The 57,671-nt window shown below is 36.4% G+C and carries 43 protein-coding genes and 8 tRNA genes (1 of these 51 running past the window's edge); 33 read left to right on the forward strand and 18 right to left on the reverse strand.

All coding sequences use genetic code 11. From position 1 onward, the window contains the following. Positions 1 to 273: 273 nt before the first annotated feature. The 12 genes from J2772_RS03770 to J2772_RS03825 all read left to right on the forward strand — a co-directional run bounded on the left by J2772_RS03770 (position 274) and on the right by J2772_RS03825 (position 13,050). Entirely contained in the window at positions 274 to 1,599 is a 1,326-nt protein-coding gene (locus tag J2772_RS03770) for a sigma-54-dependent transcriptional regulator (RefSeq protein ID WP_209913491.1), read from the forward strand. 438 nt (positions 1,600 to 2,037) lie between these two features. After that, on the forward strand, positions 2,038 to 3,732 hold the full coding sequence (gene kdpA, locus J2772_RS03775; protein ID WP_209913492.1) for a potassium-transporting ATPase subunit KdpA: 1,695 nt from the start codon (positions 2,038 to 2,040) through the stop codon (positions 3,730 to 3,732). Positions 3,733 to 3,912: 180 nt separating this feature from the next. Further along, positions 3,913 to 5,952, forward strand: coding sequence for a potassium-transporting ATPase subunit KdpB (gene kdpB, locus J2772_RS03780; RefSeq protein ID WP_209913493.1), 2,040 nt, complete (start codon positions 3,913 to 3,915; stop codon positions 5,950 to 5,952). Between the two features lie 10 nt (positions 5,953 to 5,962). Beyond that, on the forward strand, positions 5,963 to 6,520 hold the full coding sequence (kdpC, locus tag J2772_RS03785; protein WP_209913494.1) for a K(+)-transporting ATPase subunit C: 558 nt from the start codon (positions 5,963 to 5,965) through the stop codon (positions 6,518 to 6,520). Between the two features lie 316 nt (positions 6,521 to 6,836). Continuing rightward, a complete protein-coding gene (locus tag J2772_RS03790) occupies positions 6,837 to 7,898 on the forward strand; it encodes a porin (RefSeq protein ID WP_209915009.1) in 1,062 nt (353 codons plus the stop codon). Between the two features lie 316 nt (positions 7,899 to 8,214). Then, positions 8,215 to 9,324 (forward strand): sensor protein KdpD, encoded by a 1,110-nt coding sequence (locus tag J2772_RS03795; RefSeq protein WP_209913495.1) that lies wholly within the window; start codon positions 8,215 to 8,217, stop codon positions 9,322 to 9,324. Between the two features lie 91 nt (positions 9,325 to 9,415). Further along, complete coding sequence (locus J2772_RS03800) at positions 9,416 to 11,131, forward strand: ATP-binding protein (protein WP_209913496.1); 1,716 nt, start codon at positions 9,416 to 9,418, stop codon at positions 11,129 to 11,131. Between the two features lie 59 nt (positions 11,132 to 11,190). Then, on the forward strand, positions 11,191 to 11,664 hold the full coding sequence (locus tag J2772_RS03805; protein WP_209913497.1) for a hypothetical protein: 474 nt from the start codon (positions 11,191 to 11,193) through the stop codon (positions 11,662 to 11,664). A gap of 11 nt (positions 11,665 to 11,675) precedes the next feature. Beyond that, positions 11,676 to 11,936 (forward strand): hypothetical protein, encoded by a 261-nt coding sequence (locus J2772_RS03810; protein WP_209913498.1) that lies wholly within the window; start codon positions 11,676 to 11,678, stop codon positions 11,934 to 11,936. A gap of 92 nt (positions 11,937 to 12,028) precedes the next feature. Then, positions 12,029 to 12,268, forward strand: coding sequence for a hypothetical protein (locus tag J2772_RS03815; RefSeq protein ID WP_245365118.1), 240 nt, complete (start codon positions 12,029 to 12,031; stop codon positions 12,266 to 12,268). Further along, positions 12,250 to 12,534: a type II toxin-antitoxin system RelE/ParE family toxin gene (locus tag J2772_RS03820; protein ID WP_209913499.1), complete on the forward strand. Its 285-nt coding sequence runs from the start codon at positions 12,250 to 12,252 to the stop codon at positions 12,532 to 12,534. Before J2772_RS03815 ends, J2772_RS03820 begins: the two co-directional genes overlap by 19 nt. Positions 12,535 to 12,588: 54 nt before the next feature. Next, complete coding sequence (locus J2772_RS03825; protein WP_209913500.1) at positions 12,589 to 13,050, forward strand: hypothetical protein; 462 nt, start codon at positions 12,589 to 12,591, stop codon at positions 13,048 to 13,050. Positions 13,051 to 13,122: 72 nt separating this feature from the next. On the opposite strand, the gene J2772_RS03830 is transcribed toward J2772_RS03825, so the two are convergent. Continuing rightward, positions 13,123 to 15,588: a T9SS type A sorting domain-containing protein gene (locus J2772_RS03830; RefSeq protein WP_209913501.1), complete on the reverse strand. Its 2,466-nt coding sequence runs from the start codon at positions 15,586 to 15,588 to the stop codon at positions 13,123 to 13,125. 89 nt (positions 15,589 to 15,677) lie between these two features. After that, on the reverse strand, positions 15,678 to 17,684 hold the full coding sequence (gene ligA, locus J2772_RS03835) for an NAD-dependent DNA ligase LigA (RefSeq protein ID WP_209913503.1): 2,007 nt from the start codon (positions 17,682 to 17,684) through the stop codon (positions 15,678 to 15,680). Between the two features lie 240 nt (positions 17,685 to 17,924). Between ligA and J2772_RS03840 the strand changes: the two genes are divergently transcribed. From J2772_RS03840 to J2772_RS03875, 8 genes are all read left to right on the forward strand, one after another. Continuing rightward, positions 17,925 to 21,020: a TonB-dependent receptor gene (locus tag J2772_RS03840; protein WP_209913505.1), complete on the forward strand. Its 3,096-nt coding sequence runs from the start codon at positions 17,925 to 17,927 to the stop codon at positions 21,018 to 21,020. A gap of 166 nt (positions 21,021 to 21,186) precedes the next feature. Beyond that, positions 21,187 to 21,933 (forward strand): glycerophosphodiester phosphodiesterase, encoded by a 747-nt coding sequence (locus tag J2772_RS03845; protein WP_209913507.1) that lies wholly within the window; start codon positions 21,187 to 21,189, stop codon positions 21,931 to 21,933. 473 nt (positions 21,934 to 22,406) lie between these two features. Next, positions 22,407 to 25,382 (forward strand): SusC/RagA family TonB-linked outer membrane protein, encoded by a 2,976-nt coding sequence (locus J2772_RS03850; protein ID WP_209913509.1) that lies wholly within the window; start codon positions 22,407 to 22,409, stop codon positions 25,380 to 25,382. Between the two features lie 10 nt (positions 25,383 to 25,392). Continuing rightward, complete coding sequence (locus tag J2772_RS03855) at positions 25,393 to 26,844, forward strand: SusD/RagB family nutrient-binding outer membrane lipoprotein (protein WP_209913511.1); 1,452 nt, start codon at positions 25,393 to 25,395, stop codon at positions 26,842 to 26,844. Positions 26,845 to 26,892: 48 nt separating this feature from the next. Next, positions 26,893 to 28,458: a calcineurin-like phosphoesterase C-terminal domain-containing protein gene (locus J2772_RS03860; RefSeq protein ID WP_209915013.1), complete on the forward strand. Its 1,566-nt coding sequence runs from the start codon at positions 26,893 to 26,895 to the stop codon at positions 28,456 to 28,458. 344 nt (positions 28,459 to 28,802) lie between these two features. Continuing rightward, positions 28,803 to 29,516: a 3-ketoacyl-ACP reductase gene (locus tag J2772_RS03865; RefSeq protein ID WP_209913513.1), complete on the forward strand. Its 714-nt coding sequence runs from the start codon at positions 28,803 to 28,805 to the stop codon at positions 29,514 to 29,516. 308 nt (positions 29,517 to 29,824) lie between these two features. Further along, on the forward strand, positions 29,825 to 30,652 hold the full coding sequence (prmA, locus tag J2772_RS03870; RefSeq protein WP_209913515.1) for a 50S ribosomal protein L11 methyltransferase: 828 nt from the start codon (positions 29,825 to 29,827) through the stop codon (positions 30,650 to 30,652). 15 nt (positions 30,653 to 30,667) lie between these two features. Further along, complete coding sequence (locus J2772_RS03875; protein WP_209913517.1) at positions 30,668 to 31,513, forward strand: SH3 domain-containing protein; 846 nt, start codon at positions 30,668 to 30,670, stop codon at positions 31,511 to 31,513. 476 nt (positions 31,514 to 31,989) lie between these two features. On the opposite strand, the gene J2772_RS03880 is transcribed toward J2772_RS03875, so the two are convergent. Further along, complete coding sequence (locus J2772_RS03880; RefSeq protein WP_209913519.1) at positions 31,990 to 32,814, reverse strand: 5'-nucleotidase, lipoprotein e(P4) family; 825 nt, start codon at positions 32,812 to 32,814, stop codon at positions 31,990 to 31,992. A 163-nt stretch (positions 32,815 to 32,977) separates the two neighbouring features. Between J2772_RS03880 and J2772_RS03885 the strand changes: the two genes are divergently transcribed. Together J2772_RS03885 and J2772_RS03890 are read left to right on the forward strand one after the other, a co-directional pair. Next, positions 32,978 to 33,565, forward strand: coding sequence for a Crp/Fnr family transcriptional regulator (locus J2772_RS03885; protein WP_209913521.1), 588 nt, complete (start codon positions 32,978 to 32,980; stop codon positions 33,563 to 33,565). Between the two features lie 55 nt (positions 33,566 to 33,620). Then, positions 33,621 to 34,304, forward strand: a complete 684-nt coding sequence (locus tag J2772_RS03890) for an MBL fold metallo-hydrolase (protein ID WP_209913523.1) — start codon at positions 33,621 to 33,623, stop codon at positions 34,302 to 34,304. A 78-nt stretch (positions 34,305 to 34,382) separates the two neighbouring features. Here the strand turns inward: J2772_RS03890 and J2772_RS03895 are convergent. The 5 genes from J2772_RS03895 to J2772_RS03915 all read right to left on the reverse strand — a co-directional run bounded on the left by J2772_RS03895 (position 34,383) and on the right by J2772_RS03915 (position 41,490). Beyond that, positions 34,383 to 34,450, reverse strand: a tRNA-Thr gene (locus J2772_RS03895). 530 nt (positions 34,451 to 34,980) lie between these two features. Then, positions 34,981 to 35,718, reverse strand: coding sequence for a glucose 1-dehydrogenase (locus J2772_RS03900; protein WP_209913525.1), 738 nt, complete (start codon positions 35,716 to 35,718; stop codon positions 34,981 to 34,983). 189 nt (positions 35,719 to 35,907) lie between these two features. After that, a complete protein-coding gene (locus J2772_RS03905; RefSeq protein ID WP_209913527.1) occupies positions 35,908 to 37,194 on the reverse strand; it encodes a TolC family protein in 1,287 nt (428 codons plus the stop codon). A 98-nt stretch (positions 37,195 to 37,292) separates the two neighbouring features. After that, positions 37,293 to 40,430, reverse strand: coding sequence for an efflux RND transporter permease subunit (locus J2772_RS03910; protein WP_209913529.1), 3,138 nt, complete (start codon positions 40,428 to 40,430; stop codon positions 37,293 to 37,295). A gap of 19 nt (positions 40,431 to 40,449) precedes the next feature. After that, positions 40,450 to 41,490: an efflux RND transporter periplasmic adaptor subunit gene (locus J2772_RS03915; protein WP_209913530.1), complete on the reverse strand. Its 1,041-nt coding sequence runs from the start codon at positions 41,488 to 41,490 to the stop codon at positions 40,450 to 40,452. Positions 41,491 to 42,377: 887 nt separating this feature from the next. Here J2772_RS03915 and J2772_RS03920 point away from each other — a divergent pair. From J2772_RS03920 to J2772_RS03930, 3 genes are all read left to right on the forward strand, one after another. Then, positions 42,378 to 42,629, forward strand: coding sequence for a hypothetical protein (locus J2772_RS03920; RefSeq protein WP_209913532.1), 252 nt, complete (start codon positions 42,378 to 42,380; stop codon positions 42,627 to 42,629). A 26-nt stretch (positions 42,630 to 42,655) separates the two neighbouring features. Further along, complete coding sequence (locus tag J2772_RS03925; protein WP_209913534.1) at positions 42,656 to 43,210, forward strand: TetR/AcrR family transcriptional regulator; 555 nt, start codon at positions 42,656 to 42,658, stop codon at positions 43,208 to 43,210. Positions 43,211 to 43,308: 98 nt separating this feature from the next. Continuing rightward, positions 43,309 to 44,214 (forward strand): AraC family transcriptional regulator, encoded by a 906-nt coding sequence (locus J2772_RS03930; RefSeq protein WP_209913536.1) that lies wholly within the window; start codon positions 43,309 to 43,311, stop codon positions 44,212 to 44,214. A gap of 395 nt (positions 44,215 to 44,609) precedes the next feature. Here the strand turns inward: J2772_RS03930 and J2772_RS03935 are convergent. The 4 genes from J2772_RS03935 to J2772_RS03950 form a co-directional block, all read right to left on the reverse strand. Beyond that, positions 44,610 to 44,683: transfer RNA gene (locus J2772_RS03935), tRNA-Arg, on the reverse strand. A 32-nt stretch (positions 44,684 to 44,715) separates the two neighbouring features. Then, positions 44,716 to 44,790, reverse strand: a tRNA-Pro gene (locus tag J2772_RS03940). Positions 44,791 to 44,895: 105 nt separating this feature from the next. Next, a tRNA-Arg gene (locus J2772_RS03945) sits at positions 44,896 to 44,969 on the reverse strand. Between the two features lie 32 nt (positions 44,970 to 45,001). Further along, positions 45,002 to 45,076, reverse strand: a tRNA-Pro gene (locus J2772_RS03950). A gap of 237 nt (positions 45,077 to 45,313) precedes the next feature. On the opposite strand from J2772_RS03950, the gene J2772_RS03955 reads away from it, so the two are divergent. Next, entirely contained in the window at positions 45,314 to 45,613 is a 300-nt protein-coding gene (locus tag J2772_RS03955; protein WP_209913538.1) for a hypothetical protein, read from the forward strand. 181 nt (positions 45,614 to 45,794) lie between these two features. Further along, positions 45,795 to 46,310: a thermonuclease family protein gene (locus J2772_RS03960; RefSeq protein ID WP_209913540.1), complete on the forward strand. Its 516-nt coding sequence runs from the start codon at positions 45,795 to 45,797 to the stop codon at positions 46,308 to 46,310. 633 nt (positions 46,311 to 46,943) lie between these two features. On the opposite strand, the gene J2772_RS03965 is transcribed toward J2772_RS03960, so the two are convergent. The 3 genes from J2772_RS03965 to J2772_RS03975 form a co-directional block, all read right to left on the reverse strand. Beyond that, positions 46,944 to 47,017, reverse strand: a tRNA-Arg gene (locus J2772_RS03965). Between the two features lie 32 nt (positions 47,018 to 47,049). Beyond that, positions 47,050 to 47,124 (reverse strand) — tRNA-Pro (locus J2772_RS03970). 14 nt (positions 47,125 to 47,138) lie between these two features. Continuing rightward, positions 47,139 to 47,223: transfer RNA gene (locus J2772_RS03975), tRNA-Ser, on the reverse strand. Between the two features lie 135 nt (positions 47,224 to 47,358). Between J2772_RS03975 and J2772_RS03980 the strand changes: the two genes are divergently transcribed. The 4 genes from J2772_RS03980 (at position 47,359) to J2772_RS03995 (ending at position 51,953) form a co-directional block, all read left to right on the forward strand. Then, a complete protein-coding gene (locus J2772_RS03980) occupies positions 47,359 to 48,384 on the forward strand; it encodes an N-acetylmuramoyl-L-alanine amidase (protein ID WP_209913542.1) in 1,026 nt (341 codons plus the stop codon). A 72-nt stretch (positions 48,385 to 48,456) separates the two neighbouring features. Further along, complete coding sequence (aspA, locus tag J2772_RS03985) at positions 48,457 to 49,857, forward strand: aspartate ammonia-lyase (RefSeq protein ID WP_209913544.1); 1,401 nt, start codon at positions 48,457 to 48,459, stop codon at positions 49,855 to 49,857. A 72-nt stretch (positions 49,858 to 49,929) separates the two neighbouring features. Then, a complete protein-coding gene (locus J2772_RS03990) occupies positions 49,930 to 50,784 on the forward strand; it encodes a glycosyltransferase (protein WP_209913546.1) in 855 nt (284 codons plus the stop codon). Between the two features lie 122 nt (positions 50,785 to 50,906). Then, positions 50,907 to 51,953, forward strand: a complete 1,047-nt coding sequence (locus tag J2772_RS03995; RefSeq protein WP_209913548.1) for a hypothetical protein — start codon at positions 50,907 to 50,909, stop codon at positions 51,951 to 51,953. Between the two features lie 41 nt (positions 51,954 to 51,994). Here J2772_RS03995 and J2772_RS04000 read toward each other — a convergent pair whose 3' ends face one another. From J2772_RS04000 to J2772_RS04010, 3 genes are all read right to left on the reverse strand, one after another. Next, complete coding sequence (locus J2772_RS04000; protein WP_209913550.1) at positions 51,995 to 53,473, reverse strand: lipopolysaccharide biosynthesis protein; 1,479 nt, start codon at positions 53,471 to 53,473, stop codon at positions 51,995 to 51,997. Between the two features lie 9 nt (positions 53,474 to 53,482). Next, positions 53,483 to 54,277 (reverse strand): FkbM family methyltransferase, encoded by a 795-nt coding sequence (locus tag J2772_RS04005; RefSeq protein ID WP_209913552.1) that lies wholly within the window; start codon positions 54,275 to 54,277, stop codon positions 53,483 to 53,485. A gap of 321 nt (positions 54,278 to 54,598) precedes the next feature. After that, positions 54,599 to 55,267 (reverse strand): DUF2461 domain-containing protein, encoded by a 669-nt coding sequence (locus tag J2772_RS04010; RefSeq protein WP_209913554.1) that lies wholly within the window; start codon positions 55,265 to 55,267, stop codon positions 54,599 to 54,601. A 359-nt stretch (positions 55,268 to 55,626) separates the two neighbouring features. Here J2772_RS04010 and J2772_RS04015 point away from each other — a divergent pair, with 359 nt between their 5' ends. Both J2772_RS04015 and J2772_RS04020 read left to right on the forward strand, forming a co-directional pair. Beyond that, positions 55,627 to 57,318 (forward strand): DEAD/DEAH box helicase, encoded by a 1,692-nt coding sequence (locus J2772_RS04015; protein ID WP_209913556.1) that lies wholly within the window; start codon positions 55,627 to 55,629, stop codon positions 57,316 to 57,318. A 151-nt stretch (positions 57,319 to 57,469) separates the two neighbouring features. Then, positions 57,470 to 57,671: the start of a DUF47 domain-containing protein gene (locus J2772_RS04020; RefSeq protein WP_045494045.1), read on the forward strand. 437 nt of this gene lie beyond the right edge of the window; the window shows 202 of its 639 coding nt (coding positions 1-202); its start codon is at positions 57,470 to 57,472; the stop codon falls past the right edge of the window.

The following is a 57,671-nucleotide window of genomic DNA, read 5'->3' on the forward strand; positions in this document are numbered from 1 at the left end:
GGTCCTTCACTAAATTAACAGGCAAATACCCATCATTCATCAATTATCACTTATCATTCATACTTCATTCTAGCCCCGATAGTAACGGTTACCCCGCAGCATAGGTTGGCCCTTCGACTTCGCTCAGGGTAGCGCTTTGGCGTGAGGAGTAGGAGTGGATAGCGGGATATAGCTCCTGAAAAGAAATCAATATTCGAAATTAATTTCCGTGATAAAGGGCTTTTCCTCAAATAAAATCAATAAGTTTGTATCAGTTTTCCAAAAAGAATTATAATGTCAGGAAACATTCTGATTATCGATGATGAGATCAAGCTCCTTAAGTTATTAGGAATGATCCTTTCCCAAGAGAATTTTAACGTAAAAGAAGCTTCTACTGCCCGTTCTGCAATGACGATGTTGGAGCAGTATGACTTTGATGCTGTGCTTAGCGATGTCAGGCTTCCTGATGCATTCGGTGTAGATCTTGTAAAGTCTATTAAAACCAAATATCCGCATTTAGAAATTATTCTGATGACTGCATTCGGAAATATTACCGATGCTGTACAGGCCATGAAAAATGGAGCCTATGATTACCTGGTAAAAGGGGATGATAATGAGAAGATTATTCCATTAGTCTATAAAGCATTAGATAAAGTAAAAGATAACAGGACAAGAACAGTTCAGTCAAGTAGTGTTTTAAAAGGATTTGGGCAAATTATTGGTAATTCCCCATTGATTTTACACTCCAAAAAATTAGCAGAAAGAGTGGCATTAACTGATGCAGCGGTACTTTTAACAGGTGAAACAGGAACCGGAAAAGAGGTTTTTGCGAATGCTATCCATGAAGGAAGTGAACGTAAGAAAAACACTTTTGTAGCGATTAACTGTTCTGCTTTTAGCAAAGAAATTCTGGAAAGTGAACTCTTCGGTCATAAACAAGGTGCTTTTACAGGCGCAATAAAAGATAAGAAAGGATTAATTGAAGAAGCTAATGGCGGAACTTTATTTCTTGATGAGATTGGTGAAATGCCTATAGAGCTTCAGGCAAAACTGCTTAGGGTACTGGAAACAAGAGAATTTATCAAAATGGGGGAAACCAAAGTTTCCAAATCTGATTTCAGACTGATTGCGGCTACCAATAGAAATCTGGAAGAGGAAATAAAGCAAGGGAATTTTAGAGAAGACCTTTATTTCAGACTGAATGTTTTTGAAATTACACTTCCCGCTTTAAGAGAAAGAAAAGAGGATCTGAAACTGCTGGCGAAGAATTTTGTTGATTTATTCTCAAATAAACTCCATCTGTCTTCTATTCAGGTTTTACCAGAATATTATAAAGCGCTTGAGAAAAATGACTGGAAAGGGAATATCAGAGAACTGAGAAATGCTGTAGAACGCAGCCTGATCCTGATGAATGATAATATTTTGGATGCTGAAAGCCTTCCTCATTATTCAGAAAAGGCGGTTCCGGAGAGTGATTCTCTAAGTATGAGATCGCTTGAAAAAATTCATATCCAAAAAGTATTGCAATATACGAAGGGTAATAAGGCAGAAGCGGCCAGACTCCTTGAAATAGGAATTGCTACGCTATATCGCAAACTCGACGAATACGGACTGAAATAAGTCTTTTATCATTTTAATAAAGAGCCTATCATTTTGATAGGCTTTTCTGTTTTTATACAGGTTGTGGAATGTTGTTAATTTATTGTATTACAATGTGTTATTTTGTTTATTTCAAGATTGGATCTTTTTTTGGCATATAGTCTCTGAATAAAATATTTAAAAATGACAATTTCAAGAAAAACGTTTAAAAAACGGGAGCATTCAACTTTTAGTTTGCTGATTGTATCGTACGTATTGTTTACTCTTTTAACGCTAATAATAAAGATATGATGCTGATAAGTTTAATTCTGCTCTTTGCAGTATTGTTCTGGCTTTTATATAAATCAGTTGAATTTTTTGATAGAATATAAAATTATGTGGAGTTTATTTTTCCTTTCAATACTTGCCTTTGTGTATATCTGTTATGTTTTAATGAAACCTGAAAAATTTTAAAAGACGATGAATACAGAAATTTTAGGCATCATAGCCATGTTTGCTATTACATTAGTTATCGGAATATTTTTAGGTAAATACATTGCTAATGTTTATGGATACAAGAAAACCTTTTTAGATCCGGTTTTTCAGCCGGTTGAAAAGTTAATTTATAAAATATCGGGAATTAATCCCAATCGCCAGATGAACTGGAAGCAGAATATGTATGCGATGCTGGCGATTAATCTGGTTTGGTTTATAATAGGGTTTATCCTCTTGCTTACTCAAGCCTGGTTACCTTTAAATCCGGATGGGAACCCGAATATGTCACCGGATCTGGCTTTTAATACAACCATCTCATTTTTAGTAAACTGTAATTTACAGCATTACTCAGGAGAAACAGGAGTAAGCTACCTGAGCCAGCTTTATCTGATGTTTTTACAGTTTGTAACGGCTGCAACGGGAATGGCTGCTATGGCTGTTCTTTTTAAAGCATTTAAAGAAAAAACAGCTACGGAGCTTGGTAATTTCTATGACTATTTCACTAAGTCAATGATTAGAATCTTACTTCCGATCAGTGTAGTGGTGGCTTTAATCCTTTCTATCAACGGAAGTCCGATGACTTTCGAAGGAAAAGATCATATTACAACCCTTGAAGGGCAAAAAATAGACGTTTCCAGAGGTCCTGTAGCTGCTTTTGTTGCTATTAAACATTTGGGGACCAATGGTGGTGGTTTCTTCGGAGCCAATTCAGCCCATCCTCTTGAAAACCCTAATTATATAACGAATATGACGGAAATGGTCACTCAGATGATTATTCCTTTTGCATTGGTTTTCGCGTTAGGTTTCTATTTAAAGAAAAGAAAATTATCATGGGTAATATTTACCGTGATGACGATCGGTTTCTTAGCTCTTACAGTTCCTAATATTGTTAATGAAACAGGAGGAAATCCTTTGATTACAAAAATGGGAGCAGACAGCAGCATTGGAGCGATGGAAGGGAAAGAAATCCGTTTCGGAAGTGCTGCATCAGCATACTGGAGTATTGCTACTACGGTGATTTCTACAGGTTCTGTAAATTCTATGCATGACAGTACGATGCCTCTTTCAGGGATGAATGAACTTCTTGCAATGATGATTAATTGTTTCTACGGCGGTTGTGGAGTAGGGATTCTGAACTACTTTATCTTTATTATTCTTGCTGTATTCATCAGTGGATTGATGGTAGGTAGAACCCCTGAATTTATGGGGAAAAAGATTGAAGCCAAGGAAATGAAGATCGCGATGATTGTTGCTTTGTTCCACCCATTCTTAATTCTTGTGGGAACAGCTTTAACAGCCTATCTACCTGAATTTGGAGCTAAAACATTGAATAACCCCGGATTCCATGGTTTCAGTGAAATGCTGTATGAATTCACTTCTTCCTCAGCCAATAACGGATCAGGATTCGAAGGATTAGGAGATAACACACCTTGGTGGAATATTTCAACAGGAATTGTACTGCTGTTATCAAGGTTTATCCCAATCATAGGACCAATAGCCATCGCAGGATTACTGGCTCAGAAAAAATTTATTCCTGAAAGCTCAGGAACATTGAAGACAGATACGGCAACATTCGGATTTATGACGCTGGCAGTTATTCTGCTTATTGCAGCATTATCATTCTTCCCTGCATTAACTCTTGGGCCTATTGCGGAACAGATACAGTATTTCTCTAAATAAATTGTGAACATTAAAAATTAAAATCAATATTCAACCATTAAGGAAGCTGAATTGTTTAGGGAACTAATCTAAAACTTACCGAAACGTTCACTACATAATATTATCCAATCCTATACCCTATAATTTGGTTTCTCTTGATGGTTATTATTGATTTATAATGATATAAACTCTTTCAAAAAAATGAAAAATAAATCACAAACATTGTTTCAAAGAGATTTGGTAAACGAAGCGATTAAGCAGTCCTTCGTGAAACTGAATCCGAAAATTATGTTTAAAAATCCAGTGATGTTTCTGGTGGAGATCGGAACAGTGGTCATGTTTATAGTAAGCATGTTCAGCTTAACTGGTGATAAAACCCAAGGAAGTTTCTCATATAATTTCCTGGTATTCATTATCTTATTTTTTACCGTCTTATTTGCCAATTTTGCAGAAGCCATTGCCGAAGCCAGAGGAAAGGCACAGGCTGATACGCTTAGAAAAACCCGTGAGGAAACTCCTGCCAAACTGGTGATTGATAACAAACCCGGATTTCAGGTAGAAACTGCTTTAAAAATGTCTGCAGAAATGAAGCTTGGAGATATTTTTCTTTGTGAAGCCGGAGATCAGATTCCGATGGATGGTGAAATCATTGAAGGATTGGCAACCATTGATGAGTCTGCCATTACAGGAGAAAGTGCACCGGTTATCCGCGAAGCGGGGGGAGATAAAAGCTCAGTAACAGGAGGAACTAAAGTACTTTCAGACAGAATTAAGGTAAAAGTAACTACGAAACCCGGAGAGTCCTTTTTGGACAAAATGATTGCTCTTGTAGAAGGAGCTTCAAGACAGAAAACACCTAACGAAATCGCATTAACCATATTATTAGCAGGGTTTACCCTTACTTTTATTATTGTAACCCTAACCTTAAAGCCTTTTGCTGACTATGCGCAGACTCCGATTACCATTGCGGCATTCATCTCTCTTTTCGTCTGTCTTATTCCGACAACCATTGGAGGACTGCTTTCTGCAATTGGAATTGCGGGAATGGACCGCGCACTGAGGGCCAACGTTATCACAAAAAGTGGAAAAGCAGTAGAAACTGCAGGTGATATTGATGTTTTGCTACTGGATAAAACCGGAACAATCACTATCGGGAACCGTAAGGCAACACAATTTCATCCTGCAAACGGAATTAAGCTTGAAGACTTTATCAAAGCTTCCGCTCTGAGCTCGGTAGCAGATGAAACACCGGAGGGAAAATCTATTATAGAATTGAGCCAGCTGAAATCAGAAGATCTGTTGGTTCCCAATCCAACATACATTGACTTTACTGCTGAAACCAGAACTTCAGGGATAGATTTTGAAGAGACAAGAATCAGAAAAGGAGCTTACGACACTATAAAAAAACTGACTGAAAAAGCCGGGAATCTTTTCCCACAGGAAACACAGGATGCTGTTACCAAAATTTCTGAAAACGGAGGTACTCCTTTGGTAGTGTCCGTCAATGAAAAAGTATGGGGAGTTATTGAACTTCAGGATATTATTAAAACAGGTATCCAGGAGCGCTTCCAGAGACTGAGAAAAATGGGCGTGAAAACGGTAATGGTAACCGGAGATAACCCTTTAACAGCGAAATTTATTGCGGAAAAAGCAGGAGTAGATGATTTTATTGCTGAAGCCAAACCGGAAGATAAGATGAACTATATCAAGAAGGAACAGCAGGAAGGAAAACTGGTAGCGATGATGGGAGACGGAACGAATGATGCTCCGGCATTAGCTCAGGCTGATGTGGGTGTTGCAATGAATAGCGGAACTCAGGCTGCGAAGGAAGCAGGTAATATGGTAGATCTTGATAATGACCCTACCAAACTGATTGAGATCGTAGAGATTGGAAAACAATTACTGATGACCCGTGGAACTTTGACTACTTTCAGTATTGCGAATGACGTTGCAAAGTATTTCGCTATTATTCCCGCCCTGTTTATCACTTTTATTCCGTCATTGCAGAAGTTAAATATCATGAATCTTCACAGTCCGGAAACAGCCATTTTATCAGCGGTTATTTTCAATGCAGTGATTATTCCTTTCCTGATTCCATTAGCATTAAAAGGAGTGGCGTATAAGCCAATTGGTGCGAGTGCATTATTGAGAAGAAATCTTTTGATCTATGGTTTGGGAGGTGTTATTGTTCCTTTCATCGGAATCAAAATTATTGATGTATTGATTAGTTTATTCTATTAAAATTTAAAAAATGAAAAATCATATCGTTTCAGCATTCAGATTAACTTTGGTAATGCTGGCAGTTGTAGGGATTTATCTGATCGTTGTATATGCCGGATCAAAAGTATTGCCTACTCAGGGAAATGCAGAGATCATTAATTATAAAGGACAAAAATTCTATGCTAATATCGGACAGGAATTTAAATCTGAAAAATATTTCCATGGCCGCCCATCCACTGTAAACTATAATGCAGCAGGAAGTGGGGGAAGCAATAAAGGTCCAAGTAATGAAGAATATCTGGAAACCGTACAGAAAAGAATAGATACATTAAAATTGCAGAACCCTGAAATGGGAAGCGTTAAAGTGCCTGTAGAGCTTGTTACGGCAAGTGGAAGCGGATTGGATCCTGATATTTCGGAAGAAGGAGCTCTATACCAGGCAAAAAGAATTGCCAAAATGAGAAACCTTTCTGTAGAGAAGATTAATACCTTAATTAAAGATCAGACTCAGAAGCCATTTTTAGGACTTTTAGGACCTTCAAAAATCAATGTTTTAAAGCTTAATATTGCTTTAGACCAATTAAAATAATCTAATAATCTTGAATCAACCATGTCAAGGTTTTAAACCTTGACATGGTTAGTTAGATCAACTTAAATAATTAAAATAATTGTACGGCAGAATTTATAAAATATTGTTAGATACATTGAACCATTAAGAGTATTGAAAGAATTAAGTGTAAGTAAGAAAATCTAAAATTTCAAAATATTACCACTCATCATTCGCTTATAATCCTTTTCTTAACGTCTTAATTCTTTCTTAATGGTTAACTTTATCAGAGGAATATACTTTCTGTACTGTACTCAGACAATTTGAAATCAACGTGAAAAAAATTACTATTATAGGAATGCTATTGGGGGTGTTTTTCTCAAAAGCACAATCATCAGACTCATTAAAAACAGAGCCTAAAGTTACATTTTCGGCTTATGCGGAACTCTTTTATACTTATGATTTTAATGAGCCGGGAAATCATCTCCGCCAGAATTTTTTATACTCTTACAACAGACATAATGAGGTAAATCTTAATCTGGGACTTATAAAAGCCAATTATCAAAGTGATAATATTAGAGCCAACCTTGCATTAATGGGCGGAACTTACGCACAGGACAATATGGCTGCGGAACAGGAGGCTTTACGATATATTAATGAAGCGAATGTAGGAATCAAAATATCCAAAAATAAAAACTTATGGATTGATGCCGGGATCATGCCTTCCCATATTGGTTGGGAAAGTGCAATAGGAAAAGATAATATTAATCTGACAAGAAGTTTTGCTGCTGAAAATTCGCCTTATTTTGAAACTGGAGCTAAGATCTCCTATACTTCAGACAACGGAAAATGGTTTGTAAGCGGATTGGTGCTGAATGGCTGGCAACGCATTGCAAAAGTGAAAGGAAATCAGAGTATTTCTTTTGGGCATCAGGTGACGTATAAACCAAATGATAAAGTAACTTTGAACAGCAGTTCATTTATAGGAAATGATAAAGCTAAGGATGACAAAAAAATGCGTTATTTCCATGATTTGTATGGAAGTTTCCAGTTAACAGATCAGTTTTCTGCTTTATTAGGATTTGATATCGGAGCAGAACAGAAGACCAAAGGAAGTGAGCAGTATAATATCTGGTACAGCCCGAATGTACAAATGAAATATCAGGTTGACAGTAAATGGGCATTAGCCGGAAGACTGGAATATTATAACGATAAAAATGGAGTGATTATCAGTACAGGAAGTCCTAATGGTTTTCAAACCTTCGGATATTCACTGAACGTAGATTATGCTGTATTTAAAAATGTTGTTTTTCGTACTGAAGCAAGAGGATTTACTTCTAAGGATGCCATTTTTGCGAAAAATGATGATTTTAGAAAAGGAAACTTTTTCATTACAACAAGTTTAGCCGTGTGGTTTTAATCTAAAACCTGTTTGAAAATTAAAATTCAATAACCACAAAAGTCACAAAAGTTTTTATTTGAAACACTTTAGAACATCTGAGTAAGCTGATAATGTTATTGATAAAAGTACACATAAGATGAAAATCGAAGATTTTCAATAACTTAAGTGATATCATATAAAGCAGGTAGTAGTAACTTATAATAACTTAAGTGTTAAAAAAATAATGTGCTATAATATTGAGCCTTTGGATTGAAAGTGAAAACTTTTCCTGCAAAAGGGCTAATCGAAGGTTAACAGAATGTTTAAAAAAATAAAACTAAAAAGAATAAAATCAATGTCATCAGCAAAACATTTTTTGGAACTCATCCAAAAGTCCCGAAAAGGGAAATTCAAAATCTATATTGGGATGAGCGCAGGTGTTGGGAAGACTTTCCGAATGCTGCAGGAAGCCCATTCCCTTTTACGAAACGGCATTGATGTAAAGATTGGTTATATAGAAACCCATGATCGTGAAGAAACGGTAGCTTTGGCAGAAGGAATTCCGGAAATTGGAAGAAAATCAGTCTTTTATAAAGGTAAAAACCTGGAGGAAATGGACCTCCAGGCTATTATCAATGAACATCCGGAAGTGGTACTTGTAGATGAACTGGCTCACACCAATGTGGAAGGGTCCAAAAATAAAAAGAGATGGCAGGATGTGCTCGAGATTCTGGATAACGGGATCAATGTCATTAGTGCCATGAATATTCAGCATATTGAAAGCCTTAATGAAGAAGTAAAGAAAATAACAGGAGTTGAAGTTGCGGAGCGGGTTCCAGATAAAATCTTAGCGCTTGCTGATGAAGTAGTGAATATTGACCTTACTGCCGATGAGCTGCTCACCCGGCTCAAAGAAGGAAAAATCTATAAGAAAGATAAAATTCAGACGGCACTTAGCAATTTTTTCCAGAGTGGCCATATTCTACAGCTTCGTGAGCTTGCTTTAAAAGAAGTAGCGACGCACGTGGAAAGAAAGGTGGAAACTGAAATTAAAACCGAAAATTTTAAACCCATCAAATTTCTGGCCTGTATCAGCAGTAATGAGAAGATTGCGAAGACAATCATCAGGAAAACAGCCAGACTGGCAAGCTATTACAACAGTCCTTGGACGGTCCTCTATATCCAGAAGCCTTCTGAAACCCCTGAAAAAATAGCACTGGACAAGCAGCGGTATTTGATTAATAATTTTAATTTAGCACAGGAATTGGGAGCCAAGGTTATCAGAATCAAGGAAAATAGTGTTCATAACGGAATTCTTGAATATGTGATAGCCCATAACATCACCACAGTCTGCATCGGAAAACCTCATGCAAAGCTTTGGCAGCGTCTGTTCGGATACAGCTGGATTTATACTTTGATGAACGGGCTGAATGAAAGACAGGTAGATATTATTATTTTATCTTAAGAGTAATGAAATCGCAATGATTTGGAAACACAAACACAGATAAAGATGACGCGATTGCATATGTCTTTAAAAAAACAATAAGTATCTTCATATGAAACTTAAAACAAAACTTACCCTAGGCGTAGGCCTTTTATTTTTACTGATTGTTCTGCTTTCAGTAATAGGTTCTGTATATATTAACAAACTGAAATCTGATACTGAAAAGATTCTTACGGCGAATTATAACAGCCTTGAGTTTTCTAAGAATATGCTTCTGGCATTGGATCATATCAGTACAGACAGTGTGGTGGCCATAGCAGACTTTAGGAAAAACAATAAATTGCAGGACAAAAACCTTACAGAGTTTGGTGAAAAAGAGGCTACCCAGAACCTGAATCTGCATTTCAACAGTTATTTAAAAGAACCTACAACCCATAAAGAGAAGCTGATACGGGAAGATCTTGCGAGAATCATGTCTTTAAACATGAAGGGGATTGAGCGCAAAAGCGATATCGCCATTATTACAGCCGAAAATGCCACTTTTTGGATTGTCAGTCTGGGAACGGTTTGTTTTCTGATTGCTTTTATTTTACTGTTCAACCTGCCTCAAACCATTGCTGAGCCCATCAATCAGCTAACCTTCAGTATCAGGCAGATTGCAGATAAAAATTATAATGAAAGGGTACATTTTAAAGGAAGTGAAGAATTCAACAGTTTGGCAGACTCTTTTAATGTGATGGCAGAAAAGCTTCAGGAATACGAAAGCAGCAACCTTTCCAAGCAACTGATGGAGAAAAAAAGGATTGAAACATTGGTGAATAATATGCATGATGCTGTAATTGGTCTGGATGAAAATCATTTTATCTATATGATTAATGATGAAGCTTTAAAGATCACCAATCTCCATAAAGAGGATATTATTGGAAAAACGGCTCATGAAGTTGCTGTGAATAATGACCTGATGCGGGAACTGCTGAAAAATATCGATCAGCCGGTAAAAGATCCTATTAAGATTGTTCGTGATAATAAAGAAAATTATTTTGAACAGGATATTGTTCCTATCAATATTGTAAAAACAGGGGAGAAGGAGAAGAAATATATTGGAAAAGTAATTTTATTGCGAAATATTACACCTTTCAAAGAACTGGATTTTGCCAAGACTAATTTTATTGCAACCATTTCCCATGAGTTGAAAACTCCGATTTCTGCTATAAAAATGGGCGTTCAGCTACTTGGGAATCAGAAATTCGGTGAGTTGAATGAACAACAGCAGGAATTGTTGAAAAGCATTAATGAAGACGGTCAGCGTTTACTGGATATTACTGGTGAGCTTCTTAATCTTTCGCAGGTGGAATCAGGGAATATCCGCCTGACCATTGAAAAATGTTCTCCTAAAGAAATTGTACAGACAGCTGTGAAAAATGTTGAAAAATTGTCAGAACAGAAGAATATATCAATCCATACAGAATATCAGTTGGAAGATACAGATTTTGTAACCGCAGATTTTGACAAAACAGTCTGGGTCATGAATAATTTTCTGACCAATGCGGTAAAACATTCTTTTCAGGATGAAGAAATTAAAGTCTTTGTGGAAAGAGTAGAGGATTTTATTCAGTTTAATATCATTGATACGGGAAGCGGAATTGATGAAAAATATCACAGACAGATCTTTGACCGTTATTTTCAGGTTCCGGGTGAACATCAGAATGGAACAGGTCTTGGGTTGGCTATTTCAAAGAACTTTATTGAGAAACAGAATGGTGAAATTGGGGTAAGCAGCGCTTTGAATAATGGAAGTACTTTCTTTTTCAGATTGCCGGTTTCATAAGGATTATTGTCATATATTTGAGCCGGAAATATTCTATTTTTTTCCATTAAAAACTTTTAATGCCAACAGATCCTTTTTTTTATTTTATTATAGCAGGTCCTTTATTTTTTGTTATTTCAGGAGTGTTCTTTTTTATACAGAAAGATAAGATTATTGAAAAATATAGGCAACCGGATGCTGTGATATTAAAAAAAATATATGGAACTATAACTACAGTAAATAAAGGAACTTTACGTTATAATAAACGGTTTCAATGGTGTAGTTTTGATATTCTTCTGAATGAAAACTCGATATTCCTGTTTCCCCGAAGTTTTTATATTGTTCCGAGAGGTTGTATTAATCTGAAATTTAGATCTAACGCAAAGAATACAAAAAATCCAACATTTCTCAGAAGGTTTCATCTGAACGGGGATTCCGTTGAACTCATCTATTATCCTGATCATTTGCTCAATGGAGAACGTACAATTTCTTTGAATAGTCTGAATAAAGAACAGATTTTACTATTCCAAAAAGCTTTGGATCAACAAACATAAACTCAGTATTATTGTTTTATCGTGTAGTAAGAAAGCCTGCTTCTATCCGATTTGACGAGGTTGCATTATTTTTTATATTCGATATGCGGCATTATGGCATTAAAACTTCAGAATATATTTATGTTATTATGCAGCAGCCCAAGGAAAATTCTAATGTCATAGACAAAGTATCTTCAACAGTATTCCCTCAGTTAAAAGGGGGTGCATTAGAGTATTCAAACAGACATGTTGAATGTGAAAGTAAAGGTTTTACTGGAGCTGTTGAATTGTAGGATCAGGCCTTATAGTTTGTTTGATAACGAAAATTTTGAAAATAGTAAGAAAGGCTAAATAAAATTTTATAAATTTGATTATCAATTCATTTATGATGAACACTTCGGACTTAAAACTTGATTTAATCAATCGTATTGCTCAATTAAAAGAAGCCAGAATCGTTGAAGAAATTCAGAAACTTTTAGATTTTGAATTAGATCAGAACGAATATATTCTTAATGAAGCTCAAAAAGAAAGGGTAGCAGAAGCAAGAGAAGAGTATAAGAATAAAGCATATCTTCCCGAAGAAAAAGCCAATCAAGATATAGAAGAATGGCTAGGCGAAAAATAATCTGGACTTTTAAGGCTAATGAAGAACGGAAAGATATTCTTGAATATTGGATTCTTAGGAATAAATCTAAAACTTTTAGCTTAAAATTAAATAAATTGATCCTTTATAACGTAGGATTATTGGCAGAACATCCTACTATTGAACGAAAAACTGATGTCCAAAATGTAAGGGTTAAAATTGTCAGAGATTATCTTATATTTTATGAATTTTCAGGTGTTGAATTAATCATTCTCTCTATTTGGGATGGCAGAAGAAATGATAAATAAGCCATAAACTTTTTCTAATTATTTATACATTATATTTGTTACCAAATTAACAAGATGAAGAAAATAGTAAGCTTATTAGCCATATTATTCTGTATAACCTTGAGCAGTCAGCTTTATGCACAAACCTTTACCTTAGAACAGTTTGCCGCATTCAACAAATTAGGAATGGCTGATTTTAAAAAGGAAATGAAAAGCCTTAATTACAGCTTTTATGATAAAACAGAAGGGCTAGGTTTCGTGGTAACAGAATATGAAACTCCCGATTACCTATCTAAAATCGGAAAGTTTGAATACGAAGATAAATCCGATGACAGAATTGAGTATGAATTTAAAACTAAAAAGGAATACGATCAATATGTTAAAATAATTCTGGCTTCTGGGTACAAAGAGACTGAGAAAGGGAAGACTCTCACCAAAGATTCTTATGTAGATTATTTTAAAAATAAAGAACAGATTAGATTGATTACCCCTAAAGCAGGTGACAACAATCCTTATACGATTCTTGTTTTTAAATAAAATATAGTTATTAAAATATAAAAGGCTGCGAAAACTATTTGCAGCCTTTATTATATAGGTGTTTTTATAAGTTTAATCTTTAATGAATTTCTGAACAGAGACTTTATCTTTTAAGAATAGTTTAATCAGATAATTTCCTTTAGGAAGATCCGAAACATTCACTGTATTTTCTTTTATACCCATAGAGTTAATAACTCTTCCCGCTGTATCATAAATTTCAGCTTTCGTTACTTCATTAGAGGACTTGATATGCAATATATCTTTTACCGGGTTAGGATAAATACTGATTGTATTCTTATCATTTTTGACCTCTGAAGTAGCCAAAGTACTTGCAATGGATGTTGTATAGGTATTGGTAACAATAGGAGCATTATAATCAAAGTATATTTTGGCGGTATTGCTGAAGCTGTTACCCACACCTAAAGTAGACTTTGTTTTTATTTTGAAGGCTATATATCCGTCATTATTGGCATCATCAAAAGGTAGCTGAATATTTTCAAAAATGAATTCTATAATATTAGGATTTGTTACTCTTGTAACATAGCTATGGCTTCCATTCAAAGGAACTAAAGACGAAATATCAAATTTTGTTGCATCTATTTCGTCCTTTACAACAATATTTCTGGCATTAGCTGTTCCTGTATTTTCGAATCGGATTAAGTAATGAACGTAGTCTCCAACCTGAGTTTTTGCAATAGAAGTTCCTTCAAGACACGTTTTATCATTAGGATCAAAAGAATTGACAACGGTTTGGTTTAGGGTGAAATTGTTATCAGTTGGTGTTTCATCTGTTGCTCCATTGATTTGTGCTGTATAATGCAGAATATCACCACTATTTAAAGCCGGAGTTTGTGTTGGAGTGTTTAGCTTTACAGTGACAATAATTTCTTTAGTTTCGAAAGGTTGAAGACTTGCGAAGTTCCAGTTCAATATTCCGGAAGATTGAGAAGAAGTAGGCAGAGTTGCATTCATATAATCCATTACACTATCATTATAATTAAATGCCAGGGTACCTGATTGTGGAACCGTTCCTTTGTTTTTGTAAACAATTTTATACTTGGTATCAAATCCTGGGGACGCATTGATTAAAGGAATAATAATAACTTCCAAATCCTGGTGTGTACCATTTGCTGTAATGCAGAAGTTTTGCGCTACTGGGCTGTTCTGAGCAGGGAATGCTACCGTTGCAGAAGGTGGGTTAACAGTAAAATATGAAGGATTTTCCATCACAGGAGTAATACTGTGAGTTCCTGTTTGTAGTGGGATTGAGTAATTACCGGAATTATTTCCGATAATACTACCTGAAGTAGTTCCGTTTGTAATCGTAAATTTTTGTGCTGCTTTATTGGGGTCGTTCATATCACAGCCATTATTGTTGCTGTCATATTTGGTATTTCCCTGTACAGTATAAAAGTTGCCTCCAGGTGTAAATGAACAGTATGTAGTTACCTGATAATTAGAATAAAAATAAGAACTGCTGCTTACCAGATTTTGTATCATAGAAAACTCGCTGTCGTCTGAGCAGATGACAAGATTAGGATTAAAGGCCACACCTATTGAGTTGTTTTGCTGGGTTTTTCCATTTTTTAAATTAAGAAAACTTAAATTATTTGAGTTACAGTTTATAGTATTAAGTTCAGAATTTAGGGAAAAGTCCAGTGATTGAATTGAATTATTATTGCAGTTTAGCGTACTCAAAAGAGGATAAATGGAAGGGTTAAAACTTGTCAGCATATTATAACCACAGTAGATCATTCTCATATCAGGACACCCGGGAAAGCTTAAACTGCTTAAATGATTGTTTTCACAGTATACTACACGGAGTTTACTTTGATTCTGAATATTCAACGTAGATAAATTATTTTTACTAACATCTATAATCTGTATGTTTGAATTAGCGAAGTTAATAGAGGAGAGTAAAGGATTATTTCGGACATAAAAAACGAATACGTCAGACAGGTTTGAACCATCAAAAGAGGTAAGCTTAGTATTTTCTATGCTCAATTCAATAATATTCGTAGATCCGGTAATATTGATATTTGTTAAAGGTGCATTTGAGATATACAAATACTTTAAATCGACTTTGTTCTGGAGATCTAATGATGTTATAGCCGTGTTATCGCAAGAAAATCTCCTGATATGAGAACAGTTAGTAAGATTCAAAGTACTTAATGGTATAATCCCTTGAATACTAAGATCAGATAGCTCAATGTTAGAGCTTAAATCCAGTGAGGTTAAAGTATTACCTGCAATATCTAGTACTGCCAAATTAGCAAAAGCAGCTATTCCTGTGAGGTCTGATATATCTCCACCATAAAGTCTAAGTCTTCCTACTGCCAATGCTTCAGATACTTCAATTTCGCCATTATTGTTGACATCAATTTTCATATTTAAATTACCTGAATCTGTGGATGCTATCGAATTAGTAACATCTGCTGCCAGTAGTTTTGCTTTGAAGTTTGGATCGGGAATATTTACAATTTGGGCCCGAAATACAGTAAAGATCATCACAAAGATGATCAGGTAGAGTTTTTTCATGTATTAGTTTATTTAAGTTTTAGTACTAAACAAAAATAAACCATTAAGACAATATCTTAATAGTTTATTTAATAATTGTTTTGTTTTTTTTACTGTTTCTCAATCAGATCCAAAAACTGCTGTTCATCCAGAATTTCAATCGTTCCAATATCCTGAGCTTTTTTAAGCTTGCTTCCTGCTTTTTCTCCAACCACAAGATAGTTAAGGTTTTTTGAAACCGCAGAAATGTTCTTTCCGCCATGCTTCTCTACCATTTCTTCAGCAGCTTCTCTGGTAAACAGTGACAATTTTCCGGTGAAAAGGAAGGTCTTTCCTTCTAAAACATTAGATAACACTTCATTGGTACTTTCTCCTTTTTCAAGCTGTACTCCGTAAGATTTCAGACGCTCGATCATCAATAGGTTTTCAGTGTTTTTGAAAAACTCTTCAATGCTCACTGCTATTTTAACTCCAATATCTTCTACCTGGCAAAGCTCTTCAACAGTAGCATTTTTCAACTCCTCAATGGTAGGGAAGTTTTTTACCAGTTTTTTAGCAACTGTTTCTCCCACATGCTTGATACCAATTCCGTACAATACTTTTTCAAACGGAATTTCTTTGGATTTTTCAATTCCCGTAATGATATTCTGAGCAGATTTTTCCGCCATTCTTTCCAGGGGAAGAAGCTGTTCTTTAGTTAAAGCATAGAAATCAGCAGGATTTTCAATCAGTTTTTCTCTGTAAAGCTGTTCAATAGTTTCACTTCCCAGATTGTCTATATTCAATGCCTTTCTTGAAACATAATGAATCATTCTTCCCACAACCTGTGGTGGGCAGTGAAGTTCATTCGGGCAGAAATGAATGGCCTGGTCTTCAATTTTTACCAGCTCGGTTCCACATTCCGGACAGTGTTTGATGTATTCTATTTCCCTGCTTTCATCAGTCCTCTTATCTGTATTTACCCCAACAATCTTCGGAATAATTTCTCCACCTTTTTCTACATACACAAAATCATTTTCATGAAGGTCAAGCTTTTTGATGATATCTTCATTATGCAGCGAAGCTCTTTTTACAATGGTTCCGGCCAATAAAACAGGCTTTAAGTTGGCCACAGGAGTAATCGCTCCGGTTCTTCCCACCTGGTAAGAAACACTTTGAAGTTCAGTTTCCACTTTTTCAGCCTTGAATTTGTAAGCCATAGCCCAACGTGGAGATTTAGCTGTATATCCAAGTTGTCTTTGCTGTTGTAAAGAATTCACTTTTAATACAATTCCATCAATTTCAAATGGAAGATTGTGACGCTCTGTATCCCAGAAAGTGATAAATTCCTTTACCTCCTCCATTGTTTTGCAAAGCTTTGCCTGCTGAGAAGTCTTGAATCCCCACTCCTGTGCTTTTTGAAGCAATTCCCAGTGGCTTTCCGCAGGAATTTCATCAGAAATAAACTGGTATAATACAGAAGAAAGTGCACGTTTTCTTACCTCAGCACTGTCCTGCATTTTCAAGCTCCCACTTGCTGTATTTCTAGGATTCATGAACGGATCCAGGCCTTCCTCTTCACGCAGTTTATTGAGCTTATCAAAATTCTTTCTCGTTAAATAAATTTCACCACGCATGAAGAATTGTGATGGAAAATCACCTTTTAACTTCAACGGAATATCAGAAATAGTACGGACATTCGGAGTGATTTCGTCTCCCTGAAAACCATCACCACGGGTTACAGCCTGCGTAAGCTTTCCGTTTTCATAGAGAATAGAAATAGAAGCTCCGTCATACTTCAATTCGGCTACAAATTCTACAGGTTCATCAATGGTTTTGATAATTCTTTTTTCCCAATCTTCCAGATCATCAAAATCGTAGGAGTTATCCAGAGAATACATTCTGAATTTATGCTGAATCGTTGGGAATACCTTTGTAATACCGCCACCTACACGCATGGTAGGTGAGTTTTCGTCATAAAACTCAGGGTGTTTGGCTTCAAGGTCCTGAAGTTCCTCCAGTAACATATCAAATTCATAATCTGCAATGGTAGGAGTATCCAGAAGATAATAGTTTTCGTTATGCTGGTGCAGCTCTTTGCGGAGCTGTTCTATTTTTTGTTGAATGTTTTCAGACATCGGGTTTATATCTTTTGAGCAAAAATAACTAAAGTAATTTCATTTAAAAAATAACGGAATTAAATATTACAGGAAAATTAACAATCTGTAACATGCTTCAATCAACTGACTCAGTAGAAAATAAAACAATTGTTTAAAGTAATTTAACATATCGTTTCAGTTTAATTAAAAAAATGTTAAAGCTCCCGTAAACAGAAGGCTTTTAAAGTAAAAATACCTTTGCACATCTAATTTGAAGACATGAGAAAAGTAAAGATTGTATTGGGGTTATTGTTTTTAGGGTTTGGAACAATAGCATATGCACAGACTACGCAGGCTTCCATCGTAGGAAAAGTAACCGGGCCGGGAAGTGCGGCTCAGGAAAAAGTGAAAGTGACCATCATTAATGAATCTACAGGATTCAGAACGGAAACGGAAACGAACTCAAAAGGAGAGTATATCTTTAAAGAAATTCCTTTGGGAGGGCCATATACGGTGATTGTAAACGATGATAAAAGAGAAGGCTACAATGTAAACTTCGGAGATCAGGTAACAGTAAACATGGATTTGGGTAATGAAAAGCATATTGAAGAAGTGAAAATTACCGGAAATCTTAAAAACAAAATTGGTAACCTGGGAGCTGCTACAGCCATTTCTGCAAAGAACATCGGGATCCTGCCGGTAAACGGACGAAACTTTACCAATCTTACGGAGCTATCACCTTTAAGTGGAAAAGGAGGAAACCTTTCCGGGCAGCTGGGATCTTCTACCAACTTTACCATTGATGGGATGACGGCTAAAAACCCAACTTCTGCGGGAGCAACTACCAGCCGAAGCGGGGCGCCTTTCTCTATCTCAATTGAAGCGGTACGTGAATTTAAAATTACCACCAACCAATATGATGTGACCTTAGGAAGGAGTGGTGGTGGAACGGTAAGTGCCGTTACCAAATCCGGTACGAATAAATTTTCCGGAAGTGCATGGGAATATTTAAGAGCCAACTGGCTTTCCAGTCCTTATGACATCAGAGGAAACAAAAGACAGAATGATTTCTCTACTTCTCAGTTCGGATTCTCTTTGGGAGGGCCAATTATTAAAAATAAATTACACTTCTTCGTGGCATGGGATCACCAGCTGGATTCAAGACCTTTGATTATTGCTGATATCAGGTCCAAGGATGATGAAAAGAGATTTAATACCACAACAGAAACACTTAATAAGTTTTTAGATATTGCAAGAGCTAAGTATGGAGTAGGAAACACTCCGCAGTTCGGAAGTTTCGATAAAGTGAGAAACTCGGATGCTGCATTTTTACGTTTAGACTGGCAGATTAATGAAAAGCATTTGTTGACGTTAAGAAATAACTTCACTTATGATCTTAATAAAAACGGATTAGGGGATAATACCAGTATCAATTTCTTTGAATCTTATGGGAATGATAAAAACCTTGACAACAGTTTATTATTAACTTTAAGATCCAACCTTAAGCCTAATTTAACCAATGAATTGAAAGCTCAGTACCTGTATACTTTCCAGGATAGTTATCAGAATAATGAATTGGGTAAACCTGTACCAAGAGCAATTGTTGAAGGAGTGGCATCTAGTGTAGGATCTACAAATATTCAGATTGGTGGGCATCGTTTTGCTCAGGAAAGCTTCAGAAATAATGTGTTCCAGATTGTAGATAACCTATATTACAATACAGATAAAGTAAAATATACTTTCGGTGCAGATTTAATGTATACCACTTCAAAATCGGTTTACGGAAGTGAAGTAAACGGAAGATTCCATTTCAAGGATGATCCGGATAAAAAGATAAGCAGTCTTGATAATTTCGATAATCTTAAGCCTTATAGATTTTATAGAGAAGTTCCTTTAATGGACGATCCTTCTGTAAGATCTAATATCTGGAATATCGGTGTTTATGGGCAATTCCAGACTAAAATTGCTAAAGGATTAGATTTGATGGCTGGTTTGAGATTAGACTATAGCGGTTATCCAAAAGCAGAACTCAATCAGAAACTGCTTGATGAAATGGGAATCAGAACAGATAATAAGATTAAATCTTTCGTTATCCAGCCAAGGTTCCAGTTTGAATGGAATATCAACGAACAAAATAAAGACTTCCTGAAGTTTGGAGCAGGGATATTCTCTTCAGATATCAACAATTATATGATTATCAATAATCTGGTGTTCGATGGGAAACATTTGGCTACGGTAGATGTGGATCCTGCAGCTGTTGGGTTAACACCGGATTTCATCAATTATAGAAATAATTATGGTTCAGTTCCTACGTTAGCTAAAGATCAGGTTCCAACCATCAACTATACGGGTAAAGATGCTAAAATTCCAATCGTATACAAAGCAAATATCTCTTATACACACTTCTTTAATGAAAGATTCAGAGCAGGATTGGCAGCCTATATGGCTTTGGGTAGAAATAACTATTATTACTACGACAGAAACATGGTAGCTAACCCATTCTTTACATTGGATAATGAAGGGGGAAGAGGAGTGTATGTTCCTACTTCAGCAATAAACGGTGCAAAAATCGACTGGAAAGAGGGAAGAATCAATAAGAACTTCGGAAGAGTACTGGAGTTGGTGAGCGATGGTAAAGTAAACCAGTTCTCGTTTGTAGTAGACACCAGCTACCGTTATTGGAAAGATGGAGAAATTACAGCAAGTTATACATGGTCTGATATTAAAGACAATACTTCATATAACGGAAACGTTGCCAATTCTGCAACATTATCCACAATGGTTCAGGGTGATCCGAGAGATTTGAGAATGACGTATTCTGATAACCAGTTCCGTAATAAAGTGGTTATTTATGGTAACTCACCTACCATTGCAGGATTTACATTGGGTATCAGATATTCAGGAATCGGGGGAACCCGTTTCTCTATGACAGCAGGAGGAAATATTAACGGAGACTTTGTGGATAGCAATGATCTTGCTTATATCTTCCCGAATGTAGCTCAGTCTATTATTGATGATCCTAATGTAGGACAGGCATTGAAAGATTATGTGAAGGAATACAATGGTAAAATTGCAGAACGTAATGGTGGTAAGAATGGATTCTACGGAGTTTGGGATTTACGTGTAGCTAAGAAAATAAAATTTGATAAAGTAGGAGCATTTGAACTTTCCGTAGATATCTTCAACGTAGCCAATCTACTGAATAAAGAATGGGGTGTAAATGAATCCTATGGAAATACCTCAATGTACCGAATCAAAAAATTCGATCCGGTAACCAAGCAGTTTGAGTATACAAAGAATGTGAGTGGTAACGGTTTAGCACCTCTTTCAGGAAATCCGTATCAAATTCAGATTGGAGCGAAATACAGTTTTTAATCAATAGTTATAGTTAGTAGCCACAAAAGACAGGATTCTTAAAGGGTTAGTATTTAAAATACGACATTAAGACCTTTCTTTTGTGGTTTTATATTTCTCAATAAGTCCTATTTAACTACCTTTATCAAAAGTTTCAGGACTTTATTTTAATTATCTAAATTATATTATGAAAAATTTTATCTTAGGGTTAGCAGTTTTAAGTACAGTTTTGATGAAAGCACAAACCCAGATCATTGCCCATAGAGGATATTTTCAGGCTCAGCCGCCTACAACGGAAAATTCTATTAAATCATTAGAAAATGCTCAGAAATTAAAAGTTTACGGTTCCGAGTTTGACGTGAGAATGACGAAAGACGGAGTATTGGTCATCAACCACGATGAACACCATGGTAAAATGGAAATCTCTGAAACCTCATTCAAAGAATTGGAAGCATTGAAATTATCAAACGGAGAAAAATTTCCTACTTTAAAAGATTATTTGAAACAAGGGAAAAAAGATACTTCCGTGAAACTGATCGTAGAGATCAAACCTGCTAAAACTCCTGAGATTGAAAATGAGATTACGGAGAAGACAATTAAAATGATTAAGGATATGAAACTGGAATCTCAAAGTGAATTCATTTCTTTCAGTCTGAATATCTGTAAAGAGATCAAAAAACTGGCACCATCATTTAAAGTACAGTACCTGAACGGAGAATTATCACCAGAACAGATCAAAAAAGAAGGATTGGATGGTATGGATTATCACTACAGTGTTTTCCAGAAAAATCCAACCTGGATTGCTGAAGCGAAAGCTTTGAGGCTTATCACCAATTCATGGACGGTAAATGACGTTGCTGTATATGATGAATTGAAAAAACAAGGAATTGGTTTTGTGACCACAAACATTCCTGAGCAGTTGAAAAATAAATAACACTAAGCAAATAACAACCAATAATTTTCCAAAAGTCTGTCCTTTTCAGGATAGGCTTTTGTTTTTATAAAAACCTGAAATCAGATCAATAATATTTTGTGTATTCATGGCAAAAAAATAAGTGTTTTTTGTAAACGCAGAGAGCACAAAGATGTATTTTCATTACGCTTATTTCCGTTCGGAAAAGCACTTCGTTCAGCTAAGGAAGCTTATTCAGTCTTTGCTAAGTGAAACTGCATTTTCATTAGGTTTTCTATTATTATCTCAGGGCAAGACAATAAAGATACATAAATAAATAGAACCTGAAAATAGTGTTAAAAATTCTTAATTTTCTAAATACCTGTTAATTAGCGTTTTATCTAATGTTGTTAAGGAATACTTAATATAGTATTCAATGAACATTTAATAAACGTTAAAATGTTGTTAAGATCATACTCATAATGTCGTTCTAATTTTGCGCAAACAAAAAGGATATGCGTAAAGAGACACAAAAGTTGTTGGTATTGTCGCTGTTAGGATTATTCAGCGCCAGTCTGACGGCTCAGCAGAAAGCTAAAAAAGACACTATTAAAGGACTTGACGAAGTAGTGGTGACTGCTTTGGGAATCAAAAGGCACGATAAGTCTTTAGGGTACTCCACCCAGACGGTTACCTCTGAAGAAATTCTGAAAACCCAAAATAATAACTGGGCACAGGCTTTAGAAGGTAAAGTAGCCGGATTAAAGATTCAGACTGCCGGAGCAGGACCTTTGGGTACAAGCCGTATCACACTTCGTGGAGACATCTCCATGAGTATGGGGAATAATGATGCTTTGATAGTTGTGGATGGCGTTCCTTTGAGTGGAAAAAAAACAGGAACCGGAACTTCAGCGTATGGAGCAGGTTCAGGTGGAGATTTACCTATTGATTATGGAGATAGTTTTAACAGCATCAACCCTGATGATATTGAATCCATTTCTATTCTGAAAGGACCTACAGCGTCCGCATTATATGGTTCAAGAGGTTCAAGAGGAGCCATTATGATTACCACCAAATCCGGAAAAAGCAGAAAAGGAAAAGTTCAGGTTGCTTTTAATTCCTATTCAAGTTATGATTCAGTACTGAAATGGCCGGATTATCAATATGAATACGGACAAGGAACTCAGCAAAAAGATAAAAACGGAAACTATTATTACTCCTATGGACCATCTGTTGATGGAATAAACACGGGTTCTACGAGTAGTGCCTTTGGACCAAAATTTGCCGGGCAGTATTACTTCCAATACGATCCTAATATAGAAGGACAGAGTTTGGAAAGACAGCTTTGGAGACCTTATAAAAATAATATTAAAGACTTCTGGCAGGTAGGATCCAATTATTCAAACAGTTTATCTGTAGAGCATTCCAATGAAACTACTGCTTTCAGAACATCACTTACCTATCTGAAAAATGAATGGATGATGCCTAATACAGGGCTAGACAGATTCAGCGCAGCGTTATCTTTAGATCATAAACTGAGCAGCAGGTTGAAGATCGGTACTAAGATGAACTTCAGTCAGACGAAAAGTGACAATCTTCCTGCAACAGGTTATAATAACCAGTCCATCTCTTATTTCATGATCTTCCAGAATCCGAACGTGGATCTTGGATGGTACAGACCTATCTGGAAAAAAGGACAGGATCAGGTAGAACAGGTTCACCCTTTCAGTTCTTATATTGACAATCCTTACCTGATTGCTTATGAGAACCTGAATGGAACCAATAAAAAAACAATTACTGGGAATATCAATATCAGTTACCAGCTGGCAAAAAACCTAGATGTAGCTTATAAAACCGGTTTGGAATGGAACAATGAATTTCGTACCCAAAGAAGACCATGGAACTCTGCTAACTATGCCAAAGGTTACTACAGAGAACAGTATATCAGATACATGGACCTGAATAATGATGTTTTATTCACCTATAAAAATAAATTCGGAAACATTGGAGTAACAGCTTCAGCTGGAGGAAACATCAGGTATCATGAATATACCATGAATGATTACAGAGGAAACGGGCTTAATAAAGCAGGTCTTTACCAGCTTTCCAATGCCATGCAGGTGGAATATAAACTGCCAAAACCTAATGATAATCAGGTAAACAGTGTATACGCATTGGCTAACTTCAGTTACAAAGACATGATTTTCCTGGATGTGACGGCAAGAAATGACTGGAGCAGTACGCTTCCTGCTCATAATAGATCTTATTTTTATCCGTCTGTATCATCATCCTTCATATTATCAGATATCTTTAAATTAAAATCAGACAATTTAAACTTCTGGAAACTAAGATTATCATGGTCTAAAGTAGGGAACGATACATATACCTACATGCTCGACAAATATTACGAAAACAGTGGTTTTGCAGGATCTGTAGAATCTCCGTTACTATACCCAAATCCCAATCTGAAGCCGGAAATGATTACCAATATTGAAGGAGGTATGGATTTTACTATTTTGAAAAACAGGTTGACATTCAATTTTACAGCGTATCAGAACAATTCCAAAGATCAGTCAATTATTATTCCGATGCTGTATGAAACAGGATATAATAAGAGAATCATCAATGCCGGTGAACTGAGAAACAGAGGAATTGAAATGACTCTAAATGCTTATCCCATCAAGAATAAAAATTTCTCATGGAGTGTAAATGCTAACTGGTCAATGAACAGAAACAAAATCATTTCCCTTCCGGAAGAGTATAATGGAAAACCTTATACCATGGGAAGTATAGGTGGTGTAGTGTTTTATGATGCTGTAGTTGGAGGCTCTTTGGGAGATATGTACGGAGCAGGATTGCTATATTCACCGGATGGGCAGGTGATTTATGATGCAAAAGACGGCTTAACTGCTAAGTCAACGGAAATGAAAAAAATAGGAAATGCTTATCCGAAGTGGAGAGCAGGTCTTCAGAATGAATTCAGATACAAAAATATTACCGTGAGTTTCTCGTTTGACGGTCAGTATAAAGGGATAGCTTACTCTCACTCACATCACAAAATGTCTGAACAGGGGAAACTTACGCATACTCTTGCAGGAAGAGACAATCCGGGAGGGTTAATCGTTGGGCAGGGAGTTGTTCAGAATCCTGATGGAACATTTTCTCCCAATACAAAAGGAATTCCGGTTTCCGCTTATTATGGAGATTACTATAGAAGAGCCAACGTAGAGACCAACTCATTTGATACCTCGTACCTTAAACTGAGAGATGCCAGAATCTCTTATTCTTTCCCAAAATCAATTGTTGAACCTTTAAAGCTTACAGATATTACCCTTGCCGTATTCGGAAGAAACCTTTGGATGTGGACGAAGTTCCCATTATTTGATCCGGAAGCAGCTACGCTAGACGATTCTACGATTACACCAGGAGTTGAGATGGGGCAGTTACCTCAGGCAAGAACCATTGGTTTCCAGTTAAATGTTAAATTTTAAAATCAGAAAAATGAAAAAGCTAATCTATATATCTTCATTCCTTGCTCTTGTGGGCAGTACTGTTTCATGTGACAGAAGTCTTGATGAGATCAATAAAGATACCAGCAGAATTAATGTGCCTGTTGCCAGTGCCTTGTTGGTCCCTATCCAGTACAATATGTCTGTGGTAGGGTATAACAGAGCTAATGATCTTAATTTTGATCTTATGCAGGTTTCTCTGGATTTTCCAAACGAAGGAAATTCATTGAGCCGTTACTATTTAACAGAAAAAACAGGAAACGGTTTCTGGGATAACTCTTACCGATGGTTAAAACAGGTGGATGATCTTAAGAAAGCTGCAATTTCTGAAGGAGATAAAAATTATCAGGCCATTTCAATGGTTTTGAATGCATGGATTTATTCTAACTTAACTGATACCTATGGAGATGTTCCATTTTCTGAAGCATCACAATTGGATGATAAGATTATGTATCCAAAATTTGACAGACAAAAGGAAATTTATATCAAACTATTGGATGATTTAAAAGCTGCAAACGCTCTTTTTGTGAATAATAAAGCGCTTACCGGAGGAGATTTGTTCTTTAAAGCAGATTCAGATGCTGCCAATGGAATTCTCGGTTGGAAAAAATTCTGTAATTCTCTTTCTCTGAGATTACTGACAAGAATTTTGAATAAAGATGGAGAAGTAAATGTTAAAGCAAGAATCCAGGAAATTATTAACAACCCTACAACATATCCTATTTTCCAAAGCAATGCAGACGGTGTAAAAGTAGATATAACAGGGATTTTTCCATTAATGACACCTATTGCAAGGCCTCAGGATTTTACCACAGGAAGAGCAGCTTCAGAATTCTTTGTAGAAACATTGAAGGCTAATAATGATCCTCGTATGGCTATGTTTTTCTCTCAGGCTAAAGATTCAAAAAATAATAATATAGGGTATTTAGGAGCTCCATCAGGATATAAATTTGGAACTGTATTTAATTACCAGCCATCCAACCTTAATCAAAACCTGGCAAAAGCACCTTTGAAAATCTTAGTCTATCCCTATGCAGAACTTCAGTTTACTTTAGCAGAATTGGCATTTAAGGGAGTTATCCAGGGTAATGCAAAAACCTATTATGAAAATGGTGTAAAAGCAGCTATTGAACAATGGGGAGCTGTAGTTCCTGCCAATTATTTTGATAATCCGGCAGTAGCTTTCGGAACCGGAGATATGAAGAAAATTATGCTTCAAAAATATATAGCCCTATTCTTTGTAGATCAGCAGCAATGGTTTGAAAAAAGAAGAACGGGATTCCCGGAACTTCCTAACAACGGTGGACTTTTAAATGATGGAAAACTTCCTCAAAGATTAATGTATCCAACCAATACGAGAGTGCTGAATAAAGATAATTATCAGGCGGCAGTTCAACAGATGGGCGGAGATGATATCAATGTAAAAGTGTGGTGGAGTAAATAAGTATAATCAATAAAATAATAAACGATGAGTATCAACATAAAACTTTTAATGCCTTGCATGCTGGTTTCAGCAATGGCTTTTTCCCAGTCTTCTGTCTCAGGATATGTGTATGAAGACAGCAACAAGAACCAAAAGAAAGAAAATCGTGAAAAAGGAATTGAAGGAGTCGCAGTTTCTAATGGTGTTCAGGTAGTTTTAACTGATAAAAATGGACGTTACAGCCTGCCAGTTCAGGAAGATCAGACTATTTTTGTCATCAAACCATCAGGATATCAAACTGCTTTAAACAGTAATAACCTGCCACAGTTCTATTACCATCATAAAGCAAAAGGTTCTCCTGCAGATTTTAAATATAAAGGAGTAGCTCCAACCGGTGAGCTTCCCAAAGAATTGAATTTCCCGCTTTACCAACAGAATGAAAACAAAAACTTTGATATTTTGGTTTTCGGAGATCCTCAACCTTATACAGAGAAAGAACTGGATTATTTTAAAAGAGGAATCGTAAACGAGGTGAAAAATACTAAAAAAAATGCAGTATTGGGAATCAGTTTGGGAGATTTGGTAGGAGATAACCTAAGTCTTCAGAAACCTTATGCTGATGTGATGAAAGAAGTAGGATTGCCTTGGTATAATGTAATGGGAAATCATGACATGAACTACGATGCCAAAGACGATAAACTTTCAGACGAAACCTTTGAATCCAATTTTGGCCCTGCCAATTACTCCTTCAATTATGGAAATGTACACTTTATTATCCTGGATGATATTTTGTATCCCGATCCAAGAGACGGAAAAGGCTATTGGGGCGGATTCCGTGAAGATCAGCTTCAATTTATCGAAAATGATTTGAAACTGGTTGATAAAAATAAACTGATTGTAGTATCTTTTCATATTCCGTTGGAACATCACAATGAAGACAGTTTCAGAAATGCAGACCGTCAGAAATTATTCGATTTCCTGAATCCTTTCCAGAATGTATTGCTTTTATCGGCTCATACTCATATCCAACAGCAGATTTTCTATGGGAAAAAAGCAGGCTGGAACGGCATCAAAGAATTACATGAATATAACGTGGGAACTACTTGTGGAGACTGGTATTCCGGAACAGCTGATGAAGCAGGGCTTCCTACTTCAACCATGAGAGACGGAACAGCAAAAGGATATTCTTTCATCAGCTTTACCGATAACCAATACAAAGTAAAATACAAAACAGCCGGAAAACCGGAAGAATATCAGATCAAATTATACGTTCCAAAAGTAATTCCGTTCCCGTCAAAAACCTCTGCAAAAGTGTTGGCTAACTTCTTTATGGGAAGCAAAAAAGACAAAGTGGAGTACAGAATAGATAACGGAAAATGGGAAGAAATGGAATATGATGAAACCATAGACCCGAACTTTGCTCTTTCTGTTTTTAAATGGGATACCACAGAGAATATTCTACAGGGAAGAAGACCTTCCAACCCTGAAATGTCAAAACATATCTGGGAAGCAGATTTTCCTAAAAAACTGACCCTAGGAAAACATAAAGTTGAGGTTAGAGCCGTAGACATGTATGGAAATGAGTTCTCCGCTTCAGAAGAATTTGAAGTACAGAATGCCATCCAGATTCCTTAAGCTTTTCATTTTTTACTATACTTTTTTTAGATTTATAAACCGGTTCTTCAAGAGCCGGTTTTATTGTATTGCTGAGGTTGAAAATAATAAACCACAAAAGATTATTTTCAACGTTTTAGAATATTTGAAAGCTGAATAAAAGTGCATAAATGAAAATCGCAGCTTTTCACAAAGCCATTCATAAACACTTATCTTTTACTTAAGTGTTTTAGCCTTTTGTGGTTTTAGTAAAATCTAAGTTTTCAGTATTCATTTGAAAACCATTAAAAAACTATTAAATATCCTTTCTTTCCATTCCATAAAAATGTTCTTTCGTAACTTTGTCCCACGAAAAATATTACACTATGAATATAAACGGAAAAAATGCTATCGTAACAGGTGGTGGAAGAGGACTAGGGAAAGCTGTAGCACTGGCCTTGGCGAATGAAGGAGTGAACGTAGCTATTACAGGAAGAAACGAAGAAAATCTTAAAAATACAGTTGACGAAATTCAAAAGCTAGGAGTAAATTCTGCATATGCAGTATTCACTATCGATGATGAAGCAGCTGTAAAAGCAGGTATCGAAACTTTAGCTGAAAAATTAGGTGGAGTAGACATTCTTGTGAACAATGCAGGAATCGGAGATTTCGGAACTATTGAAGAGATGCCGTCTGAAACTTGGGAACAGGTCATCAAAACCAATTTATTTGGAGTGTACTATGCGGCTAAAGCAGTTCATCCATTTATGAAAGCTAAAGGAGAAGGAGATATCGTAAACGTTGCTTCTACTGCAGGATTAAAAGGTGGTCCAAATATGTCAGCATACGCAGCTTCCAAAGCAGCTGTAGTTTCTCTATCTCAGTCGATGATGGCAGAATGGAGAAAACAAAACATCCGTGTGATTACGTTAACACCAAGTACCATTGCTTCTGATATGAGTATCCAGGGTGGACTTACAGACGGAAACCCTGATAAAGTGCTACAGCCTGAAGACTTCGCAGAATGGGTAAGAGATATCCTGAAAATGAACAGAAGAGCATTAATCGCTAATGGTTCTATTTTCTCTACGAATCCATAAGAGCGTTTAAGGTTTAAAGTTCAATGTTTAAAGTTGTCATAGAACAACTAAACTCAATTTTAAATTATAGTTGAAAAATTCAAATAAAGCGGGCTTTAGCCCGCTTTATTTGTAATATTCTCTTCCAAAGGCTTTAGCCTAAACCTTTAAAAAAATCTGCGTCATCCGCATAATGCGAGAGATAAAAACTAAATAGAAGCTGGCTTTACCCCATTCAACAATATAAAATCCATCAGCTTTACCCAAAACTTACCCTTTCCATTTTTTTAACCGTAATAACATTAGTATTTTTGCAGCAAATTATTCACATGCAAAATTATTTAGAATTCAACTTCAGGATTTCTCCATTGCAACCTTGGAACGAGATATTAATGGCAGAACTTATTGAAATAGGTTTTGACAGCTTTACAGAAGAAATTCACGGAATTTTAGGATATATCCAGACTGATTTATTTAACGAAGATCAGCTTAAAGCCCTTCCGATCTTTGAAAACGAAAATGTAAAAATTGAGTATTCTTTTGAAGAAATGCCGAACATCAACTGGAATGAAGAGTGGGAGAAGAACTTTTCACCCATCAATATTGATGATAAAGTACTGATCAGAGCAGAATTCCATGAGTCTGTACCGGGAATGCATGAAATTATCATTCAACCTAAAATGTCATTCGGAACAGGGCATCACCCTACAACACACCTGATGATCCAGCAGATGATGGATATTGATTTCAATGGAAAGAAAGTGTTGGATATGGGATGTGGAACCTCTGTATTGGCAATCTATGCAAAGCAAATCGGAGCCGGAAATACAAAAGCAATTGATATCGACGAATGGTCTGTAGAAAACTCCAAAGAAAATGCAGTAAGAAACAATGTAGAGTTAGATATTGAATTGGGAACTGCTGATAATTTAGGAAAAGAAAATTATGATATTATTCTGGCAAACATCAACAGAAATATCCTTATTTCAGATATTCCGACTTATGTTTCAGTATTGAACGGGGGCGGCAAATTATTGCTTTCTGGATTATGTTTTTTCGATGTTGATGATATTCTGGAAGTATGCAAAGAAAGTGGTCTTACACTGAAAAAGCAGCTGCAGAGAGAAGAATGGGTAAGCTTACTGCTTGAAAAATAAAAAACGAAATAACACATGAAAACTTTATTGACCGCTTTATTTTTACTGACTGTACAACTTTTTGCAGCTCAGGAAAATGAAGTATATGCAGACGGTGTTTTTAATTTTTCTGAAAACAAAAACCAGAAGATCTTTACAGATTGGACAAGGGTAAGAACAGAACCGGGTGTTAATGCTCAGGTTTTGGATTCACTGCAGAGTAATCAGCAGATTATGATTCTTAAAAAAGAAGAAACAGTGCCGGTTTTACAACTGGGAGAAAGAAGAGCTAATTGGTATAAAATTTCTTATCAGAAAGGTGATGTAATGAGTGAAGGCTATATTTGGGGAGGCAACCTTTGTGTAGGCTATCGTAATAAAAACGGATATGATTTCCTTTTCGGACTTTCAAAAACAGTGGATAGAAAAAATAAATCACTGAATGAGATTGAAAAACAGAATATTGCCGGAATAAAAATAATGGAAGGGAATACCCTGATTGAAGAAATCTACTTTGATACCGGAAGAGGAGAAGAGTTGAGTACAGCCTCCTTTAGTATTGAAAGCAACCACAAACTACAGGATATAGAATTTACTTTAAAAGCAATGGTGTCCGGTGAAGCATGTGGTATTGCAACGTATGACCAATACGTTCTTTATAAGGATAAGAAACTGATTGCTCTTCCACAGTTGATGAATGTAGGAGACGCCGGAGCTTACTATCACAGTGAAGAATATGTTTTTCCTAATGATAAAGGAGGAGTTCCTAATACCTTTATCCTGAAAGTAGAAGATATGGAAACCGATGATAAAGACCGGGAGAAGAAAAAACGTTCTTCCAAAACGTATCTTTGGAATGGAAGTTCTTATAAACTTAAATAGATCTTTTGCTTAAAATAAATAAAACCGTTGTCATTGTACAGCGGTTTTTTTGTTCATACAGAATACAACACAAAAATAGGACTGGAATATCCAGTCCTACCCAAACATGATTAAGTGTATAGTTTAGCCATAAATGGCTATAAGGAATAAGTTGTTGCACAAAAAAGATTTTTATTGATGCTTAATCAATGTTTCTTTAAATAATAATTAAAACTAACTTTTATAGAGGCTTCTCGGTAAAAGCTTATACGATAAAAGTACCACGAATTAAAGTTTATTAGGTGAAAAGTTAAGTTGATTCCGCGAAATAAGGCAGTGAAACGGAATTTTCATACTGTGAAGCGTACCTGGCAACTTTCAGATTGAGGTAGTATCCATATGCTTATTCAGGGCAATCTGCCATAAATAAAAACCCTCACAGTTCTTGCTGTGAGGGTTCGTAAATTCTTTGTATATATTTACAAATACACTTTTTTTTATGGATTAGCCTTTACAGCATTATACATCAGTGAATCTTTCTGTTGATGAGTGTAATCATATTTGTATTGATAAAATGAAGACTCCCAGTCCCCATATCCAACGTTAGGAATGATAATGAATTTTTTACCAAACTCATTCGCTGCGTTTTTCACGGCTGCAGATCGTTCTATTTCTGATTTTTTATCGAACAGATTGGAGAAATCAGCAAGATTATCACCCAATAGTAAAACGATATTATAATTTTTAGCAATGTCCAGGCGTCTGTTCTCCTTACTGCTTTCTTTAGATCGAAGAATAAGGTTGGCATCACTTTGAAGTGGGAAATTGTATTTTTTCAGATTTTTCAATGTTCCTGCACGTTCCTGTTCTATACGGTTGGTAACGTAAAATACCTGTATACCTTTACTCGCTGCATACTGATAGAATGCCTGAGAACCGGTAAGTGGTGTTGCAATACCTTTGGCAGTCCATTCTTCCCATGTTTTTTGATCGTAATCTTTTCCCATTTTTGAACGCTCAACGGCGTAATAGGAATTATCTAAAAAGGTCTCATCAATATCAGAAACAATCGCTAAAGGTTTATCCGATTTTTGTGCTAAAGCTTCATTCAGACGAAGTTTTGCAATATTGTAAGCCTGCAGGCAAAGTGCTTCATATTCGGCTGCTCTTTGTTGATAAAACGCAGCATATATTTTCCCGTCACGTCCAAGATTTTGATAAGGAGCATCCTGAATAATGGTTTTTGTAACCGGAACAGCTGTTTTACATGACAGGGTCAAAGCAAAAGCACAGCTTGCAATAATGAACTTGAAATTTTTCATTGAATTAAAATAGAGAAAGCAAAATTATAACAATTAGATTGGTATGACAACTATTTCTCATATTAGCTTTTTTGAAGGTACAATAAGTATTAGATTTGAATACTGAATTAACACATGATCCTTAGATGGCTAAGAAGAAGATAAAAGGATAAAAAATTACTAAATGACCAACGTATTTGAAGATTACTTATGCTCAACAGGAGGACTATCATTAGAGGAAATTAATTTTTCTGTGCAGTTCTTCAAACCGATCCACTTAAAAAAGGGTGATTTTTTTATTAGTGAGAATGAGCCCTGCCGCTATATTGGATTTATCGCTAGTGGCGGTGTAAAAGCATACGCTATCGATAAAGAAGGAAAAGAAAATATAACCTGCTTCAAGTTTGAAAATGAATTTGTCACCTCGTTTCCGGAATTTGTAAAACAGGAGAAATCCAGAAGGAGCATCAGGGCTATAGAAGATAGCGTAATCTATAGAATAAGTTTCCCGGATTATCAGCATCTGCTTGATCGTGTGACTGCCTGGAACGGAGTTATAAAATCGGTGATGGAAAAAGAGTATAGTCAAAAAGAATGTTATTTGCTCAATTATAATAATAAATCGACTGTAGATAAATACCTTTATGTTCTGTCTGATGAACCGATGCTTGTTCAACGCGTAGCAACTCAGGATCTGGCATCATACCTGGGCATCACACAGCGATCGCTTACCCGTGCGAAGGGACAAATACATAAACCCGACGTATTATAGGACAAATGTCCTTATGCGATTTTGGTTAGCGATGTAGATTTGCACAAAAAAAATTATGCTACGTCAAATTACCACCGAAGTATTCCAGATTCCACTGATGCCGCGAAACGGTATCAACTGCTATATTATCGAAGGTGTACTGGTAGATTCCGGAATAAGGAGTTCATATACCACTATAAAGAAAGTTATCCAGAAAATTGCTGTTCATCAACATGTACTTACACATGCGCATGCAGACCACCAGGGGTGCAGTGATCAGATATGTGCAGAGTTTGAAATTCCTTTACTCTGTCATCCCAACGAAGTTTTTAGGACCGAAACAGGTATGGTAACCAACGACTATCCAACTCCGGATCATTGGGTGGCAATGCTTCAGCAAAAATACTGGGCTGGGCAGGGACATCAAGTTGATCAGACCATTGTTGAAAATGATATGATCGGAAACTTTCGGGTAATAGAAACGCCAGGACATTCGGGTGGTCATATTTCTTTGTTCCGTGAGCGCGATGGTGTACTGATCATCGGAGATGCGGCAACCAATATGAACATTCTTACTACAGTAACCGGTCTGAGACTTCCTCCAAACATGTTCACTTCGGATCAGCAGCGCAATATCAAATCGCTCAAGAAGCTAGCAGAACTGAACCCTTCCATTATTTGCTTCGGTCACGGGCCGGTCATGCGAAATACAGATCGGAAGTTTGAGCAATTTGTGGCTAAATGCAGTGCGGCTGTTTAAAGATAGATCTTGCTGTAATTACAGTTTAAAAGGAAAAGCATTTTAGATTCCTTCTTTTATAGGGCTATGAGGTTTAAGTGGGCGCAGAAGGACTCGAACCTTGTCCGTTCCGATTACAAATCGGGATGCTCTATCTGTTGAGCTACGTTAATAAGCTTTAGTAAGGACAACAAAAAACCTCACCATAAAAATGATGAGGTTTTGTGAACTTGACAGGATTATCCTCGAACTCTTTGGTTGCTGATCTTAATTTGATTTTAAGTGTATTTTATTGATTATCAGTTGTTTGGTTTTATTGCAAGAAGTTTTGATTCCATTTTGAGAGATTTCCATAATCGTTATACAAAAAAATCTTCCAAATTGACTACTTGCAGGATTTGTCTATTCTTAATTCACAGAATTAGCTATTAAAATGTCGTTGAATACTAATGGATAAACCGCCTCCAATGATGATATTTTTTTCTTTATTCATCATTTAAACTTTTTAAATTTTTAAAAGAACCGACTGTCTACAAACAGCCGGTTCAAGGGAAAAAAATCTTTTTCCTTCTAAAAACACTTAATACTCACTATTTATCGCTGATGCTTTTCTATACTTAGCTTCATTGATCTTATATTCTGCCTTAAGAACTATGTAAGCTCTTTATCTTGCAAATTTTTCTGTGTGTATTTAGTTTTACAATTGTGCGGTAATACCCCCATCAATTATAAACTCTGATCCTGTAGAATAACTTGACTCATCAGAAGCAAGATAAACTACTAAAGAGGATACTTCCTTCGCATCGGCAGCTCTTCCTAAAGGGATGTTGATTTTTGACAATTCCTCCTTCGGCACCGCGCTGGTCATTGGCGTATCAATCAATCCCGGATGTACAGAGTTAACCCTGATATTATACTTTGCCAATTCCACCGCTGCTGATTTGGTCATTCCTCTAACTGCAAATTTAGATGCAGAATAGGCAAGCCTGTATGGTGCTGCAACAAAGCCTGCGATCGACGATATATTGACTATCGAGCCCGTCGATCCTTTTTTCATTGAAGGAATTACAGCTTTCATGCCTAAAAAAACAGATACCTGGTTGATTTCTATCACCTGTCGGTATAAAGCTTCTGGCATCTCTTCCAATAAAGCAGGCTTATCAATACCTGCATTATTAACCAATATATCGACTGGGCCAAAAGTTTTTTCAGCGGCTTCAATTACTTTATCCCAGTCTTCTTTGCTCGAAACATCATGTTTGACAAATAGTGCGCTGTGATCTCCTAGAGATTGGGCGACTTCCAGGCCTTTCTCTTCGTTAATATCTGTGAGTACAACTTTTGCACCCTCTGCAACAAAAGCAACTGCGTGGGCTGCACCCATTCCTGATGCTGCACCCGTAATAATCGCTATTTTACCTTTTAATCTGTCCATGTTTTATAAATTTTAAGGTTAAATTTTCTTATTAATATTGCTCTGTCATAAATTCTGCATCTGCAACGATTCCTACATTACAATAGATTGATTTATCGCCTGCAAAATCAAACAGAACAGTTAGTTATTCTGTATTTGTGAGTCTTTTTTAGTATTAAGGAAAAGATTACTCTTCCTTTCTAAAAACACTTAATGCTCACCATCCATCCCTGAAGCTTTTTTATACTTAGCTTCATTGATCTTATATTCTGCCTTGGCATCAAGAATCTCCGATTTGGCTTCCTGCCAGAGAACCTGAGCTTTCAATACTTCTTCTGCTACCACAGTTCCTGCGTCGTATCTGTCCTGGTTCAGCCTGAGATTTTCCGTGGCCTGAACAAGAGATTTTTCAGCAAGCTCGATATGTTTAACAGATTGGTTGAGCTGCATCACGGCATTCTGGACTTCCAGCACCAGAAGCTCTTTCGTTTCTTCCAGTTCAAGCTTTTGAGCATTGGTTTTATATTGCTGCTCTTTTACTTTCTGCTCTCTTACTCCCCAGTCATAAATCGGAATGTTTACAGACAGCATTCCCACAAATCCCTGCATATTATTTTTCATATTGATAGGATTAACATTTTTACCAAAACTGGAAAAGCCGATTCCCGAAAGAGCTACCGTCGGCTTGCGGTCACCATCAAGCAGTTTTTCCTGAAGCTCATTTATTTCTACTGCTTTGGCAAGAATGGATAGCTCAGGCCGGTTCGTCGGCTGTAGCTGATTATCTGCCAAAATACCAGCAAAGCTGCCGCTTACAGCATCCTCCACATCAAAATCGGAATCGGGAAGTCCTGCGATCTGGGCAAGGTTTAACTTGGCTATGCTAAGGCCATCTTCTGCACGTTTCAGATTGAGTTGTGCCTCATTCTGCTGAACTTCTATTTTCAACAGGTCATTTTTATAGGTCAGCCCTGCGTCAAAGGAATTCTTCACATTGGTATGCAACTGATCCAGAAGCTTGATGTATTCTTTTGCCAGTGCTATTTTCTCCTTGGCATTTACGATCTGCCAGTACATGGTTTCCGCAGAAAGTTTTACTTCCTCTTTGGTAAGGTCTTTCTGCGCCATCTGCAGATCTACGGCCGCTGAAGAAATCTTTTTACCGGTTTCTACTTTCCCGCCGGCATACAAAACCTGGGTAACATTCACATTGGCGCTTCCCAATACTTCCGGCAACAGGTTTGAAAGGGGTTTGGAGAAATAATATCCTCCCACACTTCCGTCCACTGTAGGTTTTCCCCCTGCTTCTGCAGCCGTTCTTGCAGCCTTGGCAGCTTCTATATTCTGTTGCGCTTTTTTGATCTTTTTATTGTTCTCTAATGCCAGGTTTCTGACTTCATCCACAGAAACTACACGTTCCTGAGCCTGAGCTCCTATTGCCGCTGTAAACAACAGCACCAGAACTATTTTTGATATCGTATCGTATATTATTTTCATTTTTTTTACATAAAGGTTGCCCTGCAGCACTAAACAAAGGAGTTTATTAACAAGGAATCAACGCAGAGCAACCGGTTAAAAAATTGATATTATAAATATTAGTGATGAGGTTTGGGCTTATATAAAATAACCTCGTCGTCCAATTGATCTTCAGGTGTTTCATCTTTAGGCACGGGATCTTTCAGAAGCTTGTAATACATCACCGGAACAATGAAAAGCGTAAAGATCATTGAGAAGATAAGCCCAAAGGCCAATACACTTCCTAAAGGTGCCCACATCGGGGATTTACCCAGGATCATTGGAACTACTCCTACGGCAGCAGCGGCAGATGTAAGGAATATAGGACGCATTCTTCGCTTAGCCGCCGCTATAGCCGCCGCCTTGTGTGAGTACCCATGTTCCCGAATTAGCTCATCTGCATAATCTACCAGGATGATTCCGTTTCTTACCACGATACCAATCAAACTGATGATTCCCATAAAGCCTGTCATTCCTAATGGATTTCCGGTAATAAAAAGCCCGAAGAAGGCTCCGAAAAGACTCAGTAGGAACGTGCACAGGATAATGAGCGCTTTTCCCAGACTTTTGAACTGGAACAACAGCGTAAGGAAGATCAGAATAAGGCTCACAGAAAGTGAAAGCATCATTCCCGGAGTATTTTCAGCTGTTGATTCCGCATCTCCTCCATATTGGATTGTCGTGCCTGCCGGGAGGGCAAGCGCCTCAATTTTTGGCAGGGCTTCTTTCAGTATTCTTGACGGCTTAGGGCCAAGCTGTGATTCTGCCAATACACTGGTGTACTTGATGCCATTCCTTCTTGAAATTACTCCAGTATGCCATTCCGGCTGCAATGTCGCCACTTCCTTCAACGGGATCTTTCCGCCAAAATGCGATTGTATGTGAAGATTTTCCAGGGCATTCATATCTTTCCTGCTTATGGAATCATATCTCAGGAAAATATCGACAGGTTTGTCTCCTTCCCATAATGTCGAAACAGAATATCCTTTCAGCCCGGCTCCAAGTGTTTGGGTAATAGCCTGATTCGTTACACCTAGCCGATTGGCCTTAACATCATCCACATTCAGCTTTACGCCCATATAATCATATTCGCTGCTCAGACGTACATTATTGGTTCCTGGTGTATTTTCAAGGATATTTTTAATCTCCAGTGCTACGCTTCTCTGATTGGATTCATTATCACTTACCACACGGATATCAATTGGTGAACCTTCCTGAAAGCTGAGCTGCTTCAACTTAATGGAGCCATCAGGTATAAAATTTTTCAGTTTTTCAAGATATTCTTTGACCATTTCATTAGATGCATCATTACTGATTGTCGTAATGAAAACCTGTGCAAAATATTTTTTAGGAGATTCCGGTGCATAGGAAGTATGGAATCGTGGTGAACTCATTCCTACGAAGCTTGTGATATCCACTACGCGATTGTCTTTTTTAAGGATCTTTTCAAGCTCTTTTACTTTAACTTCCGTTTTCTCCAGTGAGGTCCCGTTAGGCATCCAGACTTCCATATTGAATTGATTACGCTCAGTGAGCGGGAAAAACTCCGGATCTACTTTGGTAGCAATAAAAAGGGCACTAACAATAGATAGCACACCAATAAACATTGTTGTTTTTGGCCATTTGAAAGCCAATCCAATCCCATTATCAAATGCTGTCTGAAGATGATCCAGCATGTTTTTCTTCAGGGGCCTGTCACTTACTTTATGCTTTAATCCTTTCTTAATGAATACATAACAAGTGTATGGTGTAAGGAACAGAGCGACTAGCATTGAGGTAATCAGTGCAATAGCTACAGTAATCGGGAGTGAAAACATAAAATCTTTTGCAATGCCATCCATAAATAAAGCTAATGGAGCAAATGCAAATATAATGGCCATCGTTGCCGTAAAAATCGGAAGTGAAAGCTGTTGGGCTGCCTGCCAGGCTGCCGTCCATGGTGTTATCCCTTCATCAAGCTTTTCAATATAATTATCAACTACCACAATGGCATTGTCCACCACCATTCCAAGGACAATGATCAAAGCGGCAAGGGTTACCTGGTGCAGTTCCAGACCCACTATCTGCATGAGCCCAAACGTAATAATGATAGAAATAGGTGCTGCTGCTGAAGCTACACCGGCTACCCGTATAGGAAGCAGTAACATTACAACAAGTACCACAGAACCTATCGCCATGGCGAACTCCACCATGAAATGACTGATACTTTCTCCAACGGCTTCTGGCTGATTCACAATCGTTTTCATATGAATATCCGGCGGGAAATTTTTCTGAATGTCTTCAATCTTTTTCTCTACTTCTTTCCCGAAGGCTACGATATTGTTTCCGGGCTGCATGTCAACGGTCAGTACCATAGCCTTTTCATCTCCTATTCTTACCAATGAAGAAGGTTCTTCAAAACGTCTTTCAAGGTCGGCGACATCTTTCAGGCGCACCACATTGCCTGCCGGTGTGGTATAGACGATCTGCTCGGCAATATCAGATATATTCTTGTAACGGCTATTGGTAAAGACCGGAATGATTGCATTGGAACCGGAGGATATTTCTCCATTATATCCGGTCACATTCTGCTGCTGTATGGCACTGACCAATGTGTTGATTCCAAAACCGTACTGCTGTAGTTTCTGGTCATTGATCTTAATGTAGATCTGCTGTTTCTGGCCTCCGGATCGGTTAATCTTGGAAACCGTAGGTATTACCTTCAGACCATCTTCCAGCTTATCAACATATCTTTCGATCTCAGCGTATGTTCTTTCTTTAGAAGATACGGAGATGATCATTGCCGTTACATTGGCAAAATTACTGTTGATAAACGGTCCGACAACTCCGGCAGGAAGCTTTGGACGGAGATTCGCATCCATATCAAGCTGAAGTGTATGCCAGAATTTCTTACGGTCTTTGACATCAGTATTCATTTCCACGGTGAAAAATACCTGTCCTTCTTTCACTTCGGCTTTTACTTTTTTCTTTTTGATCTCTTCAAAAGAGAAGAGATACTGTTCTATCTTTTTTGCCACTTCTTCCTCAACCTGATGCTCATCGGCTCCCGGATAAAATGCATATACAGCAGCAGTAGGAATCTCAATTCGTGGATTTTCGCTTCGGGGCATATTGATAAGAGAATTGATCCCCATTACCATCAACAGGACTACCAGCACGATCACTACCTGCTTGTACTTCATCACAGCTTCCAGAAAATGCACTTTTTTATTCGTCATTTCTTTTATTTCTTTTGAATTAAAATTTAACAGGCTGACCATCTTCCAGGCGCGTCTGCCCAGAAATAATTACCTGATCATCCGGAACCAGCCCACTTTTGATAACTACATCGCTGGCGCCTGCCATATTCTGCATTTCTATTCTCTTTTTAAATGCTATAGCCTTATTTTTAGCAGATTTTACGGTATACACATAGCTCGAACCATCAGGGTCTTTGAGGACTGCCTGAGCAGGAAGAATAATGACATCCTTACTTTTACCGGTATTGATGTTGATATCCGTAATCATCCCCGGCAGTATCTGACCTCCTGGATTGTCTAGACGTATCTTTACCGTATATGTTCTGGAATTGTCATCTGCCTGAGGATTGATGATGGTGATATTTCCATCAATCGTACGATTAAGACTTGGGATGGAAATTTCAGCAGGAGTTCCTATTTTCAGTGAACTGATCTCATTCTCCGTGATAGATGCAACTGCATACACCTTATCTGTTTTCACAATAGTAAATGCCGGAACTCCGGGTGCTGCTGTAGCACCGGCTTCGGTAAGCTTTTGGGAAACGATCCCTGAAAAAGAAGCATAAAGCCTGGTATCTTTCAAATTTTTCATGGCAATATCTCTATTGGCTTTAGATTGTGCCAGCGCTACCTTTGCAGCGATATAATCTCTTTCCGGTAAACTTTTTTTAAGATACAGCTGGTTGAGACGGTTGAAATTGTCCTGAGCCTGATCCATTCCTGCGCCGGCAACAGCCAGGGTATTCTGATAAGTACTGGTTTCTATGGCCGCTAAAAGCTGACCTTTAGATACACGCTGACCCTCCTGAACATATACTGCGGTAACACGGCCGGAAACTCCAAAACCAATGTTCACACTGTTGTCTGCCAGAATATTTCCACTGTAAGAAAATGTTTCAGGCTGGGAAATCCTTTCTATTTTCTGCACGGCAACCTTTATAGGCTCAACTTTGACTGTAGGTTGCTCTTTTCCGCCACATGCTGAAAGCAGCAACAGACTTCCTAATAAAAAAAGACTTTTCTTTTTTTTGATTATCATAAAATAAATTTTTACCGTTAAAGGGGACCCAATCGTAAATTGGTTCACCGTGCAAATTTGAGGTAAGGAAATACATGATAAAAGGTCTGTTTTTGGCTGATATTGGTCTAAAACGAAACCATTATTCTCCAGAAGATAATAGCTTAATATGGAATAGCTATTCCGAGCCTGTTAAAACAAACCAGCTTATTTTGTGTAAGGCCTTTGCAATGCAATGATTTTGAATGATACTGAGATCATTTATTTTCTTTTAAAGAATTTTCTTACCGACTATTTGAAAACAGATTGCACTAAAGATGCTCCTTTGAAAATAATGAGCATTCCAAAAAACTGCTCTTATATAAGGGCAATTCTAAAATATTCAGAGATGATTATTTGTTCAGATTTTGACCAGTTTACACCGAATTCAGACCTTTTTTATTACCATTTTACTGCAGAAATTTGCATTATCAACCAATATGAAAGAAAATTAATGAAGTACCGGACCATATCTGTAACCAGTGAGCTGATTGGTAAAAAACAAGTCTGGTACTGATTACAAATATTGATTGCTGGAGTGAATGGGATTTCAACATTGAAAACTCAAAATGTATTGAAACTAAGGTCGGGAAACTAAGCTTATTTAGCTAACACCGTAATTTTCTTACAGCGAGAGATGTTGATGGGGAATTGATACCTTATGAAAACTCCACATTCTGAATCCGTCTTGCCGGATCCAAACTGTACAGTAAATATGTAATGGAAGATACAACGAAGGGATTGAAAATAACCATTATTACTTCTGTTTCTGGGTTTTTGGCTGAGCTATGGAATTTGTTGGTGGTAAAAAGAATTGAGCAATACTCCCAAAGATCTTATCATAATCGTTGAACACATAAAAAATAGAAATGAAAAACAATGTGCTTTTTAAAACAAAATTCAAAAAAATTATAGATGCTTTCTGGCTTAGGGAAGATATCCTGGAAACAATTCCCAACTGCCAGTGCGAATATCTTGACAGCAATTTCAGACTATTGAGTGTATCTTCTGAAACTTTATTTTCAGAAAATGAACTTAAACCTGTTTTTGAATTGTATAAAACGGAATTCTCTATTGTGGAAAGAAATATCTCAAGAGGCAGGTTGCATATCATATCCTGATAATGAATAATCTACCAACAAAAATCTTGAATACTGAAGAAAAAATAAAGAAAATTGCTAAATATGTGCTTTTCGTGGAAGGCAGGTTCTATGCCACAACACAGCAGATCGCACAAAGCGCAGGTATGGACAGAACGGCAATACATTATTATTTCCGTACAAAAGTCAACCTTGTTAACATCATCATTGGTGAAGTGATCAATGAATTTCCAGCTCCCGCTTGGAATGATATTAAGGAGCTCTCACTGAAGGAGAAACTGAAAAGATATATTGATTTCAATACTGAAAAAAGCAAAAAATATCCTTACCTGGATGTTTATATTATCACCCAGAATGAGTGTTTAGGATTCGGGGAGAAATTATTTTTCCCGTTGACGGAAATGATACCTGAGATCTCAGTTTGTATCCGTGAAGAAAGGACAAGCTACAACAATGCCTTATTGTTTCTTGTCGATCTTGTTTCCATGGTTTCAGGTTTTCATATCTCTGCCGATTTCTTTAGGAAAAGATCAGATATTGTATTACCATCATCTTTCTACCATCAAAGAGCTGAAAGTATTATAAATTTATTTTTAAAATAAATATCAAATTTGAAAATCAGCCGTATGATGAATTTTCGAATATATAGCATGATCCAGCGGCTTATTTATTAACTTTACTAACGTTCATATTAAAAGCTATGACTCATAAAGATATTGTTTTTCATAATCTCCACGATCTGTTTAAAATGATCGACAAAAACGGTGATAATCAAAAAAATAACAATGATTTTTTCATCATCCGGGAATCTCACGACCTGGACGAAAATTCTTACAAATATCCTTTCAGAACAGACAATGGCGTAGTTATGCTGGTTACAGAAGGGGGAGGTAAAATACAGATTAATCTTGAAGAAATAAGCGTTAAAAAAGATGATATTGTTATTTTTACCCCAAATTCAATTATTTATCCAGCCCACAAAGATTCTTACATCAGGGCAAGGGGGATTGTCTTCAACGATTCTTTTGTTCAAAAAAATATCCGCCACATGCATTACATCAATGAGATCATCTTCTTTTCCGAAAGAAATACTCCGATTTTACATCCCGGCTTTAATGAAAGGGAAACCATAAGGTTCCTGCTTGATAAGATCAGTCTGGCGGATGAGCAGGAAAATTATTATTCGAAAGACATCATTAACCATTATTTTAATGCGCTGCTCCTTGAGCTGATGGTATTATACCGCTATAATGACACCAGAACGATTGATTCTAAAACATCAAGAAAGAAGGATCTTATCAATCAGTTTCTTATTCTGCTTTCTGAGCATTCCAAAAAAGAGAGAGCTGTTGAGTTTTATGCTGAGAAGCTATTTGTGAGCCCAAGCTATCTGACACGAATCGTAAAAGAAGCCTCTGGTGAATCTACCCGTACCGTCATTACCAATTCTGTCATTATTGAGGCTCGTGATCTGCTCTTGAATTCTAATCTTTCCATTACACAGATTGCAGAAGAGCTTAATTTCAGTGATCAGTCTTTTTTTGGTAAATTCTTTAAAAAGAAAATGAAAATGTCTCCTAAAATGTTCAGGTCAAAAATGAAGTGAGAACTATTACCAAATAATCTAAACTCCTAAAGCTGTCTTATAATATATTTACTGCCAACAAGAGCCCAGAATGCAGCAAATGGGATTCGTCGGCGAAACTAAAGGGTAGGTAAGTATACTAATAAGGCGCCATTAGGATTTATAATAGAAAGAATCCAAGCTTCAATAATTGAACTCTAAATGTCCCAATGGTAAAAGTTTAGGTCATAGATTTTTATGAGCGTAAAAAAGGAAATGATTTGTAAATAGTGTCTCCTTTAGTGAGCGCGAAAGGATTCGAACCTTTGCCCGTCCCGATTACAAATCGGGATGCTCTGTTATATCTGTCATTGAGTGTTTACTAAGAGAAATGAGAACATAAAAAAAGAACCCATAATTTCTTATGAGTTCTTCAGTGAGCGCGAAAGGATTCGAACCTTTGACCGTCTGCTTAGAAGGCAGATGCTCTATCCAGCTGAGCTACGCACCCATTGTGTAATTTTGAGAAAATTACCAAAACTGTCGGGGCGGCAGGATTCGAACCTGCGACCTCCTGGTCCCAAACCAGGCGCGATGACCGGACTACGCTACGCCCCGATAATGTCATCCTTAATGAATTTTACTTCATTATTTTAATTTGAAAAAGCAAAATGCTTTCAAAAAATTAAAGTAAATAGACCTACAATAAGTGGATCTTTTTTGTGAGCGCGAAAGGATTCGAACCTTTGACCGTCTGCTTAGAAGGCAGATGCTCTATCCAGCTGAGCTACGCACCCATTGTGTAATTTTGAGAAAATTACCAAAACTGTCGGGGCGGCAGGATTCGAACCTGCGACCTCCTGGTCCCAAACCAGGCGCGATGACCGGACTACGCTACGCCCCGATTAAAGGTCATCAATAACGAATTTTACTTCGTTTTTGCGGTTGCAAAGGTACAATACTTTTTGAAAAAAAAAAATAAATTAAAGGATAATTTTTAATTAAATTTTGGAGAAACTTTTTTATTAACTTTACTTGATTAATAACCATGGATTTAAGTTGACTGAAAAATTTTTGATTTTTTTCCTTTTCCATAGGCTCATTGGTTAATTTTATCCTCCCCATCTTTAAAATTTAAAATATGAAAACTCAGGATTTTTATAAAATATATCTTCCTGCTATTGAAAAAGCTCTTCAAAATGATGAAGTCAACGAAGGCTTTTATGTTAAAAGTCCGGAAGACTATATAGATCCGGAATCGATAGAAGAGGTGATCCGATACTTAGAAGAAAAGGAAGATGCGTTTTTAGAAAAAGTTGCTTATTATTTTGATGCAAAATCACACAATTTCCCCTCCATTCAGGGAGTTGAAATTACCATTTATAAGAAACAATTGGTAGAATGGATTTTGAAATTGAAAAAAGAATATGAAAATAAATAAAAGTTTATGATGATCAGTATGATATTAATGTTTGGTGATGTTATAATGATTTGTAGTTGAGTGTATTAATAAAAGAATGTATCCTTAATTATGAAGGATTAAGTTTTATCTTCAAACTTCGCTACTTCCAGCTTCCCTCCTCCAGCTTCCTTTATCTCTCCTGAATTCCTATATTTGCCGCATGAAACGATTAATGTTGATGAGCCTGCTTTTCCCGGCAATCCTGTTTTCACAAACGAGCGGAAAAGTAATTAAAGTATCAGATGGAGATACTATTACAGTCCTTTTAAAAGGAAATACACAAAAGAAACTAAGATTGGCAGAAGTAGATTGTCCGGAAAATGGACAGGCTTTTGGGAAAAATGCCAAACAATTCACCTCTGCGCAGGTATTTGGAAAAACGGTTAAGTTCAAAGAGACCAGTACAGACCGTTATGGACGCTCTATTGCCAGAATTTATTATGATAATGATAAATACCTATCCAAAGAAGTTATTAAAGCCGGAATGGGGTGGTGGTACTTTTCTTATTCCAAGGATGATTCTTTAGGAAAGCTGCAGGAAAAAGCCCAACAGAACAAGATTGGCCTTTGGCAGGATGTTCATGCTGTTGCTCCTTGGGACTACAGAAAAATGAAACGGGAACAATCGAAAAATAAGAAGATTGAAGCTGCTAAAATGCAATTGAAAGCAAAATAGGCAGACGTCATAGGCGGAAAATAGAATATAATCATCAAGCGGTATTGTTGAATATTGATGAGCAGCAATAAATAAAAGCCCTACAATTTAAATTGTAAGGCTTTTGTTATTTATAAATCTCGAGATTTATATTTTATAAGTCATTTGGGTTTGGGAAAGGCCCACATAAGCATAGGCCGTTAGAGTCACAACCTCCTTGGTCAAAACCTTGGTCTTTACATAAATCTCTACAAAATCGTGGAACACATTGATTGGGTATGATACCCCCTAAAATAGTTTTCAACTCATTTCTCTTTAGAGCACTGTTTTGTTTTTTGAATGTTTTCATGTTGATTGTTTTTTATATTATTGGCTCAAATATATAAAAATATTTTATCCTTTACGAGTGAAAAATTATTTATTGTAAACTATAATTGAAAATTTATGAGGTAGAGATTAGATGATGAGCTTTGTTATGGTAAAAAGGGGGATGATTCTATAGACTATTTGCCTATAAAGAATATTGAAATCCTGATTAGTTTAAATTTCGAAAACTAAAATGCTTATGATTGTAAGTAAGCTTGATTTCCGGAAGATCAATATAAATATAATGAAAAACAAAAAACCTCACCATAAAAATGATGAGGTTTTTTGTGAGCGCGAAAGGATTCGAACCTTTGACCGTCTGCTTAGAAGGCAGATGCTCTATCCAGCTGAGCTACGCACCCATTGTGTAATTTTGAGAAAATTACCAAAACTGTCGGGGCGGCAGGATTCGAACCTGCGACCTCCTGGTCCCAAACCAGGCGCGATGACCGGACTACGCTACGCCCCGAATATATAAGAGAGCGGAGGGTAAGGGATTCGAACCCTTGCGACACTTTCGCGTCGACAGTTTAGCAAACTGCTCCGTTAACCACTCCGGCAACCCTCCTTTTTGTTGATTTTTTAATGATCGTTGTTCCGTTATTGCGAGTGCAAATATAGAACAGATTTCTTTATTTACCAAATAAAATTCAAGAAATTTTTGTGTATTTTTGAGGTAATAATTTGATAAAAAACCAAACTGATGCGTAAGACATTATATATCATCGGATTAAGTACTTTAGTTTTTTCATGTACTTCTCAAAAAAATGTAAAAAAAAATAAGTACCAACCGAAAACCCCTGTAGCACAGCCAAAATCAGTAGTCAAGACCCAAGCTCAGGAAGCTTCAAAACCAAAAGTAGTAAGCGATCATGGAGTAGACTTTTTTACTACTAATATAGCAGACCCAACAAAAAATGATAATACAGCAAGTTATGGTTCTATCGTATCTGCAAAACCTGCAGGATATAAAGTGGTAAAGACTTATTTCCCTGCCATGGCACAGAACTTCAGACAGCGTTATCTGATACTGCATTATACAGTGCTTCCTGATGACAAGTCTATTACTGTTCTTACCCAGCCGGGAGTAAGTGCTCATTATCTGGTAAACAATACAGGAGATAATGAAATTTATCAGTTAGTAGATGAAAATAAGAGAGCATATCATGCTGGAGTAAGTTCGTGGAGAGCTGATAAGAATCTTAACGATACTTCTATAGGAATTGAAATTGTAAACCCTGGTTTTACAACTGATGCTGCAGGCAAAAGACTTTTTGTTCCTTTTAGTGATGCTCAGGTGAGAAAAGTAGCTGCGTTGGCAAAAGATATTGTTACAAGATATCAGATTCCTGCAACCAATGTTATTGCTCATGCAGATATTGCTCCTACGAGAAAACAGGATCCGGGGCCAATGTTCCCATGGAAAAAATTATACGATGAATATCAGATAGGAATGTGGTATGATGAAGCAGTAAAGCAAAACTACTTTGATCTTGCACAAACAGAACTTCCTGCAAAGTATAATGACACGGTCTTTATTTTCTCTATACAGACTGCATTGCAGAAATTCGGTTATGGAATAGAACTTAGCGGACAATGGGATGATGCCACTAAGAAGACCATTGAAGCCTTCCAGTATCATTTCCGTCCACAAAATTATGACGGAATTATGGATGCTGAAACATGGGCAATATTACAAGCTTTGAATGTAAAATATTCAGTAAAATAATTCAAATTAAAGCGCATCGGATCGATGCGTTTTTGCTATCTTTAAACGATCAAAAACAGTAAAATATCTGTAATGGAAAATTTCAGAAAAGAAAGTGATTTATTAGGCGAATTGAACGTGCCTTTAGACGCTTATTATGGAGTGCAGACGCAAAGAGCAATCAACAACTTCAAAATCTCAGGACAGCTTTTGTCTTCATACCCGGATTTTATCAAAGGGCTGGCTTTCGTAAAAAAAGCAGCCGCAAAAACCAATTATGAATTAGGGCTTCTTGATGAAAGCCTATATTTCAAGATAGCAGAAGCGTGTGATGAGATTGTAGCAGGAAGATATCACGAGCAATTTCCGGTAGATATGATCCAGGGAGGAGCGGGAACTTCAATCAATATGAATGCGAATGAAGTGATAGCTAATATAGTATTGGAAAAATTAGGGAAAAATAAAGGAGAGTATGAATTCTGTTCACCTAACGACCATATCAACCTCTCACAATCAACCAACGATGCTTATCCTACAGCCATCAAAATGGGACTGCTGCAGATGAATATCGGTTTGGTAGAAAAACTGGAGAAAATTATAGCCGCTTTCCGTGCAAAAGGACAGGAGTTCCAGGATGTTATCAAAATGGGACGTACGCAACTTCAGGATGCTGTTCCTATGACATTAGGTCAGGAATTTGAGGCATATGCTGCTACGTTGGAAGAAGATATTTCCAAACTGAACAATAATGCAAGTCTTTTTGTAGAAGTAAATATGGGAGCAACAGCTATCGGGACAGGATTAAATGCTCCGGTTGGATATGCAACCCTGTGTGCTAAAAATTTAGCTCAGATTACAGGATTCCCGATTGTTTCAGCACCGGATTTAGTAGAAGCTACACCTGATACAGGATCTTATGTGATCTATTCTTCAGCTACAAAGCGTCTTGCCGTAAAATTATCAAAAATCTGTAACGATTTAAGATTACTTTCATCAGGGCCGAGAGCCGGTCTTTTTGAGATTAACCTTCCGCCAATGCAGCCGGGATCATCTATTATGCCGGGTAAAGTAAATCCTGTTATTCCGGAAGTGGTAAATCAGGTTTGCTTTAAAGTGTTCGGAAATGATTTAACAGTAACCTTTGCCGCAGAAGCAGGACAGTTACAGCTTAATGTAATGGAACCGGTACTTTCTCATGCCATCATGGAAAATATCAATTTCCTTTGCAATGCATTAGATACCCTTCGTGATAAGTGTGTAGTAGGAATTACTGCCAACAAAGAAGTATGTCTGAATATGGTAAAACACAGCATCGGAATTGTAACGGCATTAAATCCTTATATCGGTTACAAACAGTCTACAGAGATTGCAAAAGAAGCTTTAGAAACAGGAAAAAGTGTTTATAACCTTGTTTTAGAGAAAGGAATTCTTTCTCAGGAAAAACTGGATGAAATCCTTGATCCGAAAAACATGCTGAAGCCACACAACAAATAAAATAAAACAATAAGTGATAAGTGGTGTTTTTCATCATTTATCACTTATTATTCATCACTTATAAAATAATCCGTGAGGTTTTTAATTATCATTCCTGCCCACAACGAAGAGCAGAACCTCTCATTCACTCTGGATTCTTTACAGCAGCAAAGTAGTAAGGATTTTAAAGTGGTAGCCGTTAATGACGGTTCCACAGACAGTACTTCTGATGTTATCAGAAAATATACAGAGACTGATTCCCGTTTTGAAACCATTAATCTTCAGAAATCAGAACATCAACCAGGTTCAAAAGTGGTTCATGCCTTTAAAAATGGATTGCAGACACAATCCGTAGATGAATTCGATATCATCTGTAAGTTTGATGCCGATATTATTCTACCTGAAAATTATCTGGAAACTGTAGAAAAAGCTTTTGTCAATTATCCTGAATACGGACTGGTAGGCGGTTTACTCTATGTAGAAAAAGAAGGGAATTGGGTATATGAAGGAAATTCCAATAAACATCATGTTAGGGGACCAATGAAAGCTTACCGGAAAGAATGTTTTGTTCAGATGGGAGGCTTAAGGGAAACATTAGGCTGGGATAATATAGACTCTATTTTGTTGGAACATCTAGGCTGGAAAGAAGTAGTCTTACCTGAACTCCATGTAAAACTCATTAAAGTAAAAGGAGCAGATTATACCATACGACCAGCGGATTACTACGGGCGCTATTTCTATTTTTTAGGATTAAATAGGTTTCTGGCTTATATTGCATCTTCAAAGGAAGCAATGAAAGGCAAATCTCCATCATTTTTCTTTGATATTGTGAAGTCTTATGAAGGTTGTAAGTCTAAAAAACTGGAACTTAAAATTTCAAAAGAAGAACAAAAAGCTGTCAATGACCAGCGTTGGAAAATGCTGAAGAAAAAATGGCTGAAAATGTGATGGTATAACACCAAATAAACATCAATAGGAATGAGTTGGAATCCTGGTCATAAACTAAAGGTTTACGAACGAAGCTCATGAAGGAAACCTATTTACATCATTAAAATAATCTCAATTCATCAGTGAAAAAGATAGCTTACATAGAAATAGATACCCACGCAGAAATAGCGCAGGCTTTCATGGATATCATGGAAGGATCTCAGGATTTCAGTGTAGACTATTATTTTTCCAAAAGAATCAAAGATCAGACTAATGCAACCGGAACAGATATTTTTCTGTCTGATAGTTCTATGATTTTAGATCAGCTGAAGACTAAAGAATATGATTTGGTCATTATCGGTACTGTTCATCGTTTTTTTAATACATTTTTAGCGATAACGAAGAAATATAATACTACCGTTATTACTCATAATCTCAATTTTACAAGAGCTTCAAAGCTTGATTTAATAAAAAGCGTATTCAAAGGTGATGTTATTTACAGACTAAAGTTATGGTGGAAAGAAGGTTTGTTGTACGCCGGTAAAGTATATCGGAAATCAAAATCCCTGGTAGTGTTGGATGAAGCTTTGGTTTCTGACAGGCATCAATTCCTGCCTCTTTTTTATACCAGTCCCTTTGCTCAATCTGAAAATAAAAATCTGATGATTGTTATTCCTGGTGGTGTTTCGCAGAAGAGGAGAGATTATAACCACATTTTTACAACCATTCAGAAGATAAGAACAGACCGAAAATGTGAGTTTATTTTCCTTGGAAAAGCAAAGGATAAAGAATTAAAACAACTTGAACATTTATCTTCAAACTTACCGGAGAATATTTCTGTAACTTATTTTTCTGAAAGAGTTTCTGTAGAAGATTTTAAAAAATGGATGCAGAAGGCAGACCTACTTTGGTGTCCTATTCAGCAGGAAACAGAATTTTTCAGCATCAGGGAAATATATGGAAAAACCAAGATGACAGGAAATCTGGGTGATTCTATTGCCTTCGGAAAACTAGCTGTTTTTCCAAAGAATTATCCATCAAAACTGGATTTCATTCTACCTGAAAAAGAAAATATCTTCGAACAGCTGAACAAGCTTACCAATACCCATTTCGATTTTCAAAAAAAATACAGTAGAGTAGAGGTCCAAAAAAGATTGGAACAGTTATTAAAGAGCTTTATTGCTGGTTAAAAAAAACGAATACTTCTGCTATCTTTATTGCTTCCTAAGTCTTATTTAAACTTAAAAATACTCTTAATAAATTTCGCGTTCAGATAATCTTCTATCGGGAAAATCTTTGTAAAATAATTTCCGATATAGATCAATATCAGTACTACAGTAGGTTTGTAGATAAGGTTGATGAAGTTGCTGTCAAAATTAGGCAGAACAATCGCTACAGTAATGGCTAAAGTACAGATGATTGAAATAAAGATCATCTCAATAGTTAACGGTGAAACTTTGAAAACAATATAGTTGAATAAGATTTTAACAACATTATAGATTGTAAGGGAAATTGCTGTAGATAAAGCAATCCCGATAAGTTTCAGGTCTGTATTTTTAATGAAATAAAAGTTCAGTCCAATCGTTAATCCCGCTAATAAAAGCATTACCAGAATGTTGAATCTGTAATATTTTGAAAGGGAGATAATATTTCCGTTGAACCCTGTGGCAAGGTCAATTAAAACTGCAGATCCCCAGATCCATACAACCGGTTCGTACTCTCTAAGCATGACCCCGTTTTTAGGCATGAACTGAGTCAGGTAGGGGAACCCGACCATGATGCAGGAAAATAACACTGCTCCCAGAAAATATAAGGTTAATGAAGTCTTTTTATGAAATTTGTCCAGTCCTTCCATATCGCCATCTGCAAGATGCTTACTGATGATAGGTGCTGAAATATTGAATAATCCCAATTGTGGAATAGAGATTAGTGAAATAAGAGCATACAGTACAGAATAAATACCGTTTTCTTCCATTCCCATAAATTCCCCAATCATAAAGCTGTTGATAGCCAGGTAATTTCCGAATGTTCCCAGAAACCCGAAAAAACTGTAGTTTAAAAACTCCTTCCAGAAATTATCTTTCTTAAAATAATCTGTACTAATATCAAAATGAATTTTTTCAAGCTTATTAGTGTAATAAATATACCCGAAAAGCATTAGAGTAAATATTCCGAAGAAGAATGCCAATGCGATATTCTGAGACAGAGAAAAATAAAAGAACAGACAGAACGCTCCTAAATTGGCTATTTTAGGAAATAGATTGTCGAATATATTAGAAACAACAATTCTTTTATAATTAGAAGTGTATTTATTAAAAATAGCACAGAGAGATAAAACTAAAATAAGAGGTAAGATAATTTCTTTAATTTTCCAGGCTTCCGAACGAATGAATTTTGGATAAAAGTAGGGAAGAACAAAGAATATAACGGAAAATATAAGAAAGTTAATCAAAACAGTAACCAGCGATAGGGAAAGCATGTTCTGATTTTTACCTTCTTTCTGTAAAGAATGAAAAAATTTTACGTTAGCATAGGAAATTCCAAAAACAACAAAAGGAACAAGCATTTCTGCAGTCTGCATACTGTAGCGGAGTTTTCCATAAAATTCGAAGTCATTTGGAAAGATAAAAATTGCAGAAACTGTGCCCAGCAAAAACCCAATATAACCAATAATAGAATATTTGAAGCCTTGTCTCGCTACTACGCTCATAAAGTTGTTTTAAGGGTTTTTAGGTATAAAAATAATATTGTTGATGTACTGAGTTTTATTTTTTTCGTCGTTTGTATTTTGTAAGAGAATGTCCTCTGTAAGAGTCTCCAGAGTAAAGCTGTTCCTGTTCAGGTACTTTACTTCATATCCCCAGCTTTGCACTTCAGAGATTTCATTCCATATTGGTGTTTGGTGATGCCTTTGTTCCATCTCAACCATTAAGGTAGGCATAAACTGTCTGATGGTTTCTTTAGCTCCCGAAAGAGTCTTTATTTCATTGCCTTCAACATCTATTTTGATAAAATCCAGTCTGGTAAAGTGCTCCAGGGCAGCCCATTCATCCAGTTTGATAACCTTTACTTTCTCAGTATAGCTTTTCTCTTCGCCTTTTTCTTTGTAAGCAGTATTTAAGGTTCCACGGGAAGCAATGGTTTTTCCGTTGATAATGGGAACTTTGAATTCCGCAATTGTATTTTCGTCAGAAAGAGCCAAAGGAAGTACCCTCATGCTAGGGAACAGTCTTTTCAGCCTGGTATAAAGCTTTTTGTTAGGTTCAAAAGCATAGATATGCTCGTGGTCCAGTTTATTTTCCAGTTGATATAAGAAAGTTCCTACATTGGCACCAATGTCCAGTATTACAGCACTTTTTGGAAGGTATTCTTTGATCCATACCAGTTCCGGTTCTACATTGCGCTCCGAAAAATTACCTTTATTAAGATTGTTTAAGGTCTTAAAATATCTTTTCTTATAAAAATTCGGACTTATATATTGTAGTTTTTCTGCAATTTTTTGGTATAAAGACATCCTTAGCTTTTTGACGAACAGCAAAGATAAGCAAAAAAGTAAAACTTCTCTTAAAAAATGTTAAATATAATTAATTGATTTCCAATTGATAGCCTTTGTAGGTTGTTTTGTAAGACGCTGAATTTTAATATATTTTCAGTTTGTCACAGAGACGCTCTATAGATGAATCATTCTTGAATAGTATAAAGACATTAAAATGTTTTATAAAAATATCAATTACAGATCTGCACGGATATTTTTGAATTATATGCAAGGAAATATGCAGAATCATCCGTGAAGATCTGTGCCATCTGTGGTCAAAAACTATAAGTCAGTGATTTTTTAATCAAAAAAAGGGTTATTAAGAAAATCATTTAAAGGTTTCATCAGTTTAAAGATCTTGCTCATATTCTTTACTGCATTTTTATCCAGGATCTCTTCATCTTTTAAGGAGTAGACTACAATAAAGTTTTTAAGCTTTAGGTATTCAGCCATGGGATCTTCCTTATCAAAGCCTTGAGGAACCTTTTTTAGCTTGTCATCCTGGTCTAGTTCCGGAAAATGTTTTTTGAAATCTTTGTGGTTTAGAATGTTAAGAAAATCCTCGCCATACAGGGAGATTTCTTTTCGAACTTCTTTCAATACTGAAGACTCAGGCATATATATTCCTCCGGCCAGAAAAGATTTACCGGGTTCCATATGAAGATAATATCCGCCTTTCTGGTTTCCTTTTCCCATTCCCAGAGAAGCCCCGAAATTAGTTTTGTAAGGTGATTTATCCTTTGAGAATCTGGTGTCACGGTAAATTCTGAATAATGCTTTTTTACTGTCAATTTTGGCAAGATTTTCATCAAAAGCTGACATTTCCCTGATAAGATCATCTAAAAATTCAATAACATTTTCCTGAGATTCTGTATAGAGTTTCTTATTCTCATTAAACCATTCACGGTTATTGTTTTTATTTAATTTCTTTAGAAAATCAAAAGTTTTGGAAGAAATGCTTGCTGACATATTGTGTTGGTATTTATTGGTTTTTATTCGTTGCTAGACATTTTATAGCTAATTCCGTATTTCATCACCCCGAAACACTTACCTTTGTTTTCTGCAACACTATTCAAATTTACATAAAAAATCATGTTTTATTGTTTTGTTTTTGAAAATTCATAAATAACGCTTAAAAAATTAATCCAATGTAATAAACAAAAGTAATGGTTGGTAAGTTCTTAATTTAAGCCTCTTTTTTTTGGATTAAATTTTTCAAATATTAAAAAAGTATTACAAGATTCTGAATTTAAGATTGTATATTTAAAACTTTATTCAAAAACAAGTCAAATATTTATTGTATCTTTGCAAAAATTTTAAAATAGTTAATGAATTTATTTACGGAAACCAGTTTAAGTCCTGATATTCTTAAGGCAATTGGCGAACTGGGCTACGAAAGCCCAACAGAAATCCAAAAACAGACTATCCCTTTTATTCTTTCAGATATTCGCGACTTGATCGCACTTGCGCAGACAGGGACAGGCAAAACAGCAGCGTTTTCGCTTCCGATTTTGGATATGATTGACGATACGAGTCGCAAAATCCAATTATTGGTGCTTTGTCCGACACGGGAATTATGTCTTCAGATTTCGAAGGACATAAAGAATTACTCTAAATACATGGACATCAAAACTACTGCGGTTTATGGTGGAAGTAGTATTGTAGATCAAATGAGATCTTTAAAAGAGAAACCACAAATTATCGTGGGAACTCCAGGTAGGGTAATTGACCTTATCAACAGAAAAGCCTTAGATTTTTCTGCGATTCATTGGTTAGTATTAGATGAAGCTGATGAAATGCTATCAATGGGATTCAAGGATGAATTGGAAACCATTCTAAGAGAAACTCCGGAAACGAAACAAACTTTCTTATTCTCGGCTACGATGAATAAAGAAGTGGAAAGAATTTCCAAAAACTATCTTACAAAGCCACACCGTATTTCAGTAGGTTCTATCAACGAAGTGAAGAAGAACATTACTCACGAATATTATGTGGTAGGATATCGTCAGAAAAAAGAAGCATTAAAAAGATTAATTGATGCCAATCCTAACCAGTATTCCATTATTTTCTGTAGAACAAGAATGGAAACTCAGGAGGTTGCAGATTTCTTGATGCAGAACGGCTATGCAGCGGATGCCCTTCATGGTGACCTTTCTCAAGCGCAGAGAGATACGGTAATGAAGAAATTCAGATTGAAAAACATTGATATCCTTGTAGCAACAGACGTTGCAGCAAGAGGATTAGATGTAAACTCTCTGACTCACGTTATCCACTTCTCTTTACCTGATGATCCTGAAGTATTTGTTCACAGAAGCGGAAGAACAGGTAGAGCTGGTAAAGATGGTATTTCTATGGCTTTAATTAAGCCTGAAGAAAGCAGAAAATTGAAGCAGATTAAATCTGCTACTAAAATTGAAATTAACGAAAAATTCATTCCTACAGGAGACCAGATTATCAAGGCTCAGGTTGGAGGTGTTTTCGAAAAACTATTGACAGAGCACGAAGATCTTTTCGAATTTGATGATAGCTTAATTCCAGATTTAAGTAGCTTTACAAAAGAAGAATTGGTACACAAGTTGTTACAGTTCCAATTGAAAGATCTTGCTTTATATTACAAAGACAAACACGATCTTGTTGAGCAGAAGTTGAGCAACAGAGACGATGATTTCTCAAGAAGAGACCGTGGACGAGATAGAGGAAGAGATAGAGACAGCAGAGACAGAGATCGCGGAAGAGATAGAGATCGTGGTGGAAAGCCAAGAAGAAAGGATGAAAACATGGTTAGATTCTTCTTCAACCTTGGTAAAAAAGACCACTTGAAGAAGCTTGATGTTTTAGATATTATCAACAAAGCTACTACTGATGGTAAGAGCAAGAAAAGAGCTGAAATCGGAGATATCGAAATTTTAGAGAAATTCTCTTTCTTCGAAGTTGAAAAATCGTATAGAGACAATGTCTTGAGCAATATTCAATCGATGAAATTTAAAGGAAAAGATATGAGAGCTGAAGTAGCTAACTAATCTCTTTTTATACCCTATAAAACCGGCAATACTGCCGGTTTTTTTATTTGATAATCAATGGGTAAGCGAATGTTAACAAAACTTAATGTTATATAGTTTCATGGGCGGTCCTTTTTTAAGAAATTTGCACTCGAATTATAAATACTAAAAAATGGGAATTGGTAATATTTTCCACGCTTTTCAACCAAAAGATAAAATCTTCTTTGTACTTTTCGAGAAGGTAACAGAAAATCTAGTTGCAATGTCTGAAGAATTCAACGCTGGAATCAAGGATTTCGATCTTAACGACGATTCAATGTTGAAAAAAATGAGTGATTACGAACATAAAAATGACGAGCTTACTCACGAAATCT

The sequence above is a fragment of the Chryseobacterium jejuense genome, assembly GCF_017877355.1.
GTDB classification, from domain to species: domain Bacteria; phylum Bacteroidota; class Bacteroidia; order Flavobacteriales; family Weeksellaceae; genus Chryseobacterium; species Chryseobacterium jejuense_A.

Excerpts from the sequence above, each read along its gene's own strand:
- J2772_RS03770 (WP_209913491.1), top strand. The coding sequence starts at position 274 with ATGTCAGGAAACATTCTGATTATCGATGATGAGATCAAGCTCCTTAAG.
- kdpA (WP_209913492.1), top strand. The coding sequence starts at position 2,038 with ATGAATACAGAAATTTTAGGCATCATAGCCATGTTTGCTATTACATTA.
- kdpB (WP_209913493.1), top strand. The coding sequence starts at position 3,913 with ATGAAAAATAAATCACAAACATTGTTTCAAAGAGATTTGGTAAACGAA.
- kdpC (WP_209913494.1), top strand. The coding sequence starts at position 5,963 with ATGAAAAATCATATCGTTTCAGCATTCAGATTAACTTTGGTAATGCTG.
- J2772_RS03790 (WP_209915009.1), top strand. The coding sequence starts at position 6,837 with ATGCTATTGGGGGTGTTTTTCTCAAAAGCACAATCATCAGACTCATTA.
- J2772_RS03795 (WP_209913495.1), top strand. The coding sequence starts at position 8,215 with ATGTCATCAGCAAAACATTTTTTGGAACTCATCCAAAAGTCCCGAAAA.
- J2772_RS03800 (WP_209913496.1), top strand. The coding sequence starts at position 9,416 with ATGAAACTTAAAACAAAACTTACCCTAGGCGTAGGCCTTTTATTTTTA.
- J2772_RS03805 (WP_209913497.1), top strand. The coding sequence starts at position 11,191 with ATGCCAACAGATCCTTTTTTTTATTTTATTATAGCAGGTCCTTTATTT.
- J2772_RS03815 (WP_245365118.1), top strand. The coding sequence starts at position 12,029 with ATGATGAACACTTCGGACTTAAAACTTGATTTAATCAATCGTATTGCT.
- J2772_RS03820 (WP_209913499.1), top strand. The coding sequence starts at position 12,250 with ATGGCTAGGCGAAAAATAATCTGGACTTTTAAGGCTAATGAAGAACGG.
- J2772_RS03825 (WP_209913500.1), top strand. The coding sequence starts at position 12,589 with ATGAAGAAAATAGTAAGCTTATTAGCCATATTATTCTGTATAACCTTG.
- J2772_RS03830 (WP_209913501.1), bottom strand. The coding sequence starts at position 15,588 with ATGAAAAAACTCTACCTGATCATCTTTGTGATGATCTTTACTGTATTT.
- ligA (WP_209913503.1), bottom strand. The coding sequence starts at position 17,684 with ATGTCTGAAAACATTCAACAAAAAATAGAACAGCTCCGCAAAGAGCTG.
- J2772_RS03840 (WP_209913505.1), top strand. The coding sequence starts at position 17,925 with ATGAGAAAAGTAAAGATTGTATTGGGGTTATTGTTTTTAGGGTTTGGA.
- J2772_RS03845 (WP_209913507.1), top strand. The coding sequence starts at position 21,187 with ATGAAAAATTTTATCTTAGGGTTAGCAGTTTTAAGTACAGTTTTGATG.
- J2772_RS03850 (WP_209913509.1), top strand. The coding sequence starts at position 22,407 with ATGCGTAAAGAGACACAAAAGTTGTTGGTATTGTCGCTGTTAGGATTA.
- J2772_RS03855 (WP_209913511.1), top strand. The coding sequence starts at position 25,393 with ATGAAAAAGCTAATCTATATATCTTCATTCCTTGCTCTTGTGGGCAGT.
- J2772_RS03860 (WP_209915013.1), top strand. The coding sequence starts at position 26,893 with ATGCCTTGCATGCTGGTTTCAGCAATGGCTTTTTCCCAGTCTTCTGTC.
- J2772_RS03865 (WP_209913513.1), top strand. The coding sequence starts at position 28,803 with ATGAATATAAACGGAAAAAATGCTATCGTAACAGGTGGTGGAAGAGGA.
- prmA (WP_209913515.1), top strand. The coding sequence starts at position 29,825 with ATGCAAAATTATTTAGAATTCAACTTCAGGATTTCTCCATTGCAACCT.
- J2772_RS03875 (WP_209913517.1), top strand. The coding sequence starts at position 30,668 with ATGAAAACTTTATTGACCGCTTTATTTTTACTGACTGTACAACTTTTT.
- J2772_RS03880 (WP_209913519.1), bottom strand. The coding sequence starts at position 32,814 with ATGAAAAATTTCAAGTTCATTATTGCAAGCTGTGCTTTTGCTTTGACC.
- J2772_RS03885 (WP_209913521.1), top strand. The coding sequence starts at position 32,978 with ATGACCAACGTATTTGAAGATTACTTATGCTCAACAGGAGGACTATCA.
- J2772_RS03890 (WP_209913523.1), top strand. The coding sequence starts at position 33,621 with ATGCTACGTCAAATTACCACCGAAGTATTCCAGATTCCACTGATGCCG.
- J2772_RS03900 (WP_209913525.1), bottom strand. The coding sequence starts at position 35,718 with ATGGACAGATTAAAAGGTAAAATAGCGATTATTACGGGTGCAGCATCA.
- J2772_RS03905 (WP_209913527.1), bottom strand. The coding sequence starts at position 37,194 with ATGAAAATAATATACGATACGATATCAAAAATAGTTCTGGTGCTGTTG.
- J2772_RS03910 (WP_209913529.1), bottom strand. The coding sequence starts at position 40,430 with ATGACGAATAAAAAAGTGCATTTTCTGGAAGCTGTGATGAAGTACAAG.
- J2772_RS03915 (WP_209913530.1), bottom strand. The coding sequence starts at position 41,490 with ATGATAATCAAAAAAAAGAAAAGTCTTTTTTTATTAGGAAGTCTGTTG.
- J2772_RS03920 (WP_209913532.1), top strand. The coding sequence starts at position 42,378 with ATGAAAAACAATGTGCTTTTTAAAACAAAATTCAAAAAAATTATAGAT.
- J2772_RS03930 (WP_209913536.1), top strand. The coding sequence starts at position 43,309 with ATGACTCATAAAGATATTGTTTTTCATAATCTCCACGATCTGTTTAAA.
- J2772_RS03955 (WP_209913538.1), top strand. The coding sequence starts at position 45,314 with ATGAAAACTCAGGATTTTTATAAAATATATCTTCCTGCTATTGAAAAA.
- J2772_RS03960 (WP_209913540.1), top strand. The coding sequence starts at position 45,795 with ATGAAACGATTAATGTTGATGAGCCTGCTTTTCCCGGCAATCCTGTTT.
- J2772_RS03980 (WP_209913542.1), top strand. The coding sequence starts at position 47,359 with ATGCGTAAGACATTATATATCATCGGATTAAGTACTTTAGTTTTTTCA.
- aspA (WP_209913544.1), top strand. The coding sequence starts at position 48,457 with ATGGAAAATTTCAGAAAAGAAAGTGATTTATTAGGCGAATTGAACGTG.
- J2772_RS04000 (WP_209913550.1), bottom strand. The coding sequence starts at position 53,473 with ATGAGCGTAGTAGCGAGACAAGGCTTCAAATATTCTATTATTGGTTAT.
- J2772_RS04005 (WP_209913552.1), bottom strand. The coding sequence starts at position 54,277 with ATGTCTTTATACCAAAAAATTGCAGAAAAACTACAATATATAAGTCCG.
- J2772_RS04010 (WP_209913554.1), bottom strand. The coding sequence starts at position 55,267 with ATGTCAGCAAGCATTTCTTCCAAAACTTTTGATTTTCTAAAGAAATTA.
- J2772_RS04015 (WP_209913556.1), top strand. The coding sequence starts at position 55,627 with ATGAATTTATTTACGGAAACCAGTTTAAGTCCTGATATTCTTAAGGCA.